Below are 56,429 nucleotides of genomic sequence, written 5' to 3'. Positions count from 1 at the left end.
ACTGGTTCCTTCATCGTCAACGGATACGGTAGCGGAAGTGGCGTGTTCTTTACTCCGCTACCGCAAGGTGGAATGTCGGAAACGGCCACGGTTTCCGATTTCTACTTATCCCTCCAGTCGACCTCGCTGAGCGGAACCGCTGAATACGACTCTACCCCCTTCGTTTTCCAAGGGGCAAATTTTAACTTCACGCTGGATTCCATGATGTTCGGCGATAGCATTTCTTTCTACGGCGATCTAACGAGCGATTCGGACACTAGCGTTTTATGGACCCAGCTCCTCACGGTCGATCTGTCAGGTACGTTTGAGGTCAGTTACTTATCTGGCAACCCGAATCCGGAAGCCATTAGCGGCTCTTATGCCAACGACGCTTTCGTGGTAAACGGAGCCGCCCCGGCCCCAGCAGTGCCCGAGCCCTCCACCTACGCCGCTCTGGCGGGCTTGGCCACGCTTGCGTTTGCGGCCTTCCGTCGTCGCAAGGCGTAAGCGTCACCCATTTTTCCTTTTGCTTGGCCCTGTCGTTTAACGCGGCAGGGCTTTCTTGTTGCTGCCCATCCAGCCAGACGGGCAGCGCGGCCCAGTCCGGTGACTGATTGCCCTCGACGGTTACGCCCTCACTCAACTCGAAGCGCAGGCCGACGGCGACGGGCGGCTGACCTTGGCCGGAGTAGCGGACCGTGTTGTCGCGGAAGCTGAAGCCGCCGACGCGCAGGGCTTTGACGAGATGCCCGCTGGGCGTGGCGATGCGGTTGCCCTCGACGCGGATACCTCGGTGGTAGGACTCACGTGTATCGCGGATGCCGCCGGCGAGCGGCATCACTTGCAGCACGGGCAAAGTCGGGTGCAACATCTCGATCTCGTTGCCCCGGATCAGCACGTCGCGCACGGGGCCGGACTCGTGCCAGTAATGGCTGTCGCCCTCGATTAAAATGCCCTGCAGGCTAGGGCGGAGAAAGCGGCAGTCTTCGATCCGCACCCGGCCCTGCGTCGTCACCAGCACGGAACGTGCGCGGTTGTCGCGGACTTCGCAGCGCAGCATCACGAGGTCGGGCTGCCAACTGGGGTTGTCCACCACCCAGCCCGGGCCCACGTCCTCCGGCAAGGGCTCGGCAAAGTGCAGAATGGCGTAGCTTTCGTTGACCCACTCCACGCGCCCCACCGCCAGCTCCGGGCCGGGGATGAGGGTTGCGGCGGTGGAAAAACGCAGGGTGTCGCCCGCCTCGGCAAAACGGTGGCCCGTCTGCTGAAAGTGGTTGATGCGCACCCCCAGTCGGTGGGCGTCGAGGCGCTCGCGCACCGGCAGGTAGACGCCGTGGACGTTGAGCCCGTCGTCGAACATCCGGGCAAAGACGCAGTCTTCGAGGCGGATCGTACCGCCGCAGCCCACAAAGTGCGTGGCGTCGGCCGTGGTCGAAAGCGTGCGACCGCTGCCAGGAGGCGGCACCACCTGCAGGGCACGCAAGGTCACGTCGCGGCAGCGTTCGGCAATCACGCCCATACCGCCCGCGTGGTGAATCGTCACCCGTTCGAGCGTCACGCGGTCGCTGGATTGCAGGTGGATGGCGGGCGAAAGGCGGTTGAGCCCGGTGATCGGCGTCTGCCCTGCCCGGCCCTTCGCCACGTAGATCCAGCCGACCTCCGGCAGGCGCTCGCTAACGCCGGTCAGGCGAATCCGCCCGGGGGCCACGGCCTCGACCTTGCTCGGCTGCTGCGCTTCGGCATCCCAACGGTGGTAGTTGAGCGGGCCGTAGGGGTTGGTCGACTCGGGCACCATGGGGCCGTCTTTGCTGACGAACCAGCCGCCCCATTCGAGGTTGCGCCGCCAGGAAGTGCGCTCGTCCCCCGTCTGCTCGCCGTGAAGCAGCACGCCTTCGCGGATCTCGTAGTCGATGCCGGGCAGAACCTCCAGTTCGTAGCTGCGGGCTTCGGGATCGACCGCCACCACCCGGCCTTGAAAATGGAACGGCACCGCCCAATCAATAGAAAAGCCCCGCAGGGTGATGTCGCGCGAGTCTTCAACCGTAAACGGCACTATCTGGCCGTGAAAGATCAACTGGGTATCTTCGCCTTCGATCGTGAGCCCGTTGAAGCCGAAGAGAGGGAACGCGATCGCCTTGAGCCCGTTGTCGTGGTTGCTGATCGCTCGATAGGCCTCGTTGGCCCGCTCGGGGTGGAAATCGTAGCGGCCCGGCGGCAAGCGGAGCACGTCGGCACCCTGTTCGCGGCACGCCTCCAGCGCCGCACGGATCGCCGGGGTTGCGTCCTGCCCCTCGCGCAGGCCAAAGTCGCGCGCGTCGAGCGTGAGAGCTGCGACGGCAGGCACGCTGAGCAGCCAGGCGAGGCAACCGAGCAGAAACGGCCCTCCCCACCCCGGGGAGAGCCGCCAGTTCCGATAGACTATCCGTGTCTCAGTCATCCTGATTGTCTACATTGGTCGCGTCGTGGATGGCGAAAACCGCATCCACGGTCCGGGTCTCGCCCGAGAAGTCGTTGCCCTGGATCAGCACGTCGTCGGCGTCGGACACTTCAAGAATTACGTTGTCCTGGTTTGGCACGCGGAAGCCCGTGAGCGTCGACGACGATACGTCGTTGTCGAGAATGTCGACCGCCGCGACATTGCTGGCGCGAATGGCGTAGCGGCTCCAGTCGACGATGTCGTTACCCGCGATGACGAAGTTCTGATGCAACTGGGCTGCGCTGTCGCTACGGTCGGCCTTCGAGATGCGGAGGGTGATGGAGCCCTGATCGATCGCATTTTCGGAATAGGTGCAGCCGAGGAAGGTGTTGTTCCGCACCTGGATGTTGCGCGAATAGAGACCGTTGTACCACAAGTCGGCCTCGTTTTCGAAGAGCACGCCGGCCACGCCGAGTTGCGAGAACAGGTTGCCCTCCACCACGCCATTGACACCACGGATGATCGCGCCATGGCGGCGCCCGGGCCCGAAGGTGTTGTTGCGGATGGCAAAATCGGCATTGGCCATCCCGTAATTGAAGAACTGGTCCACCTCGTCGCGCGCCCCGGTCAGGATCAGGCCAGACTCGTCCACCTCGTCGTCGAGCTGGAGCTGGTAGAGCCCACCACCGAGCGAGGTGCGGGTGACGACCGTGTATTCGCCCAGAACGGTGCCATGGGTGGGAGAAAACAGCACGAGGTCGTCACCCGCAAAGACGGACCAACTGCTCGGTTGGCGGATCGTGACGAGGTGGGCGTCGGTGTCGTCGACGTCCGTAATTTCGAGGCCCTTGAGGTAGAGCGCCACGATGTCGTCGCCAATGCCTTCCACCGTGCACCCCTCGACCCATGGGCCGATGGGGTTGGAGTTGCTATGCACAAAGTCGGCATTCGCCCCCCAGATGCGCCCGCTCTTGATCAGCGAGTTACAGTTGAGCACCTTCACGTCGCTCGACCACATCATGGAGTAGTGGCCAGCCGGCGCGGCGTAGTTGGTGATGTTGGAGAACGTCACCCCCTTGGCGCGGTCGGAGGTAAACATGGGCTCGGCCCCTTCGCGGGCGAAGTGGATGTAACGGTCGCCCACGTCGTAGAAGCGCAGGTAGTTGGTGTGTGACAGCGCAAAGGTAAAGACGTCGGGGTCGCTCGTGGATTGCGTCACGTTACTGGTGTAAAACGTCTGCAGCAGACGGCTGCCGTCCTTCAGCTTGCCGTCGACGACGTCGTCGAGCACGCAGCCCCAGGTCGTCCAGCTCGCCAGCATGTGGGCGTCATTGAAACGGGGCGAGTTGGGCAACACCTCCATGGTGACGGAGCCCGTGCCCGCATTGCTCGTCCCGGTGATCTCCGCCACCGCGTAGGGCAAGGGCGTGTAGTCGATCACGAAGTCTTCGACCAGGATGTTGGTCGTGTCGTCGAGGAAGATGAAGCCCGAGGCAGGCGAGGTGATGTTGATGTTCGCGCCATTGCCGTCGATCCACACGTGGTCAGCGTAGCGCAGGTTGAGCACGAAGTCGTAGGTGGCGCCGCTGGGCGGAGCGAGATCGTAGGTGCCAGGCGCAAACTCGACATACACCGCACCACTCGGCAGCGCCGCATTGATCGCGCTCTGGATAGCAGCCGCGTCGTCGCTGGGGTCGACCGAAACGACGTTGACGGGCGTGCTGACGGCAAAGCTGCTGCCGCTGGCCCAGGCGCTGGTGGCGGAAGCGTCGTCGACGGCTCGCACCCGCCAGTAGTAGGTGCCCACGCCAAGGGCCGCTGGTCGAGCGTAGCGTGAGATCTGCGAAGTGGTATCGACCACCACCGTGGTGAAGAACGAGTCGCTCGCAATCTGCACCTGGTAGTGCGCGGCGTCGGTGCTGTCGGCCCAATCGAAGGAGGGGAACGGGAAGACGGGGGTGAGGCCGCTATTGACCTCCAGGCTGGTGGGTAGGGATGGGGCCGCCGCCAGCGAAGCCGCCGGCAGGAGTAGGCAAAGCCAGAGTTTCATGGGAGAGATGGGGTTGGGAGTGAGTGGTCGCCAATGGGGTCGGCAACGCGGCCTGTTATGCCCCTCCCCCAGCCCCCCGGCTACGCCCGCACCATTTCACAGTTGACCACCCTCTCTTCTCGTGCCGCCTGTGCTTTTGTGAAATCGGCAGAGGGAGGGACAGGGCCTCACGCCAAGACGCCGAGCACGGTATCCCCTACCGTTCCCCGACGGCGACGCGTTCGGGCTCGGCTTCGGCTTCTTCGTTGCGGGCAATCCAGTAGTTGGCGTTGTCGTGCCCCATTTCGAGCGGGCGATAGACCGGATCGAGCCCTTGCTTTTGCTGGCGCTCGTAGTCGCGCAGGCATTCGAGAGCAGGCTTTTGCAGCAGCAGAATAGCAATGAAGTTGAGCCACGCCGTGAGCCCCACGCCCACATCGCCCAGCGCCCAGGCCAGATCGGCGGTATTGACGGAGCAATACAGCGTGATGCCAAGAAAGATGACGCGCACCGCCAGAATCGAACGCCAGCGCGTGACCGGGCTCTTGATCAGGTAGGCCACATTCGTCTCTGCGTAGTAGTAATAGGCCATCAGGGTGGTGAAGGCGAAGAAGAAGAGCGCGACCGCCACAAAAGCGCTGCCGAAGCCGGGAAGAACGCTGTCGACCGCCATCTGGGTATAGATCGGCCCGTCGGGTGTGCCCGGCAAGTTCTCGATAATAAAGCCATCGGCCCCGTTGGATACGTTGTAAAGCCCCGAGACAAGGATCATGAAGCCGGTCGCCGAGCAGACGAGCCAGGTGTCGAAATAGACCGAAAATGCCTGCACGAGGCCTTGCTTGGCCGGGTGGTCGACCACTGCAGTGGCGGCAGCCATCGGCGCCGTGCCTTGCCCCGCCTCATTGGAGTAGATGCCACGCTTGACGCCCATCGAAATGGCCGCGCCCAGAATGCCCCCGAAGGCCGCATCGGCCCCGAACGCGCTGCGCACGACCAGCATGAACACCTCGGGCACCTTTGTGATGTTGATCCCCACCACCACGAGCGCGACGAGGATGTAACCGATCGCCATGATCGGCACCACATATTGAGCGGTCCGCCCGATCCGCTTGACCCCGCCGAAAATGATCAGGCTGAGCAACACGACGATCACCGCCCCCATCGTCAGGCGCGGGATGCCAAAGGCTTCCTCGGTCGCCACGACGATGCTGTTGGCCTGGATGCCCGGCAGGCAGAGCCCGGTGGCAATGAGCATCGCGACAGCGAAGAGCGCCGCGAACCACTTGATGCCCAACCCCTTTTCGATGTAGTAAGAGGGGCCGCCCCGGAATTCGCCGTCGACCTCCCGCTTGTAGATCTGGGCCAGCGTCGCCTCGACAAAGCCCGAGCCCGCACCGACGAACGCAATCACCCACATCCAGAAGAGCGCGCCCGGGCCGCCCATCGCAATGGCGGTCGCCACCCCGGCGATATTCCCCGTGCCCACGCGACCGGAGACGGCCAGCGCGAAGGCCTGGAACGACGTCAGCCCCTGGTGCGACTTGTCGCCCCCAAAGAGGTAGCTGAACATGTCTTTGACGTGCCGCAACTGGAGGAAGCGGGTCGCAAACGAAAAATAGAGCCCGGTACCGAGGGCGAGAAAGATAAGCGCGGGACTCCAAATGATCCCGTTTAGCCAGTTGACGAGCTCAGCCATGCGTGGGCATCAGCATACGAAATACCGCAATCAGGTCCATCCGAATATCTGATCGTATTTTCGCTATCCTAACCTACTGTTGAGCCATTTTGCGCAAAGGTGCCACGTTGGCCGCCCATCGGCAGTAAAGCTGCTGCCAGCCGCGCATGGCACCTGCACCTTCTCTTGGCTCATTGCGTCGTTGGCTCTGCGGAGCCGTGTCCCTCACCCTGCCCCTGGGCGCCCAATCGGCCCTGTCGGCGGAAGAAATGCCAGTCTACAGTAGCGTGGCCACGGCCCACCCGAGCGTCGCACAGCACGGGATGGTGACGAGCCGGGAGACGCTGGCCACGCAGGCCGGGCTCGACATCCTCAAAAACGGCGGCAATGCCGTCGACGCAGCGGTGGCCGTAGGCTTTGCCCTGGCCGTAACCTGCCCGCAGGCGGGGAACCTGGGTGGCGGCGGCTTCATGCTCGTCCACGATGCCAAGAGCGGCGAGACGGTCGCGATCGACTACCGCGAAAAGGCCCCGCTGGCCGCCACGCGCGACATGTTCCTCGACGCCGAGGGCAACGTAGTTTCGGAACGCTCGCGCTACAGCCACCTCGCCGCCGGGGTCCCCGGCACCGTCGCGGGGCTCGCGATGGCGTTGGAAAAATACGGCACCATCAGCCTCGCCGATGCCCTCGCCCCCGCCATCAAACTGGCGGAAGACGGCTTCCCGGTGGGGATGGACTTGTATGCGTCCCTGGTTGACGGCAAGGAACGGCTCAGCCAGTCGCCCGAGGCCATGGCCATGTATTACCATGAGGATGGCACGCCCTACCAGGTGGGCGAGACCTTGAAAGTGCCCGCGCTGGCCAAGAGCCTGCGCCTGATCGCCAAAGAGGGCCCGAAGGCCTTCTACGAGGGAGCCATCGGCGAGGCGCTGGTGGCCGACATGGAGGCCAATGGCGGCATCATCACCGCCGAAGACCTCAAGATCTACCGCCCCTCGGTCCGCCAACCCGTCTCCGGCACCTACCGCGGCTACGACGTCATTTCGATGCCGCCCCCCAGCTCCGGCGGCGTCCACATCGTGCAGATCCTGAACATTCTGGAAGGCTTCGACCTGCCCGCGATGGGCCACAACAGCGCCCGCACCGTCAACACGATGGCCGAAGCGATGAAGTATGCCTACGCCGACCGCTCCAAGCACCTCGGCGACAGCGACTTTGAGCCGGTGCCGCTCGAATGGCTGCTCTCCAAGAGCTATGCCGACGAGATCCGCACCAAGATCGACCCCGCCAAATCCACCCCGAGCAAGGAGATCCTGCCCGGCGAAGCGCCGCATGAGGGCCTTGATACCACCAACTTTGGCGTGATGGACGAATACGGCAACGCGGTCGTCAACACCTACACGATCAACTTTTCCTTCGGCTCCAAGATCCTCGTGCCGGGCATGGGCTTCTTCCTCAACAACGAGATGGACGACTTTTCGGCCAAGCCGGGCGTGCCCAACGCCTTCGGCCTGATCGGCGGCGAGTTCAACGCCATCGAGTCCGAGAAGCGCATGCTCAGCAGCATGTCCCCCACCCTCGTGATGAAAGACGGTCGCCCCTTCCTCATCTCGGGCAGTCGCGGCGGCAGTCTGATCATCACCCAGACGCTCCAGGTGCTGCTCAACGTGATCGACTTCGACATGAACATCGCCGAAGCCGTCGCCGCCCCGCGCATGCACCACCAGTGGCTGCCCGACCGGCTGGCGGTCGAGCGCGGCTTCAGCCCCGACACCCTCGAGCTGCTCAAGGAAATGGGCCACGAAGTCAACGTCGGCTGGGCCATGGGCACGACCAACTCGATCCTCTACCGCGATGGCTTTTTCTACGGCGCCGGCGATCCGCGCCGCCCCGACACCGCCGCCCTCGGTTACTAATCGTCCCTTCCTTTAACTGCCTTCATGAAGCACCTCTCCACTCTTCTCCTCGCCGTGTCCACACTGCTGCCGCTCGCGCCCCTGCAGGCCCAATCGGGCGAGCCCCGCACCGACTGGAGCGAAGAACAGCTCCGCGCCGAAGCCAAGCGCCTGATGGACAGCTTTCTGACCATCGACACCCACATGGACGTGCCCATCGTGCTGCGCCGCCCCGGCTTCGACATCAGCCACCGGCACAGCTGGGAAGAGCACGCCAGCCAGGTCGACTTCCCGCGCATGAAAGACGGGAACCTCGACGGCGGCTTCTTCGTCGTCTACGTCGGCCAGGGGCCGCTGACCCCCGAAGGCCGCAAGCACGCCATCGAGGAGGGCTTCACCATCGCCAACGTCATCCACGAAGTTGCCGCGCAGCACCCGGAGCTGTGCGGCATTGCCACCACCCCGGAGGAGGCCGAAGCCCTGCGCGCCCAAGGCAAGCACGTCATCTTCCTCGGGATCGAGAACGGCTACACCATCGGCCGCAATATCGACCTGCTCCAAGATTATTACGACCTCGGTGTGCGCTACTTTGGCGTCACCCACAGCCGCAACAACGACCTCGGCGACTCGTCGACGGACAAGGATGCCCTGCACTTCGGGCTCAGCACGCTCGGCAAGGCGGCCATCGAAGAATGCAACCGCCTGGGCATCATGGTCGATATTTCCCACGCGGCGGACAAGACGGTGTGGGACATCCTCGAAATCTCCCAGGCCCCCGTCATCGCCTCCCACAGCGGCTGCTACGTATGCTTTGCGCACCCCCGCTCGCTCAACGACCCGCTCCTGCAGGCGGTGGCCAAAAAAGGCGGCGTGGTGCAGATGAACGTCTTCAGCGGCTACATGATGACGGAGCAGGTCGACCCGGAGCGCGCCAACGCCTACCGCGCCTACTTCCAGAAGTATGGAGACTGGGGCAACCTGAGCCCCGCCGAGCAACAGGCGGCGATCGAGGAGCGCGTCGCGATCGAAAAGAAGTACCCGCGCCCGCTCGTGCCGCTGAAGGACGTAGTCGACCATATCGACCACATGGTGGAAGTCATGGGCATCGACCACATTGGCATCAGTGGCGATTTTGACGGTGGCGGCGGCGCTGCCGACCTGATGAGCGTCGGCGACTTCACCAACGTGACGGTCGAGATGCTCCGCCGCGGCTATACGGAGGAAGACTTGCGGAAGTTCTGGGGCGGCAACGCCATGCGCGTCCTCGACGAAGCCGCCGCCGTCGCCGCCCGCCTTCAAGGCGAATGACTTCCTAAGCCTCGTAATCGACCGCCGCGATCGAAGAGGCCACCTTCTTGATAAAACCGATCACCTCCTGGTGGGCGGGATGGACCTGGTAGCGCTTCATCGCCTCCAGGTCGTCGAACGCGCTGTAGAGCGCCAGATCCCACGAGCGCTCGCTGCGGATCATGTCGACCCCCACTTCGAGCGCGCGGATTTCGGCGATCTTGGCCGGCAGGCTCTCGAGCTGGCGCTTTACCTCCAGGGCGTTGCCGGCGGCGTCGCGGCCCTCGGCCTCAGGCTGGAAACGGAAGAATACGATGTGCTTCAACATGCGGGCAGAGGTATGCGATGGGGCCGGGAGGTGCCAGCCAAAAGGGTGTGGACGCCAAAAACTGCCCCCTGCTCAAAATTTTTTGCAAAGATTTTTCCTCAGCTAAAAACACCGCTTATCCTGAGCAAAACCGCTCACACTTGCCTTCCATCATGCAAAAACACCTCTCGAACTCGTGAGATTCCCCCAGTAAAGGCGTTTGGCCTGCATTGTGCTGCATGCCGCCCCGCAACCCTATTGATTTGACAGAACCAGAGGCACCATCCATACGTGCAGTCTCTCAAGTTCTCAGATTAGCTAGACCAACCAAACCAACTACAAAGATGAACAAGTTCCAGGCTATCATGATCGCTGCTCTTGGCAGCGTCTCCGCTCTGAGCGCCCAAAGCGTCGACAACATCTCCGTCAGCACCACCTTCGCCTTCGAGAACTCCTACGTGTTCCGCGGCGCCCAACTCGCCGAAGAAACCTTCATGCCGGCGATCGACTTCAGCGCCGACAACGTGTATTTCGGCGTGTGGGGTGCCCTCCCGGTGACCGGCGCTGGCGACAGCGAAGTGGACATCTACGGTGGTTACGGTTTTGAGCTCTCCGAAATCGTCTCCCTCGACGTCGGCGGCACCTACTACGCCTACCCGGATAGCGAAGACTTCGAAAACGACAACACCTTCGAAATCTACGCAGGTGCTTCGTTCGACGTGCTCCTGAGCCCGGCCGTTTATGTGTTCTACGACTTCGACCTCGAGAACTTCACGATTGAAGCCTCCGCTGGCTACAGCTACGCCCTGACCGACAGCCTCTCCGCCGACGCCTCCGTGTTCGCCGGCTGGGTTGACCTTGGCGACGCTGGTTCGGATTTCTACGAAACTGAGTCCTTCGACGACTACTGGTACTACGGTGTGAGCGCCGCCCTGAGCTATGCCCTCGCCGAAAACGCCAGCCTCACCGGCTACGTGAACTACTCGGGCTCCAACGAGCGCCAGATGTACAGCAACGACAAGAGCGAAGTGTGGTACGGCGTGTCCGTCACCACCGGTTTCTAAGTCGTTACGGGACGCATCGCGTTTCTTTTTTCTTGCGCACTCGAAGCAATTCGGGTGCGCTTCTTTTTTACCCACCCGCGAGTCGTTTCTGGGTTGACACTGCTACCCTCTTCCGACTTGCTACACGTTTTTTCCAGCAATGAAGAGCTTTCTCGCCAAACAGACCGACGTAAACCCGCAATGGTATGTGGTCGACGCGACTGACCAGGTGCTCGGTCGCCTTGCGGTCAAGATCGCGAACGTCCTCCGCGGTCGCCACCGCCCGACTTACACCCCCCACACCGACACGGGCGACTTCGTGATCGTCATCAATGCCGACAAGGTCGCCGTGACGGGGAACAAGGAGCTGAACAAGAAGTATATGTTCTACTCTGGCTGGTGGGGTAATGAAAAGCATATCAGCCTTGCCGACTTCCGCGCCCGCCGCCCGGAATTCATCATCGAGAACGCCGTGAAGGGCATGCTGCCCCGCAACCGCCTTGCCCGCGCTCAGATGAAAAAGCTCCGCATCTACGCTGGCAGCGAGCACCCGCATGAAGCCCAACAGCCCAAAAAGCTGGAAATCTAGAACCTTTTTCTGCAGCTAACAGATGAGCAGCCTTACCGCTAACACCTTCCTTGGTACCGGTCGTCGCAAGACGGCTTCCGCTCGCGTGCGCCTCCAAACCGGCGGCACCGGCCAAATCACCGTCAACGGCCGCGCTTTCGAAGACTACTGCTACGACGAGAACCTGCAGCGTATCGCCAGCGCCCCCCTCACGACGGTGGACCAGCGCGAGAGCGTGGACCTCGTGGTGAAGGTAATCGGCGGCGGCCCCATCGGCCAGGCCGAAGCGATCGCCCACGGCCTCGCCCGTGCGCTCGAGCGCATGAACCCCGAGCTGCGCCCCGCCCTGAAGAAGGCCGGTCACCTCAAGCGCGACCCCCGTCGTCGCGAGCGTAAGAAGGCCGGTCAACCGGGCGCCCGCAAGCGCTTCCAGTTCTCCAAGCGCTAAGGCGAACTGCCTCCCTACAGCCGCAATCTTTGCAGGCCTGTGCTCGTGGGCAAACGCCCGGCGAGCACAGGCTTTTTGCTTTTCAGCACCTGTTATTCCTGATTAACGTTCCCTTTTCCCCACTTTCCCCGCCCCGCTTATGACGCAAGTTGGTATCGTTGGTGCATCCGGCTATTCCGGAGAAATCCTGATCGACCTGCTGGCCCGCCACCCGCAAGTCACTCTCAGCGTGGTCGGCTCGCGCAGCCTCGCCGGCAAGCGGGTGTACGAAGTGATGCCGCACTTGCGCGGCACGGTCGGCAATCTCGAGTTTACCGCTTCCGACGTGGAGCAACTCTCGGCGGCCCCGGTGGATGTGTATTTCCTCGCCCTGCCCCACGGGGTGGCGGCCGATTTTGCGCTGCCCCTCGTCGAAGCCGGCAAGCGGGTGATCGACTTGAGCGCCGACTTCCGGCTCGATACGCCAGAGCGCTACAAGGCCAACTACGGTCACGACCACCCGGCGCCCCAGTGGCTGGCGAAGGTGCCCTACGTGATTCCCGAACTGCTGTCGCAAGAGCAGTGGCAGGACGCCCGGCTGATTGCGAGCCCTGGCTGCTACCCGACCAGCGTGCAGCTGCCCCTCGTCCCCCTGCTCAAGGCGGGCGTGATCGAGGCCGAGAATATCATCATCAGCAGCGTCAGCGGCGTCAGCGGCGCGGGCAAGAAGGCGACCGAATTCTACAGCTTCTCCGAGCGGTGGGAGAGCGTGGTAGCCTACGGGCTGCCCCACCACCGCCACGCGGGCGAAATCGAGCAGCAACTGAGCCTCGCCGCCCAGCGCGACGTAACGGTGCAGTTCATCCCCCACCTCGTGCCGATGAAGCGGGGCATCGAGAGCACCATCGTGGCCAAGGCCAAGGGCAGCCTCGACGACGTCTACGCGGCGTGGAGCGAAGCCTACGGTGGCCGCCCCTTCGTCATTTCCCGCAAGCCCGGCGACTTCCCCGAGACCAAGGACGTGCACGGCACCAACCGGTGCGACATGTGCGCCACCTACGATCCGCGGACCGGCAACCTCATTTTCAACAGCGTGATCGACAACCTCGTCAAAGGGGCCAGCGGCCAGGCCGTGCAGATCATGAACCTCTGCCTGGGCCTGCCGGAAGCAACCGGCCTGCTCTGACCCTCGACGCCCGCCTTTTAACTGATCCAAACGATGCCCTTGTTTTACGAAGTCCTCTCGCCCTCCGGGCTGACTGACACGCCTGGATTCCAGGCCGCCGCCGTCGCGGCCGACATCCGCCGCAAGGGCACCGACCGCCTGGACCTTGCCGTCGCCTACTCCGAGCAGCCTTGCACAGCGGCGGGCGTCTTCACGCAGCACGCGTTGCCCGCCGCGCCCGTCCAGCTCTGCCGGGAAATCCTGAAGTCCGCCCAGCCCTGCCACGGCCTCGTCGCCAACAGCGGCAACGCCAACGCCTGCACGGGTGACGAGGGTCGGAAAGACGCGGAGGCGATGCAGCAGGCAACCGCACGCGCGCTCCGGCAAGAAGGCAAAGGCTTTTTCGTGGCCTCGACCGGCCGGATCGGCCAGCCGCTGCCGATGGACGTAATCCTGCCGGGCATCCAGCAGGCCGCCCAGCAGCTCGGCTCGACCCACATCGAAGGCCTGAAGGCCGCCGACGCCATCCTTACCTCCGACACGCGGCCCAAGGTCGTGACCGTGAAGGTGCCGGTGGGCGAGCAGGAGATCACCCTCTCCGCCATGGCCAAGGGTGCGGGCATGATCGAGCCCAACATGGCCACGATGCTCGCCTTTATCGCGACCGATGCGAAGGTCGAGCAGCCCCTGCTCCAGCAGATGCTTTCCCGCTTCGTGGTCGATACCTTCAACGCGATCAGCGTCGACGGCGACATGAGCACCAACGACACCGTCCTGGTGCTCGCCAACGGCGTCAGCGGCATCGAGATCACGGCAGAATCGGAAGCGCTCGCCGCCTTTGAAACTGCACTGCACCACGTCTGCCAACGCCTGGCCCGCATGATCGTGGGCGATGGCGAGCGCATCACCAAGGTCGTGGAGCTGAAGGTGACGGGCGCCGCCTCGCTGGAGGACGCCGAGAAGGTGGCCCGCGCGATCGGCAACAGCCTGCTCGTCAAGAGCTCCTGGTATGGCAACGACCCGAACTGGGGCCGGATCCTCGACGCGGCCGGCTATGCGGGCGTGCCCATGCGCGAGGAAGAGATCGAGCTGTATTACCGCGCGAGCGCCAACACGCCCGCCGTGCCCGCCTTCGTCAAGGCGCGGCTCTACCCCGACCTCAAGCCGACCTGGAAGCAGATCGTGAGCCTGCCCAACTTCACGATCGAGCTGCACCTGGGTCAGGGCGAGGCCAGCCAGCGCTTCTTCGCGGCCGACCTCACCGAGGGCTACGTGGACTACAACAAATCCGAATAAGCTTTTCCGACTGTGATCGACATCGACATCCAGACCAAGACCGAGGTCCTGCTCGAGGCCCTGCCCTACATCCAGCGCTTTCGCGACTCCATCTTCGTGGTGAAGTTTGGCGGCTCGTTCATGGACACCGAGCAGGCGCAGCATGGCGTCTCGCTCGACCTCGCGTTCCTCGCGGCGGTGGGCCTGCGCGTCGTCGTCGTGCACGGCGGCGGCCCGGCGATCAACCAGGCGATGGCCGAAGCCAAGCTCGAGCCCGTCTTCATCAACGGCTTGCGCGTGACCGACGCCGCGACGGTGAAAATCGTCGAGCAGGTGCTCAACGGCAAAATCAACGCTGGCATCTGCGATAACCTGCGCTCCAAGGGTGCCCAGCCTGCCGGGGTGCGCGGCCAGGACGTGCTCACCTGCCACCGCCTGACCGCCGACGCCGACGGCCAACCGGTCGACCTCGGCTATGTGGGCGTGGTCGACGCCGTCGATGCCGACGCGATCCAGACCCAGATCGACCAAGGCAAGCTGCCCGTAATTTCCCCCGTCGCCAAAGACGTGAATGGCGACCTCCACAACGTGAACGCCGATGTGGCTGCCGCTGCCGTGGCCGCTGCTCTCGGTGCGCGCCGCCTCGTCTACCTCTGCGACGTGCCCGGCCTGCTGCGCAACCCGAAGGACCCCAGCACCCTCATCTCAACCCTCCCGGTCGAGCAAGTGAAGCTGCTGAAGGCCGACGGCACCATCGGCAAGGGCATGCTCCCCAAGGTGGACAGCGCCGTGAACGCGGTCAACCAAGGCGTGCACCGCGTTCACTTCATCGACGGCCGGCTGCCGCACAGCCTGCTGCTCGAAATCTTTACCGACAAAGGTGTCGGCACAGAAATCGTCAAAACACAGGATTAATGGCCTCCGTAACCGCCAGCAAAGTCACCAGTCAGCGCGTGGCCGCCCAGTATGAGGCGCACGTGATGAAGAACTATGCACCCGCCCCGTTCACAGCCGTGCGCGGCCAGGGTAGCTATGTCTGGGATGCCGAGGGCCGACGTTATCTCGATTTTTGCTCCGGCATCGCCACCAATACGCTCGGGCACGCCCACCCTCACTGGGTGCAGGTGGTGCAGCAGCAGGCTTCCCAGCTCGCCCACCTCAGCAACCTCTACCACTTCGAGACGCAAGGCCGGCTGGCCCAGCGGTTGTGCGAGCGCGCAGGCGAAGGCCGGGCGTTCTTCTGCAACAGCGGCACCGAAGCCAATGAGGCCCTGATCAAGCTGGCCCGGCTCTGGGGCCGCCAGCGCGCAGGGGGCGAAGCGGGCAAGATCTACAAGGTCGTGACCGCCGAGAAAGCCTTCCACGGGCGGACGTTTGGCGGGATGGCCGCCACCCCGCAGGCGAAGATCCAGCACGGCTTCGAACCGATGCTGCCGGGCTTTGCTCACGCGGAGTTCAACAACGTGCAGGCCTTTGCCGATGCGATCGACGACGCCACCTGTGCGGTGATGATCGAAACGATCCAGGGCGAAAGCGGCGTGTTGCCGGCTACGGTCGAGTTTCTCCAAGGCCTGCGCGAGCTGTGCGACGAGCGGGGCGTGATGCTGCTGATCGACGAAGTCCAGTGCGGCATCGGCCGGACGGGCACCTTCTTTGCCTATGAAAAGGCCGGGATTGTGCCTGATGCCATCGGCATGGCCAAGGGCCTCGGCGGTGGCTTCCCCATCGGTGCCATCTGGGCGCGGCGCGGCTACGACGAGCTCTTTACCGCCGGCAGCCACGGCTCGACCTTCGGGGGCAACCCGCTGGCCTGCGCCGCCGCCAACGCAGTGATCGACGCCATCGAGCAGGAAGACTTGCTCGAAAAGGTGACGACCCAGTCCCAGGCCTTCGTGGCACAACTGGAGGATATGGTGCGCCGCCACCCGGAGAAGCTTTCGGGCGTCCGGGGGCAAGGCTACCACCTCGCGCTCGTCGTCAAGGGCGACCCGAGCTTCTGGATGGGCAAGCTGCGCGAGCAAGGGCTGCTCACCGTCCGCGGCGGCACGGATGCGATCCGTCTCCTGCCGGCGCTCAACGCCTCGATGCGCGACCTCGAAAACGGCATCGAGATCCTCGATTTTGTCTTTGGCACCACGCCCACAGCCTAACTACCTGAACCGATGGCGAGAAGTTTCCTGCAAGATACCGACTTTACCCGCGACGAGGCCGAGGAGATCTTCCAACTGGCCAAGTCCCTCAAAGAAGGCCGTGGCCGCTCCAGCCAGCCCCGCCCGCTGGAAGGGCAGACTTGGGCGCTGATCTTCCACAAGAGCAGCACCCGCACCCGCGTGTCCTTCGAAGTCGGCATCCACGAGCTGGGCGGCCACCCGATGTACCTCGACCAGAGCAAGACGCAGATGGGCCGGGGTGAAACGGTGGCCGATACCGCCCGCGTACTCAGCCGCTACATCCACGGCATCGTCATCCGCACCTTCAGCCACGACGTGGTGGAAGAGCTGGCGCGCGAAGGCACCGTGCCCGTCGTCAACGCGCTGACCGACCTGCTGCACCCCTGCCAGATCTATAGCGACCTCTTTACGCTGATCGAGCGTTGGGCCCAGCCCGGCAAGTCGCTTGTCGACTCGCTCGCAGGCCGCAAGATCACGTTTGTGGGCGACTGCGCGAGCAACATGGCCCATAGCTGGATCCTCGGCGCGGCGCACTTCGGCATGCAGATCAGCCTTACCGGGCCGGAGAAATACCGCCCCCGCCCCGTCGTCGACACGCTGTTACGCCAGGCCGGGCTCAAGCCCACCTACGAGTTTACCACCGATGCCAAGGCTGCCGCCAAGGACGCCGACGTGGTCTACACCGACGTGTGGGTGAGCATGGGCGACGAGGCCGAGAAGGAAGCCCGCCTGCGCGAGCTCGCCCCTTATCAGGTCGACGCCACCATGATGGCCGAGGCCCGCCCCGGTGCCTACTTCATGCACTGCCTCCCCGCCCACGAAGGCGAAGAGGTGTCCGCTGAAGTCTACCAGAGCCCCCAGTCCATCGTCTACGACGAGGCCGAAAACCGCCTCCACGTGCAGAAGGCGATCCTCTGCAAACTCGCCGAAGCCTAGGAGAAAATTGGAACAGGAGTTAAAAGGAGTGAAAAAGAGTTCCTGATCGCAGAGGATGAGAACGCGAAGGGGCTGGGTATAAGTTTTGCCCTTTCTGTCTTCGCGTTCTCGAAGTTCTGCGGTAAAATCCTCTTCGTTCACCTCGTTACCTTCTGTTCCAAACCGCCTCTTTTTAACTCCTTTTAACTCCTTTTAACTCCTGTTCATCACACCTTTTTTCCCATGAAGATTGTGCTCGCCTACTCCGGGGGTCTGGATACCTCCGTGCTCGTCCACTGGTTGAAGGACCACTACAACGCCGAGATCGTGACCTTCGCGGCCGATGTCGGCCAGGAAGAGGAGCTCGACGGTCTGGCCGCCAAGGCCAAGGCAACCGGGGCCAGCGCCCACTACACCGTGGACCTCGTGGAGGAATTCGCCCGCGACTTCATCTACCCGATGATGCGCGCCAACGCGATCTACGAGAGCCAGTATTACCTCGGCACCTCCATCGCCCGCCCGCTGATCGCCAAGGCCCACCTCGCCATCGTGGAAGCCGAAAAGGCCGACGCGGTCGCCCACGGCGCCACCGGCAAGGGCAACGACCAGGTCCGCTTCGAGCTGACCTACGCCGCCCTCGCCCCGGATGTGAAGATCATCTCGCCCTGGCGCATGGAAGTGTTCCGCCAGCAGTTCCCCGGCCGTAAGGAAATGATCGCCTACTGCAACGAGAACGGCGTGCAGATCGAGGCCAGCTCCAAGAAGCCCTACTCGATGGACCGCAACCTCCTGCACATCTCCTACGAAGCCGGCATCCTCGAAGACCCGAACTTCGACCCCACCACGCCGGATAACAAGGACATGTTCAAGCTGACGACCGCGCCGGAAGACGCGCCGGACACCCCGGAATACGTCGAGCTGACCTTCGAAAAGGGCGACTGCGTGGCCGTGAACGGCGAAACGCTGACGCCCGGCCAAGTGCTGAAGAAGCTGAACAAGCTGGCTGGCAAGCACGGCATCGGCCGCGTCGACCTCGTCGAAAACCGCTTTGTGGGCATGAAGAGCCGCGGCGTGTATGAGACCCCGGGCGGCACCATCCTGCTGCAAGGCCGTCGTCAGGTCGAGACTCTCACGATGGACCGCGACCTGATGCACCTGCGCGACAGCCTCGTGCCCAAGTATGCCGAGCTGGTCTACTACGGCTTCTGGTATGCGCCGGAGCGCGAGGCCCTGCAGTCGTTCTTCGACAGCGCCGCCCGCACCGTGACCGGCACCGTGCGCCTCAAGCTCTACAAGGGCAACGTCATCACCGTCGGCCGCCAAAGCCCGCTCTCGATGTACGACGAAAGCGTGGCCTCGATGGAAGGCGTGAAGAGCGAATACAACCCCGACGACGCCACGGGCTTCATCCGCCTGCAAGCGCTGCGCCTGCGCGCCCGCGCCCGCCGCCAAGGCATTCCCGCCAGCCTCGCGACCGACAACCTCGTCCGCGAGTAAGGCCCTGCCTCAACGAGTTTCCCCAGGCGCTTCCGTTTCGGCGGGAGCGCCTTTTTTGTGGGCAAAAATGGAAGATCTAATTCCAGCGCTAAGCGTGTAACCGCCCCATCCAATCAAGCCCACCGCCACAACCACACCGGTCAACAGCGCGGCACTCCAGAAAGCGTTTCCTGCCCAGCCCCAAGCCTCTGGTTGATTCGGAAGTCCAGACACGGTAAATGCCCGGCTTGCCAGCAAAAGAATACAGGTCGTCAATAAACTCACGCCAATCAGCGAGAGGCTTAAGCCCAAGAGCCACTTCATCCGTGTAAATCCGTGTTTATCCGTGGCCCCATAGCCCCTAGGCGAAGATGATGTGGTATTCCTTGCGCAAGTCGCGGGCCTTGCTGGCTTCCTTCCAGTGGCGGATGGCAAAGACGAGCGTCGCGACGAGGCCGAGCCCGGCGATGATCACCATGCCGAGCGCAAGCGATTCGCTCTGCAGGCGCGGCGCGACAAAGGTAGCGGGCACACAGGTGAAGAAATAGATCTTGCAGGCCCGCATGAGCAGGTCGAGGGCCTTGCGCTGCTGCGTGCGCCACTCGCGGAACTGCTCGGGAGTCGCCTTGCTCAACGGCGATTCCTCCATTTGCCGCAGACGGGCCCGCTTGCGCATCGTGTCGAGGGCGACGATCGCCATGAAAAGCGTGAGGATGAGAACCATAGGATACCGCCCTCAGGTTCGCGCCCCGGCCCGCCCGGCACAAGCGGATTTATCGGCAAATGCGCCCGGCTCAGGATACGAGGGCGTTGAGCGCTTCCTCTTCGCACGTGGCCCGGGCTGAGCGGCGCCGAATGACGCGCGCTGGGTTGCCGCCGATTATCAAATCGGGCTCGTCGAAGGACTGCGTGACGATGGCCCCTGCCCCCACGATGCAGCGCGCGCCCAGGCGCACCCCCGGCAGGATCACCGCGTTGGCGCCGATCCAGCAATCGTCGCCAATCTCGACCGGCGCCCCTTGCTGCCAGGCATCGACTTGTCGGTCGCGGTGGTTGGCGCTGATGATCTTGACCCCTGGGCCGATCAGCACGCGCCGCCCGAGGTAAATGCCGTTGTTGGGCTGGAAGTAGCACCCGGCCGAGCGGGCGAAGCTGCGCAGCGTTTCATCGTCTGGGTGGTAGCGCAGCTTTTGCGGGTTCACCACGCGAGACGTAAAGTGCACCGCGTGCGGGAAGTCGGCATTAAGGCCGACAAGGCGTTGGACGAAGAAGTTGATCAGGCGTAGCGCCACATCTGATCGTCTGGGGGATTTCAGGAGGGCAGGAAGCATGGGCCGGAAGCGATGAGAGATGGTGGTTTCGCTTTCAGCGGAGGCCATGCCAGCACAAATAGCGGGCCAATACACCCGTACGCCCGGGTGTTCAGACAAGTAAAAAGACTGTAATGACATCGAACCGGGCAAGGAGCGGGATCAGCACCAGCCGATTACCCCAACGCCCATCTCCTGGGCAGCATCAGCGGCCCGGATCAATCGGCAGCCGCCGGTGCGCATCCTTCAACCTGCAAGGCCAAAACTGACGTTAGGCAGGCGATGTGCAACTAAAGTAAATCTGCAAACTCCTCGCGCTTAACTAACGCAAGCGACGCCCGCAGCCCCGGCAATGGCTCGGATTGATCGAGTGGCCCAAGTGGCTCTGACAGGCGGGGCAACGCCAGGTGCTGGCCGAAAAGAGGATACCGCTCGTGATCAGGACCACGCTCAGGCTCAGCGCACCGTTGAGCGGCAGGCGCAGGTAGGGTTGGTCGAAATGCTGACCCAGGGCCATGACAAAAAGAGCGCAGACGATGCCCATGGTCAGCAATAGCTGATAGCGTCGACGCCGTTGGACTTCGGAACGGATACTCATGACATTGCAGAATGAGAGCTAGATCGGGTCTCAGCCTAGCAGAGACATAGGCACAATGGCCCATTGTCCGGCTTTTTGCAAATATCGCACCTGATTTTCTCAACCTATCGTGCACGCCCTTCCGGCGTTGACCTCCGCCGCCCCGCGCCGCAAGCTGGCCGCTTTACCTAGAGAGCGATCATGGCCACGCAGTGCAAAGATTACGACTTTTCGGCGATTGAAGCCTATTGGCAAAAGCAATGGGCGGTGGAAAAAACCTTCCGCGCAATCGACGGAGACACGACGCGCCCCAAATACTACGTCATGGAGATGTATCCCTACCCCTCCGGGGCGGGCCTCCATGCGGGCCACGCGGAGAACTTTACCGGGGGCGACGTGCTCGCGCGCTACAAGTGGGCCACCGGCCACAATGTGCTGCACCCGATGGGTTGGGACGCCTTTGGCCTGCCGGCGGAGCAGTATGCGATCAAGACGGGTCAGCACCCGCGCGTGACGACCCAGCAAAACGTCAAGAATTTCACCAGTCAGCTGAACAAGCTGGGCCTCGCCATCGACTGGGACCGCGAGATCAACACGACCGACCCGATCTACTTCAAGTGGACGCAGTGGATCTTCCTGCAGCTCTACAAGCACGGTCTGGCCTACGTCAGCGAGCAGCCCGTCAACTGGTGCCCCGCGCTCGGCACCGTGCTGGCCAATGAGGAAGTGATCGACGGCAAGAGCGAAGTCGGCGGCCACCCCGTGGTGCGCAAGAACCTGCGCCAATGGGTGCTGCGCATCACCAACTACGCCGAGAAGCTGTTGCAGGGCCTCGAAAACGTCAACTGGCCCGAATCGTCGAAAAAGCAGCAGGCCCACTGGATCGGCCGCAGCACCGGCGCGCAAGTCACGTTTGACGTGGCCGAGAGCGATGCGCAGATCGAGATTTACACCACCCGGCCCGACACGCTCTTTGGCGTCACCTACATGGTGCTCTCGCCCGAGCACAAGCTGGTGCCGCAACTGACCAACGAGGCGCAGCGCCCCCTCGTCGACGCCTACATCGAGGCGGCGGCGAAAAAGAGCGACCTGGAGCGCACCGAGCTGGCCAAGGTCAAGACGGGCGTCTTCACCGGCAGCTACGCGCTCAACCCCGTCAACGGCAAGCGCGTGCCCATCTGGATCGCCGATTACGTGCTGGCCAGCTACGGCACCGGCGCGATCATGGCCGTGCCCGGTCAGGACGAGCGCGACTGGGAATTTGCCGAGACGTACGACCTGCCGATCCTGCGTACGGTGCAGCCGCCGGAGGACTTCAATGGACGAGCTTACACCGGCGACGGCCCCGCGATCAACAGCGACTTCCTCAACGGCATGCAGATCGAGGAGGCCAAGGCCGCCATGATCAAGTGGCTGGAGCAGAAGCAGCGCGGTCAGGCCCAGGTCAATTACCGCCTGCGCGACTGGCTCTTCAGCCGTCAGCGTTATTGGGGCGAGCCCTTCCCCATCGTCTTTGTCGATCAGGCCGCCTACGAGCAAGCCAAGGCCCTTGGCGGCGAAGTGGCAGACAACATGCCGACCGAAGCCGTGGCCTACGCAGACCAGGGCGAGACCTTCTACGGCCTGCCTGTGCCCCCCTCGCAACTGCCGCTGACGTTGCCGGAGACGGAAAACTATCAGCCGAGCGGCACCGGCGAAAGCCCGCTGGCCAAGATCACCAAGTGGGTCGACATCTGGTTCAACCTGCGCACGGGTGAAGGCGTCAGCCGCACCGAAGAGCGCCCGCAAGGCGACGAATGGGTGCCCGCCCGCCGCGAAACCAACACCATGCCGCAGTGGGCCGGTAGCTGCTGGTATTACCTGCGCTACCTCGATCCCAAGAACGTGGACGAATTGATCGCGCCGGAAATCCGCGACTACTGGGGCAGTGTCGACTTTTACATGGGCGGCACCGAGCACGTAACGCTTCACCTGCTCTACGCCCGCTTCTGGCACCAGGTGCTCGTCGACATCGGCGTGCTGAAGGAGCCCGAGCCCTTCCTGCGCCTCTTCCACCAGGGCATCATCCTCGGCGAAGACGGCGAAAAGATGTCCAAGAGCCGCGGCAACGTGGTCAACCCCGACGACTACATCAGCGAGTTCGGGGCCGACGCCCTGCGCGCCTACCTCATGTTTATGGGGCCGCTCGAAGACATGAAGCCGTGGAAGAGCGACGGCATCAAGGGCGTCTACCGCTTCCTCCAGAAGACGTGGAACGAGTTCTGCGGGCGCGACGGCAGCCTCAACGCCAAGGTGCAGACCGAAGGCGACGAGCAGCCCGATACGCTCAAGCTGCTGCACGAGACGATCAAGAAGGTGTCGGAAGACATGGAGCACATCCGCTTCAACACGGCCGTCAGCCAGATGATGATCTTCATGAACCACGTGACAAAGGCCGAGACCGTCCAGGCCTCGACCGGCCGCACTCTCGCCCAGTTGCTCGCCCCCATCTGCCCGCACATCGCGGAAGAGCTGTGGGCGCGCCTCGGCGGCGAAGGCACCGTGGCCAAGGCACCGTGGCCGAAGTACGACGCCTCGCTGCTTGAATCCTCGGAGGTGAAGATCGGCCTGCTGATCAACGGCAAGCCGCGCGGCGAAGCCCTCGTCGCCAAAGACGCCACGCAAGCCCAGGTGCTCGAACAGGCCAAGGCCGACCCGAAGGTGGCCCCCCACCTCGAAGGCAAGACGATCCGCAAGGTCATCTACGTCCCCGGCAAGATCCTCAACGTGGTAGCGAATTAGGGGAGATTGGTGGTTTGATTTGTGACGGGCGTGTCTTCACCAAGGCACGCCCGTTTTGTTGGAGCGGTGTAGGCGCGCTGGCACCCAAAGGGTGCTTTTCCGTTTTTGTGGCATTACCGGAAGTCGTCGCTAACGCTCCGAAATCCGGCTAATCGCTGGCATCCTGCGGATGCTCTGGCTCTTTGCGGGAGAAAGCTTTCCTGCATCCCTTCAGGGATGTCAGCGATTAGCCGCGATGTCGCCGCAGGCGACTTCCGGTTACCGTCTGCCTAAACCTGCACCCTTCGGGTGCCAGCCTTAGTCCGCCAACTTCGCCCGTTTTGTGTTGAATTCGTCCCGGAGTGGGCCTCTTTGTTTAGGGCATGGTGATCAAGTTGCACGATACCCTGAGTCGGGAAGTCAAGGCGCTCGAAAAGCGGGCGGGTGAACGCTACCAGCTCTACGTGTGTGGACCGACCGTCTACGGCCCGGCGCACATCGGTAACTTCATCACCTTCACGCGCTTCGACGTGCTTTATCGCACACTGCAAGTGGCCGGCTACGAGCCCTACTACGTGCGCAACATCACCGATGTGGATGACAAGACGATCCGCCGCTCGCTCGAAGAAGGCCTGTCGCTGCTTCAGTTTACCCAGCGCTGGACCGACAAATTCCACGAGGACTGCGGCGCGCTCAACCTCTTGACCCCCGATGTCGAGCCGCGCGCGACCGACCACATCAAGGAGCAGATCGAGCTGGTCGAGGAGCTGTTGAAGAAGGGCCACGCCTATGTCGGCGGCGACGGCAGCGTCTACTACCGCGTGACGAGCTTTGCCGACTACGGAAAGCTGGCCCACTTCGACCCGGAGCAACTGCGTTCGCAGGACACCAACAGCGCCGGCACCGCCAACCTGGCCGACGAATACGAGCGCGAAGCCGTGGCCGACTTTGCCCTCTGGAAGGCACACAAGACCGAAGACGGCCCCAACCTCTGGCAAGGCCCCAAGCACCCGGAGACGGGCAAGGAGATCGCGGGCCGCCCGGGCTGGCACCTCGAGTGCAGCGCCATGAGCATGCGCTACCTCGGCCCGTCGTTCGACCTGCACGGCGGCGGCGAAGACCTGTGCTTCCCCCACCACGAAAACGAGATCGCGCAGAGCGAAGCCGCCACCGGCCAGCCGTTTTGCCGCCACTGGATGCACAGCACGCACCTGCTCGTCGAGGGCAAGAAGATGTCCAAGAGCCTCGGCAACTTCTTCACCATCGACGACTTGCTGGAAAAGGGCTACTCACCCGCCGCCATCCGGTTAGCCTTCCTGCAAGGCCATTACCGCCAGCAGTTCAACTTTACCCTCTCCGGCATCGCCGCCGCTCAGAGCGGCCTCGAAAAGCTCGAAAAGGGCCTCCTGCCCCTGCTCGAAAAGTCCGGCATGAGCCGCGAAGAGTTCGGCCAGCTCGTGCCGCCGTTCGCGGGTGACCTGGGCGAATTCGAAAACGCGTGGAAGGCCCTTTGCCACGACTTGAACACGCCGGCGGCGCTCGGCAGCCTCTTCAGCGCCGTCAAGCGTGCCAGCAAGCGCATCGAGTCCGCCGACGAAGCCCGTGCGGCCCTGCAAGGTGCGGCCACCCTGCTCTACGCCCTCGGCATCCCGCTCTTTACGGCGAAGGAAGAGGAGCCCGAAGCGGTCGAAGTCCCCGCCGAGATCGCCGAACTGGCCGAAAAGCGCTGGCAAGCCAAGCAGTCCCGCGACTTCGCCGCCGCCGACGCCCTCCGCGCCGAGCTGACCGCCAAAGGCTGGCAAATCCTGGATCGCAAAGATGGCTACGACGTGGTGAAGGGGTAAGGCAGGGAGATTTGGTCAGGGTCTATTTTAACCACAGAAAGCATAAAAGGCACAGAAGCTCCGCGTAATCGGTTCCTCCTGTATTTAAGGTGAGGAACCAGAATAGTGCGGTGCTCTACTCGCCTTCCTGACCTTCATTTTTGTGACTTCTGTGCCTTTTGTGGTTAATCCCATTTCCTAACCAGAGAACTCAGAAAAATCAGGAAATCCGTCTCCGTTTCTCTGCCTTTTCGGGTAAAACATTCCCTCCCTTACCACGGAAATGTGCTTCACCCGCGCGGCGTGCTTTGCCACAGTGGCGTGCATGACGCATCCTGACGCTTCCGCCCCGCAAGTGGGTATCATCATGGGCAGCATCTCCGATTGGGAGACCATGCGCCACGCCGCCGAGTTGCTGACTCAGTTTGGTGCACGTTACGAGAAGCGCATCGTCAGCGCCCACCGCACGCCCGACCTGTTGGTCGAATACGCCAAGAGCGCCGCCGGGCGCGGCCTGCAGGTCATCATTGCAGGCGCGGGCGGCGCGGCCCACCTGCCCGGCATGGTCGCCGCGATGACGGAGCTGCCGGTGTTGGGCGTGCCGGTGAAAAGCAAGGCGCTCGCCGGGATGGACTCCCTCCTGTCGATCGTGCAGATGCCCGCCGGAGTGCCGGTGCTGACCCTCGCCATCGGTGACGCCGGGGCCAAGAACGCGGCCATTGCCGCCGCCTCCATCCTCGGCCTGCAAGACGAATCCATCCGCGCCAAGCTCCAGCAATTCCGCCAAAAACAGACCGACAAGGTCTTGGCCATGGAGTTGGAGTAAAACGGGGCGCTTACTCTGTGTCTGAGGATCAATGCGTTAAACTCGCCAAGCGCGTGCGGCGTCGCCCACCACTGCCCGATGTCCGAGCCTGACAATCTCGATTCCGAGCGATTCGAGGAAAATGAAGCCCTTAGCGTCCGTCCTCCCTGGCCGGATGAGTTGCCGCGCGTCCGAAAGTTTTTCCCGAAAATCGACCAGAACACCTACCCTCTAGCCCCTCGTCTGCTGTTGGCGGAGGCTCCGGAGCGTATTGTGGGGGTAGGCCTCGTCGAGTTTCGCAGTGAAGTGGAGGCGCACCTGCATTTTCGACTCCGTCCGCGCTATATGGGCAGTTCGGCGGCTCAAATGCTCCTGAGCTCCTTGAAGGCCGAGGCACAAACAAGGGGAGCCAAATCCTTGGATTTGCAACTCCCCCCAGGTGACGCGCGTGCGGAGATGGCTCGCTTAGCCGGCTTCACTCTCCGCCCGGTTGAAGAAGAGGAGCAGATTCAAGTCTGGCATTTCAGCCTGGACGCCTGAACCGGCCTGCATCCTCAAAACCAGAGCATTCCGTATTAGCTGAAACAGTGGACGGGATCTATTTTTGAGCCGCGGCGAAGCGAACGGCCAGAAGAGCCCACTGTGTTTCACGGATTCGGATTAAACGGAACTGCTCTAGCGGTATCCTAAGCTGCAGCCTTATCGCGACGGCGCTTGTAGAGCGCGGCACTGCCAGCAAGCAAAGCAGCGATGGCCGCAGTCGTGGAAGGCTCGGGGACAACTGGGGCAGGAGCCACGCCAGCCGTCAGCTGTTCGCCATTGGTGCTGTAGGCAAAGCGGGTCAGACCCAACGTATTGGCGGCGGGATCGTAGTTCAGCTCCAGCCACGCTTCATTCGAGCCGTCCGTCAGCGCGGCGTAGCCGAGGGTAAGGGAAGTTTCCGTCTCCCAATAGCCCAGATTGTCGTATGAAATCTGAGAGTTGTTATTCGAGGTGGGATTCGCGAAGGTCAGGTCGCTACCCTGCGAGAATTTCAGAACATACGGGAAAGAGCTAGAATCGGCGCTGACCAGCCAGGACTGTTCTGGATTCAAATAGACGTCAAAAGCTGCGATGAAAAGGCGCACATCGAAGCCATCGATCACATCCAAAGATGCGGTCTGCGTATCAAAGTCGATATACATATCCTGCCCCTGGGAGATCACGAGATCAGGCACGACATCGACCAAAACGATTGCCCCAAAGGATGCGCTGGTAACGGCAAGAGAGGCAGCGGAAAGGGAGGTGAGTTTATTCATAATATATACAGGACGGAGACAACTAAGCGTAACACCTTATATATCGTTCCCTAAAGTGGCAAGATAGAAATAGCTCGCCATGCCGAAAGGAGGCAACTTGATTTGGCGGGGTGCACACCCCACGACTGATTATGGTGGGCTGGGACGGCGCTGACTGGCAGATGGCCAAGCCTTTGCTGAGCGCCGGCAAAATGCCCCAACTGGCCGAGCTTTGCTCCGGGGGTGCCCGAGCCGCGATCGAGAGCCTTCCGCCCTATCTCTCGCCCATGCTATGGAATACCATCGCCACCGGCAAGCATCCGGCAGAGCATGGCGTGCTCGGATTTACCGAGATCGATCCTTCCACCGGTGAGCTACGGCCCTGCAGCAGCCACAGCCGCAAGGTGAAGGCGCTTTGGAATATCCTGTCGCAAAAGGGCTTGCGAACGCACGTTTTCGGGTGGTTTGCCAGCCACCCTGCGGAGAGGCTCAACGGCGTCTGCGTGGCGGAAACTTTTGCCAAGTTCAGCCCAGGCACCGCCGCCACCCCGCCGCCCGCAGGCTCCGTCCACCCGCCAGAAATGATGGAGCTACTGGCGGATTTACGCGCGACTCCGGGGAAGCTCGACCCCAATATCCTGCGTTTCTTTCTCCCGCTTCTGGACGAGATCGACCTGAAGAAAGACCCACGCCCCAAGCGCCTGCTGGAGCGGCTGGCCGAGCTCTACACACTCCATAATGCCTCTGTCGCCACTCTTCGCGACGACCCGGCCTTCAACTTCCTGGCAGTCTACTACCACTTTCTCGATTGGATCTGCCACGACTTTATCGAGTTTGCCCCCCCTCGCCGCCCAGAGATCAGCGAAGAGGATTACGCGCGTTACTCAGGCGTGGTCGCACGCGCCTACGAATTGCAAGATTTGCTCCTGCGCGACTTGCTCGCCGCCGCACCTGCGGGTACGGCCTGTATGGTCGTCAGCGATCACGGCTTCCTTTCAGGTGCCGAGCGCCCGGCCTTCACGCCCCAAGTGCCGGCGGGCATTGCCGCCTGGCACCGTCGGCACGGGCTCTTTGCCTTCGCGGGCCCCGGGATTCGGGCCGGCAGCCAAGTGCCTGCGACTAACCTGCTGGACGTTGCGCCGACGGTATTGCGCTACTTCGGGCTTCCCCAAGGCCAAGACATGTCCGGTCGCGCGCTCGACGAGATTTTTGCGGAACACGTCGAGGCCCCGGCCCCCATTGCCAGTTGGGAGCAGGAGGGGCCTCCCTTGAGCAACTTCCAGAGCGAAGCCTTTTCCGATACCGCCGCAGCCGCACTGCTCCGCCAATTCGAAGATCTGGGTTATGTGGACCGGACCGGCGAGGCCTTCGAATCTGCCGAGGTGCTCACCCAGCGCGAAAATGCCTGGAATCTCGGGCAGTCTCTCTTTCATGCTGGGCGGGCAGCAGAAGCCCTGCCCCACCTCGAACGGGCCTACTTCGAGTGCCCGGAAGTGCCGCACTATGCCTTGCCCCTGGCCCAGTGCCAAGCTCGGCTGGGATTGCACCAGGAATCTCAAACCACCGCCCAGACTCTGCTCGACTATGCGGGCGAGCCACGCCTCAACCGTGTTCTGGCCGAGCTGAATCTCCAATGGGGCCGGGCCGCAGAAGCGCTCCTCTGGCTGGAAGCCGACTCTTCGACAGAGCGTGCAGCCGACGAACAGATGCGAGAATTGCGCGCCCGTGTGCTTCTGCGGCTGGAGCGTTGGGAGGAGGCTGAAGCACTCTTGCGCACACTCGACGCGGGCGATAATCGGCAGTTGCTGCTCTGCCGGGCTCGAGCCCTCATGGGCATGCAAGAGCTCAAGACGGCTCATAACCTTCTCCAAGCCCTGGTAGAGCGCTGGCCGAGCGAGGCCATGGGCTGGTTCCTGCTCGGCCAGGTGCGGCACCAACGCACCCAACATGAAGACGCGAAGGCGGCCTTTACCCGGGCCTTGGAGCTAAAGCCCGACTTTACCAATGCTCGGTTGGGCTGGATCCGCCAGTCCCTCAAGACTGGCGCGACACTCAAGCTCGACGACGAGGCATATCACGCGCCCGTAGAAAGTTTGAGCGACCAGATGGACCGTGAGATCGAAGAGCGCTGCGAAAGTCTGCGAACGCAGAGTGCCGCCCGCTTTGAAGGCTGGCGCAAGGCCCGCGAGCAGCAGCGCGATCAGGCAAGCCTCGTCACGATGCTCGAGCCCAGGCGAAGCCAGCAGGAGCGTAGCAACGCCGCCCCCATCGCGGTGGTTTCCGGGCTGCCGCGCTCCGGCACCTCGCTGATGATGCAGATGCTTACCGCAGGCGGTATCCCCGGGCAAGTGGATGCTCAGCGCGAGGCCGATATGCACAACCCGCAGGGCTACTACGAGTGGGAGCCGATCAAAACATTGCAAAAGCAACCCCGAGTGATCGGCGAGGCCTGTGGCAAAGTCGTCAAAGTTGTCTCCCTCCAACTGCCTCACCTCCTGCGCGGGTATCCCTACCGCGTCGTCTGGATGGACCGCCCGGTAAAAGAGATTGCCCACTCTCAATCTCGCATGCTCGCGGCCGAGCGTGAAGGCGCCAAGCCCTCCACAGCCTCCGAAGCCCAGTTGCAGCAACACCGTAACCAGATCCTCGGAAACCTTCGGGCCTGGGCCCAAAGCCGCAACAGCAACCTCCAGCTACTCGAAGTGGCCTATGCGGACTGCATTCAAGACCCCGCTGGTACCGCACAGCGCATCGCCGCATTTCTCCACGAATGGAAAATCGATCCCAAAGCGATGGCGGCTACCGTGAAGCCAGACCTCTATCGAGTCCGGAGCCAAGCCCTCTGACCATACCCGACACATCCTTCATCGTGCTCGGACCGTCTCGAAGGATCTTCCAACGCTTTTACTCCATAAGGAGTTACTAAAGAAAGCTTTGTAACCCGCAGAAACTTGGTACCCGGGGCGGGGCTCGAACCCGCACGCCCTTGCGGGCAGGGGATTTTAAGTCCCCAGTGTCTACCATTCCACCACCCGGGCAAAAGAAAGGGTTTACAGCGTTAAGGTGGAGATGCGTGCGGCCTTGTCCAGTTGATTCGTTGCCTGAATGGATGCACCGCACCTGTATGGCGTCAGCTTTTTAGGCATCGACTTTGCCTGCCGGTCGGCATTTGCTGGGCTTGCCCCGACAAAACCAACCTGTACCCCATAAGCTACCTCCTCCCATGATCTTACGGATGACTTTCCTGGCCCTTACGTCGTTCCTCGTTTACTTGCAGGCTCGCCCCGAGCAGGAAACGACGCTTTGGCCTGCGGGCGAAGTGCCTGGCGCCCAAGGCACCGAAGCGACCGATGTGCCTACGCTGACGCCGTATTGGCCGGCAGAGGAAGTGGCGACCGGAGCGGCTATCATCGTGTGCCCAGGCGGAGGGTATGGGCATCTGGCTACCCACGAGGGGCGTGATTATGCCCTCTGGCTGAATGAACACGGGGTGACGGCATTTGTGCTCAAATATCGCCTGGGGACTAACGGCTATCGGCATCCTTCGATGCTTCACGATGTGCAGCGTGCCGTCCGGATCGTGCGCGCCAATGCCAAGGAGTGGGAGCTGGACCCGGGCCGGGTAGGCGTGATGGGCTCTTCCGCCGGCGGGCACCTCGCCGCCTCGGCGTTGACCCATTTCGATGCCGGCACACCGACCGCCGAAGACCCGATCGACCGCGTCAGCTCGCGGCCCGACCTGGGCATCCTGTGCTATCCGGTAATCACGATGGGAGACTTAGCTCACAAGGGCTCGAAGCGTAACCTGCTGGGCGAGCAGCCGCCGGCGGAGCTGATCGAGCTGATGTCGAACGAAAAGCAGGTGACTGCCGAGACGCCGCCGACCTTCCTTTGGCACACCTATGACGATTCTACCGTGCAGGTGGGTAACTCGATCCTCTTTGCCGAAGCGTTGAGCGAGCATGGAGTGCCGCACGACCTGCATCTCTACCAGACGGGGCGCCATGGGCTCGGGCTCGGCGTGAGGAGCTATACGCCGGGCCAGAGCGACCCGCGCGAGCTGCTGCCGTGGACTTACGACCTCGCGTATTGGCTGAAGCTGCAAGGGTTTGTGGAGTAGGCCTGCCGTTTATCCGGCAAGGTGCCCGCCGTGGAGGGCGCTGCTTCCGGCTGTCCGGCAAATGCGCTTTTTCATTTGGCGTTTAGCCGTTGACGGGTAAGGTTAGCGGCAAAACTTTCTCGTTCATGAGTCGCCGTGCTTCACCTGCCGTCATCGGAGCCTTCGTCATCGGGGCGGCCGTTTTGCTGACCGGCCTCGTCATCTACGTGGGTGCCAAGAATATCTTTTCCAAGGAAGAGACGTTCCTGCTCTACTTCGACGAGACCGTGAATGGCCTTGCCGTGGGCGCTCCGGTCAAGTTCAAAGGCGTGCCCATCGGGCGGGTCAGCGATGTGCGCATCCGCTACAACCAGTCGCCCGAGACGACTGCAATTCCCGTCTTTATCGAGATCGACACCCGTCGGCTGGAAGAAGACCTGGGCGTGCAGGCCGATTTGCGCGACGAGGAGGTGCTCGCGGCCGAAATCCAGGACGGTCTGCGGGGCAAGCTGGTGGTGACGAGCTACATCTCCGGTCAGCTCTACATCGAGCTGGATTACGTCCAGACTCCCGTGCCGCTGGAGTTCCCGCACCAGCAGCGCATCGAATACAAGGAGATCCCCACCGAGCCCTCCGTGCTGGCTCAGGTCGGCTCCTCGGCTTCGGACATCGTGGCCCGTTTCAGCGCGATCGACATGAAGACGATCAACGACGAGACGATTCGCCTGCTGCGTAACTCTAATGCGGTGGTCGAGGCCCTCGATGTCGGCGCGATCAATCAGGAGCTCGTGCGCACCACGCAAAACGTGAACCAGACGCTCGTCGACGCCGACATCCCCGCGCTCGTCGCCCAGTCGCGCGATACGCTGGCACAAGTCCAGGCGCTGGCGACCAAGCTGGAGGGGCATGTGGACCCGGCGATGGCCGATTACCACGCGCTGGCCCAGCGGCTCGATACGACCCTCGGCTCGGTCGAAAATGCGGCCAATGGGCTCTCCAGCACCGTGCAGCCCCAGTCGGCCTTGTATTACGAGCTGAACCAGACGATGCGCGAAGTCCGCGTCGCCGCCCGCGAACTCCGAGAGCTGGCCGACTTCCTCGAACGCAACCCCCGCGCCCTGCTCACCGGGCGCGACAAGCCCGAATGACCCTTTCCATGCGCTCCTTTCCTGCCCTTTTCGGCTGTGCCCTGCTCGGGCTGACGCTCAGCGGTTGCGTGAACCTCGAGCCTTCGGCCGACCCAACGCGATTTTATGTGCTGCACTCCGGCCTTTCCGACGCTCCGGCGACCGACGAGACCAGCCGCGTGCTGACGCTCCAGGAGGTGCGACTACCCTCCTATCTGCAAGGCAGCAAGATCGCGGTTCACGGTCAGGGATTCGGCATCAGCTATAGCGACTGGCACCGCTGGGGCGAGGAGCTGGACGTGGGGCTGACGCGTGTGCTGGCGGAGTATCTGAACGCGTCGCTGCCCAGCTATCAGGTCGATACGGGCCGCCGCCGCTACCTGCCGGCAGGCGCACCGGTGCTGGAGGTCGAGATCGAACGTTTCGAGGGCACGCAATCCGGCGAAGTCTGGGTCGCGGCCCGCTACATCGTGACGGAGGAAGACAGCCAGGGCTTCGTCGCCCAAGGCCATTTCCGCCACCGCGCCGAATGGGATGGCAGTGACTACCAGCAGCTCGTCGCCGCGCTCAGCGACGGCTTGCGCCAGCTCGCCAGCGAGATCGCCTCCAAGCTGGGGACCGAGTAAGCTCCGTCGCTACTTTCGGCGCTCGATCGTATTGAGCAGCTTTTCGGCATCCTTGGCGGCATCGGCCGCCGTGTCGGCCATCACGCAGAAGTGGCCCATCTTGCGGCCCGCCTTGGGCACGGCCTTGCCGTAGAGGTGCAGCTTGGCGCGCGGGTGCTCCAACAGGCCGGGCCAGTCGGGGCCAGCGTCGCCGGCAGCCTTCCAGGAGTCGCCCAGCAGGTTGATCATCGCCACGGGCGAGAGCAGACGCGGGTCGCCCAAGGGGAGGTTGCAGATGGCGCGGATGTGCTGCTCAAACTGGCTGGTGAGACACGCATCAAAGGTATAGTGGCCGCTGTTGTGCGGGCGCGGGGCCAGCTCGTTCACGATCCAGCCGTCTTCGGTCAGGAACAGCTCGACCGCCAGCAAACCCTCCACGTCCAGGGCACGCGCGATGGACATGGCCAGCTCTTCGGCCTCCATCTGGCGTGCGGCATCGACCCCGCGCACGGGCACGAGGGACTGGTGGAGGATGTGGTTGCGGTGCTCGTTGTGGGTCAGCGGGAAGGCCATCTCATCGCCGCGCGCATTGCGGGCACAGATGACGGAATACTCGCCCTTGAAGCGGATCCACTTTTCCAGCACGGCTGCTTCGACGTTCAGCTCGCGCCAGATCTTGGCGACATCGTCGCCGTCCTTCAGCTTGCGCTGGCCCTTGCCGTCGTAGCCAAAGTCGGCGCTCTTCACCACCACATCGCCGCCCAACTGACGCCAGGCGCTCTGCAGCTCGTCCGCATTGTTGACGATGGCAAAGGGGGCGCAGGGGAAGCCGTTGTCCTGCAGGAAAGTCTTTTCGCGGCGGCGGTTCTGGCAGGTGTGCAGGGCCTTGGCGCCCGGGCGCACCGGGGCGTAGCTGGCGATCATCTGCAACGGGCCGCTGGGCACGTTTTCAAACTCGTAGGTCACGACGTCGCACTTCTGGGCGAAGGCACGCAGCGCGTCCATGTCGTCATACGGGGCGTTGATCTCCTCGTCGGCAATCACGCCGGCGGGGGAATTGGGGCCTTGGGGCTCGTAAACGACGAAGCGGTAGCCCAGCTTGCGCCCGGCCAGGATGCTCATGCGGCCGAGCTGGCCCCCACCGAGGATGCCAATCGTGGCCGGCGGCAGGATGACGTCTTTGCGGTTCGATGCGGCACTCATGGAAGGCGCCTAATACACCGCCCCCAGCCCTCGAACGCAAGCGCAAGCACAGGATTGAAGATTTGGGGCCTGTAATTCTCAGAACAACTCCCGCTGCACCGGCAAAATGCGCTCGTGCTCCAATAGCTGGCGCTTGAGCGGGAGGCCGCCGCCGAAGCCCACCAGCTCGCCGCTGGATCCAATCACCCGATGGCAAGGAATGATGAGCGGCAGGGGGTTACGGTTGCAGGCCATGCCGACCGCCCGGATCGCGCCGAGGTTGTCGAGGGCGAGCGCAATGTCTTTGTAGCTGCGCGTTTCGCCCCAGGGGATGGCGCAGAGGGCCTCCCACACCTGCAGCTGGAAGGCGCTGCCGCTGGGCGCAAGCGGGATGGTGAAGCGCTTCAGCTGCCCCGCAAAGTAGGCCTGCAGCTCGTCGACCGTCTGGCGCAGCACGGGCTCGGGCGGGAGGGGCAAGTCTTGGCCCTCGCGCGCCCCCAGGAACCAGACTCGCGAAAGCCTGCCGCCCGTGCAGCCGAGGCCGAGCGCGCCGATGGGCGTCGTGTGGAGGATGTAGTCAAGGCCTTCCATGTGGCGGGCACGAGTAGCTTGGGCGGCGCACGCAGGGGCGTCAATTGCCAGCCGGCGCATCTTTTGAACTGTCCGATTTGCAAGCCATCGACAGAGGCGCCCCACGCGGGCAGGGTAGTCTCGCGGTCCCCCACGCCGCGCGATACCCGATCCCTTCACCCCCTACCCCACGACTTGCCCATGGCCTCCCCTCGTCTTCGTTCCCAAGCGTCCGGCGCCTGGCTCGCGTGCCTGCTCTTCATGACCCAAGGACTTTTTGCTACGGCCTACAATGTGCGCGACTATGGCGCCAAGGGCGACGGCCAGGCGATCGACTCGCCGGCCATCAACGCGGCCATCGAGGCGGCCTCCGACGCGGGCGGCGGCACGGTGGTGCTCCCTGCGGGCACCTATCGCAGCTTCTCCATCCGCCTGCAAAGCCACATCACGCTGGAGCTGCAATCCGGCGCGACCCTGTTGGCGGCCTCACCGGATGACGGCGACGGACGCTACGACGAGCCGGAGCCGAACAAATGGGGCGACGAGCTGCGTTACCAGGACTTTGGGCACAGCCACTGGCGTAACAGCCTGATCTGGGGCGAAAATCTCGAAAATATCGCCATCGTGGGCCACGGCCTGATCGACGGCGAGGGCCTGCAGAGCCACGTGGACTACAGCGACGAAAAGGCCCGCAACGGCCACGCTAACAAGGCCATCGCACTGCGGGAGTGCCGCAACGTGACCCTGCGCGACTTCTCCGTGCTCAAGGGCGGCCACTTCATGCTGCTCGCCACCGGGGTCGATACCATGACGATCGACAACTTGAAGATCGACACCAATCGCGACGCCCTCGACATCGACGCGTGCCGCAATGTGCGCATCTCCAACTGCAGCATCAACTCGCTCAACGACGACGCGATCGTGCTCAAGGCGAGCTACGCGCTGGGTGAGGTGCGCCACTGCGAAGACATCACGATCACCAACTGCCTCGTGAGCGGCTACGACATTGGCTCGATGCTCGACGCCACCTACCGCACCGAGACCAAGAAGGCCGTCGACCAGGACGGGCCGACCGCGCGGATCAAGCTGGGCACGGAATCGAACGGCGACTTCCGCAACATCACGATCAGCAACTGCGTTTTCCGGCGCTCACGCGGGCTGGCCATCGAGTCGGTCGACGGCTCGAACATCGAAAACATCGTGGTGAGCAACCTCGTGATGCACGACGTGTCCAACGCTCCCATTTTCCTCCGCCTTGGCAACCGGGCGCGCGGCCCCGAAGGCACGTCGGTCGGCAGCATCCGGGGCGTGCAGATCAGCGGCATCTCGGTCCACGATGCCGACGGGCGCTTCCCGATCATCCTCGCAGGCCTGCCGGGGCACCCGATCGAAGACGTGCTGCTGCAAGACATCCGCGTGGTCTCGCGCGGCGGGATCACGATGGCCGACGTGGCCGAACAGCCGGAGCACCTCGCCAACCACTTCTTCCTGCGCGGCAAGGAAGAGGGCGTGCGTGGCCCGCGCGAGCCGTTTGCCGTGCCGCTGCGCGAGAAGGCTTATCCGGAGCCGAGCATGTTTGGCCTGCTGCCCGCCTCTGTCCTCTACGCCCGCCATGTCGAGGGCCTGGAGGTGCGCGGCTTGCATTACACGCTGACCGAAGATGACGAGCGTCCGCTGGTGGTGCTGCACGAAGCGACCGATGTGCTTTTCGAGGGCTTTGCGGCCCAGCCGTCGAGCGGCGGCAGCTTCCGCCTGCAGGAGGTGACCGACTTCGAGACCTATCGCTGCAAGTTCGTGCCCGACCAAAAGCTGCGCGAGGCCGAGCTGCAGACGTTCTAAACCGCCCCGGCCTTCCCCAGCCGGTTCGCCTTTCACTCCCCTCCCCTTTCATGATGTTACGCTACTCCCTTCCCCGTCTTGCCTCCCTTGCCCTGCTGCCTGCCACCCTGCTGGCGCAGGCCCCGCAGGAAACCGCTACCCCCAGCGTGGAACAGCTGCGGCTGATCAACCGCGGCGCCTCGCAGCCGGCCTACCCGGTGGTTTATGGGCCCGTGACCACCCAAGAGGTCAAGGAGGTGCTCGACCGCGTGCTGGCCTATATCGACGCCGAAACGCCCAAGAGCCTGGTGGACCGTGAGACGGGTAAGGTGCTGAAGAAGAGCGAGTTTTCGAGCCCCAACGCACGTTTCCCTCAGACGCACTTCGGCATCGTCAGCTACGAGTGGGGCGTCACCTATGCCGGGGCGCTGCACGCAGCAGAGGCGACCGGAGACGCGCGCTATGGCCGTTTTGTCGGCGAGCGAATGCAGTTGATCGCCGACAGTCTGCCCGTCTTTGCCGAACGCCTGAAAAAGGCCGAAGCCGCCGGTGATCCCCGCCCCTGGCGGGTGCCGCTACGCAACCTCAACGCCCCCCACACGCTCGACGACTCGGGCGCGATGGGCGCGGCGATGATCAAGGCCCGGCGCGCCGACGCGGTAGGCGACGAGATTCGCCCCGTGATCGACCGCCTCGTGGGGTGGATCGCCGAAGGCCAGTTCCGCTTTGAAGACGGCACGCTGGCCCGCAACCGCCCGATGCCCAACGCGCTCTGGCTCGACGACCTCTACATGAGCGTGCCCGCGCTGGCGCAGATGGGCGTATTGACCGGAGACGCAGCCTATTTCGATGACGCCGCCAAGCAGCTGATCCAGTTTCACGAGCGCATGTTTGTGCCCGAGAAGGGGCTCTTCATGCACGGCTGGATCCGCGACATGGAGCCCCACCCCGCGTTCCACTGGGGCCGCGCCAACGGGTGGGCGGCCATGGCGGCAGCCGAGCTGCTGAGCGTGCTGCCGGAGAGCCACCCGCAGCGAGAGGCCGTGCTGGCCATTTACCGCGCCCATATGAAGGGGCTGGCGGCCCACCAGGGCGGCGAAGGACTCTGGCACCAGTTGCTCGACCGCTACGACTCGTATCAGGAGACCTCGGCCTCGGCCATGTTCGTCTACGCCATGGCGCGCGGGATCAACCGCGGCTGGCTCGACCCGCTGGCCTACGGCCCGGCGACGCTGCTGGGCTGGAACGCCGTCGCTGCCCAGGTCAACGAACAGGGGCAGGTCGAAAACACCTGTGTAGGCACCGGGATGGGCTTCGATCCGGCCTTCTACTACCACCGCCCGGTCAGCGTCTACGCCGCCCACGGCTACGGTCCGGTGCTGATGGCGGGGGCCGAAATGATCACCCTGCTGCAGGACAAAGGCCGGGACGCCAACGTCAACGACGGCTCTGCCCAGTTTGCCCCGGAGCCCGACTGGCGGAATTTTGGCAGGTAGGTGGACCGCAAAAAATAGCTCCGGACGGTCATCCGGAGCTTTTGAAAACGTGCCTGTCAAGATGACTAGGCGCGGCTCGCCAACTGGCGGCGGCGCAACACCAAACCCAGACCCGCCACGAGCGGCAGGGCCAAAGCGGTAACGGCGGGCTCCGGAATGGCTGCCGTCGTCACCGTAAGCGTCAATACGGTCGATGTCCCGTTAGTAAAGATATCGGACGTCGTCCCGTCGAAGTGAATCGCAAAGTAGTCGAGGCCTTCATCCACGGCGGTCTGGAACAGATCCGTCAAATCGAGGGAGTTGAACGCGCCGCCCTGCACGGTCATAATCTCGGAAGCTACCGTATTGGGTGCGGAGACATGAAAGCCAAGCGTGCCTTCGGAGTCGAACAGCGTGACCAGCAGGTTTTCGTCCAGAGCCGAGCCACTGATCGTGAATTCAAGCTTAACCGATTCGATTTGCGTCCCAGGAGCGTAAGACGAGATGTCTTGCTGGAAGTAGGACTTGGCGTTGTCCAGCGACAAACCCGGGTGGTAGGACGACCCAAAGGCGGTCACATAGCCGTTGCCTGTAAAAGTCTGCGAGCTGCTGAAGTCGGAGGTGGGCCCGATGTAGCCCAGCGTGTAGACGCTGACGGCTTGAGCCTGAGCGACGTTCGCGAGGATGGAGCTAACCAAGGCGAGAAACAGGACAAGAGTCTTCTGCATGGAAAAGTTGGAACGAGTTGAACAAAGGTGTGAGATCAACGCGTTGAAAAATGTCCTCTCTGAACGAAAAGACAACCAAATTTCCTAGGCCTAATAGCCCATTGAAAACTTAGTATTCACCCCCAAGTAACCTACAACTCCATATTGTCGAGCAGGCGAACTTCGTCGCACCAGACGCTGGTGATGATCAAGGTCTGGCCGGGAACGATCTGGCGCTCGAACTCCATCGTGTGCTTGTTGACGGCGTGCACGTAGATCACACGCAGGCGGCGGATCTGCGAGATGTGGTAGGTCACCTCGGCCAGCACGCGGTCGACGTTGCGGATGCCGTTGTCGACGAGTTCACGGCCTTTCATCAGCGCCTGATAGACGATGCGGGCATCGCGGCGCTGGAATTCGTTGAGGTAGGTGTTGCGGGCGCTGCAGGCGAGGCCGTCGGGCTCACGCACGGTAGGGCCGACGACGATTTCGACCGTAAAGTTGAGGTCTTCGACCATCTTGGCGATCGCGGCGGCCATCTGCGGGTCCTTGCGGCCGTAGATGGCCTGGTCGGGGCGCACGATGTTGAAGAGCTTGGCGTGGCAGGTGCAAACGCCCTTGAAGTAGTGCGGGCGCGAGATGGCGCAGAGGCCGCTGGCACGCTTGTCTTCCGTCACCGAGCTGGAGAAGCCCGCCGGGTAGATTTCTTCTTCCTTGGGCAGGAAGACCACGTCGACCTTGGCCTCGCGGCAGAACTGGAGGTCGCGCTCCCGATCCCGCGGGTAGCGGGCGAAGTCTTCGTTGGCGCCAAACTCCTTGGGGTTCACGAAGCACGACACCACCACCACGTCGGCCTGGTCCTGAGCGAGTTGAATCAGGCTCAGGTGGCCCGCGTGCAGGTAGCCGCTGGTCGGGACAAAGCCGATCAGCTTGCCTTGGTGGCGCAGTCTCACGGCAAGGGACTGCATTTCGTGCACGGATTCGATGACTTGCATGGGTGTCCTCTGAAGGATTTTGGCCAACTACCCCGGTGACGGTAAACCTTTGGCTAGCCGATGCTCAAGCTTTCAAAGCGATTATTGAGAATAAAAGTCAAAAAGAGAGAGCAGAGAGAAATGGAACAGGAGTTAAAAGGAGTGAAAAAGAGTCTTCCCGAGTCAGTTGCGCACTTACGCGCCGCCTCCCCGCCAAAGGCTCATTCACTCAGCTTGTTCTGGACTCCTTTTTACTCCTTTTAACTCCTGTTCATCTTAATTGCCTTCCTTCCCGGTCTTGCCTTTCGGGCCGGGGTGCCTACGGTGGCAGGTTCGCCATGATCCGGATCAATCCGAACTACCAGAAGCTGCAGGCTTCCTACCTTTTCAGCAATATTGCCCAACGCGTTGCCGCCTATCAAAAGGCCAACCCCGACAAGCCCCTGATCAAGATGGGCATTGGCGACGTGACGGAGCCTTTGCCCGAGGTGTGCCGCACCGCCCTCAAGCAGGCGGTCGACGAAATGGGCACGCGCGACGGCTTCCACGGCTACGGCCCCGAGCAGGGCTACGCGTTCCTCCGCGAAGCCATCGCCGAGCATGAATTCCAGGCCCGCGGCTGCGACATCAGCGCCGACGAGATCTTCGTCTCCGACGGCTCGAAGTGCGACAGCGGCAACATTCAGGAGATCTTCGGCACCGACATCGCCGTGGCCGTGCCCGATCCGGTCTACCCTGTGTACGTGGATACGAACGTGATGGCGGGCCGCACCGGTCGCTTCATCGACGGTCGCTACGAAGGCCTGACCTACCTCGACTCGACGGCGGACAATGGCTACACGCCCGACCTGCCCGAGACCCCGGTCGACCTGATCTACCTCTGCTTCCCCAACAACCCGACCGGCGCCATCGCCACCAAGGAGCAGCTGAAGCGTTGGGTGGACTACGCCCGCCAGAACCGCGCGCTGATCCTCTTCGACGCCGCCTATCAGGCCTTTATCCAGGACGAAAACCTGCCGCGCTCGATCTACGAGATCGAAGGCGCCAAGGAGTGCGCAATCGAGTTCCGCAGCTTCTCCAAGAACGCGGGCTTCACCGGCACGCGCTGCGCCTTCACCGTGGTGCCGCAAGACCTCGTGGCCTACGACCCGGACAACAACCCCGTGCCGCTGCGCCAGCTCTGGAACCGCCGTCACAGCACGAAGTTCAACGGCGTGTCCTACCCCGTGCAGCGCGCGGCAGCCGCCATCTACAGCCCCGAGGGCAAGCAACAGGTGCAGGCCCTGATCGACGGCTACATGGCCAATGCCCGCAAGATCCGCGAGACCATGATCGAGCTGGGCTACGACTGCGTCGGCGGCGATCACGCCCCTTACGTCTGGATCCAGACCGGCGGCAAGTCGTGGGACTTCTTCGACAAGCTGCTCAACGAAGCGGGCGTCGTCTGCACCCCTGGTGCCGGCTTTGGCAAGTGCGGCGAAGGCCACATCCGCCTCAGCGCCTTCAACACTGCCGAAAAGACCGAGCAGGCACTGAAGCGCATCCGCGAAGTCCTCGCCCGCTAAGGCAGACCCATGCGCGGACTGCGGTCCAGTTTAACGCCCCAGCTGGCAGCCTTCGGGTTGCTCTGGGGCTTTTTTGCAGGCTGCGCCCAATCTGGCGGCAACCAGACGGTGCCCATGGGCTCGGCCAAGATTCGTCGCGTCGAGCCGCAGCGAGAGGAGGTAATGGTGCCTCCGCCAGCCCCGCCACCCCCGGTCAGCATCGTGCGCGAACCGGAAGTGGCGACGCCTGAGCCCGAACCCGAGCCGCTCGTGGAAGCCGCACCGGCGCCGGTGCCGGAACCTGAACCCAAGCCGGTGGTGCCGCTGGCGGTCGTCATCCGCATCGCAGCGGAAGAAGCCCCCGAGCCGGTGGCGGACCCGATCCCGGTCTTCCCGGCGCATGCCGATCTCGAAGCCCTCGCCGGTGGGCGCGCGAGCTTTCTGCTCACCGTTGCGCCCAGCGGCGAAGTGACAGGGGCCGAGCTGATCGAAACGACCCATTACGGCCTGATCGAACCCAGCCGCACAGCCCTGCTCCAGCGCCGCTACGACCCGGAAGATCTGCCACCCGCCGAAGGCCAGTTGGTGAGCTACCAACTGGTGGCGACGGTGGTGTTTTAGGCCTGTAGCGCCTGCGATATGGTGGCGCTGAGGGGAGTGGTCGGGCGGCCGATCAGTTGGCTGAGCACCTGGCGGTCGTCGAACAAGGCCCCTTGAGCGGCTCCGGCGTCCCAACCCGCAATCGCCTGCGCCAGATCGGTCGGTAAGCCTGCCTGAGACAACACGGCGGCGTATTCAGCCTCCGGCAAGTTTACGTATGGCACGTCTTTGCCCGACTGGCGTGAGATTTCGGCGGCCAGCTCGGTTAGCGTATAAGCCTCGTCGCCCGCCAGCTCGAAGGTCTGGTTGGCGGTCAAGTCCTGCGTCAACGCCACGACCGCCGCCGCCGCATAATCGGCGCGCGCCGCCGAGGCGATCCGGCCTTCCCCGGCGCTGCCCACAAAGGCCCCGTGCGCCAACGCCGTCGGGACCGAGCCCGCGTAATTTTCGCTATACCAGCCGTTGCGCAGGATGACGTAAGGCACCCCAGAGGCCTTCAGCGCCTGCTCGGTCGCCAAGTGCTCAGGGGCAAGGCTGAGCGGGGACGTATCGGCCTTCAGCAGACTGGTGTAGACCAGCAGCGACACACCGGCTTCCTTGGCCGCATCAATCGCGTTCTGGTGTTGGCGGGCGCGCTGGCCGATCTCGTTGGACGAGATGAGCAGCACCTTTTGCACGCCTTGGAAGGCCGCGACCAGCGAGGCCTTGTCGTTGTAATCACCGGCGCGCACCGTCACGCCCTGGGCGGAGAGGTCGGTGGCCTTGGCCGGGTTGCGGACCACGGCCACGACTTGCGCGGCGGGGACTTGAGCGAGCAGTTGCTCGGTTACATGGCGGCCGAGTTGGCCAGTTGCAGCAGTAATGGCAATCATCTTGATCTCCTTTAGTTCTTTTTGGTAACTTATGCACCAGATGATACCAAAGACCTCTTACCCGCACAAGAAGGGTCTTTTTCGTAACCCGGTTACCGCTGGGTAACCAAAGCCATTTTGCCCATGAGCCTGCAGTTTCCTCCCATTACCGACGACGCCAGCCCCTGCCCCATCCGCAATGTCCTCGACTGCGTGGGCGACAAATGGAGCGTGCTTGCGCTGGCCGGCATGTCTTCCGGCACCATTCGTTTCAGCGATCTACGGCGCGCGATTGGCGACATCTCGCCGCGCATGCTGGCCAAGACGCTGCGCACACTGGAGCGCGACGGCTATGTGAGCCGCGAAGCCTTCCCCACCGTGCCCCCGCGCGTGGACTACAAGCTGACAGGCCTCGGGGAATCGCTGGTCGGCGTGCTGACGCCGCTGGTGGAGTGGGCCGATACGCACTACCCCGAAGTGAGGAAGGCCCGGGCGGCCTATGTGCCCCCGCCCTCCCCCGAGGCGCTTTAGTGCATTATAGGCGTCTGCGTGGCAGCCCTCCGGGGTGCTTCGTTCTTCGAACGGCTACCTGCAGTGTCGGTTCGGCTTGCGAACCTCAACTGCAGGCTATCGAGCTGGCATCCCTCCGGGATGATGCATCATCCAGCAAGCCAGAGGCTTGCCAGCTCTTTGCGCGGGGTTGAGGTCCGCATCAGCGGACCGACACCCCGGGTCCCTTTAGGAATAGAAAGGCACCCCCTCCCCGAGGCGCTTTAGTCTCGCCGCCCTATCAGAAAGCCGGCGTGGCGGGCGGTCGCGAGCAGGACGACGTAAAAGGCGAGGTAAACCATCTGCGTGCCGGCGGCGCTCCAGTTCTGGATCAGGCAGGCACCGGTGATGAGCAGGATCATGTGGGCGGCACCGACGATCAGCGTGGGCCGCAGCCAGAGGCCGAGCACCAGGAGAGTGCCGATCAGGACCTCCCCCAGCACGATGAGGTAGCTGGTGGCGTAGACGAGGCCGCCGGGCAGGATCGTTTGCGCAAAGTTTTCCTGCATGGTGGCGGCAAAGCTGCCGAGCGTGGGCAGGCGGGTGTAGCCGTGGAGGGCGATGTTGATTCCGAGCCCCCAGCGGGCCAGCGAGTGAGCGAGGCGGTAGTCCTGATTCGCGAGCGAAGCCATGTTTAGCCGAGGCGCCAGCAATGCGGATTATTCCCGGTGAGAGTGGCTGTGCTTCTTCACCTTCTCGGTCGCGAGATCGAGCCAACGAGTCGCGGCGGGCGAGAGCGTGGACCCGCGCCGCCACATCAGCCCGAGGCGCCAGCGCAGGTCGGCCTCGTCGATCAGCGCGGTGCGGACGGGCAGGTTGCTGCGGGATTCGACTTCGAGGCGCGGCAGCATGGAGACGCCCAAGCCGGTCGAGACGAGCGCTATGATGAAGTCGGCATGGCCGCCGCGGGTGGCGACGTTGAGGCTGAGCCCGCGTTGGCGGCAGGCCCTCATCAGGATCGCGTTGAGCACGAAGCCATATTCGAAGAGGATAAAGGGGCTTGCCGCCAGCTCCCGCAGCTTCACGGTGTCGCGGCCCGCCAGCGGGTGCCCGAGCGGCAACAGCGCCACGAGCGGCTCGTCGACCAGCAGGCGCCAGTCGAGGTCTTCGGGCACCGGGTCGAGGGTCGCGCCCATTTCGATTTCGCCGCCCCGCACCAGCTCCTCCAGGTGACGGCTGCCCTGCTCCCGCAGCTCGATCTCGATGGCCGGGTAACGCTGCCGGTAAGCCGCCACCATGGGCGCGAAGAGCACGCTGCTGCCCAAGGTCGGCAGGCCCAGCCGCAAGCGCCCCGTCTGCAGGCCCTTGAGCGCAGCCAGCTCGGCCAGCAAGTGATCGCGCTCGGCCAACATGGCCACGGCTCGCTTCATCACCGTCTCGCCCGCATCGGTCAGGCGCACGCCTTCCCCCAGCCGGTCGAGCAACCGGGCGCCGCACTCGTGCTCCAGTTGGCCCAGCGCCTTGCTCACGGTCGGCTGGGTCGTTCCCAGCACGCGGGCCGCCGCCGAGAAGCCTCCCTGGCGCACCACCTCGACCAGACATTCCAAATGTCGCAGCTCCATTCGATTCCCATATGGAATAGACAACATTCCTTCAATTCATTTCTGGAATCCAAAGGACGCTGGTATAATGCGCGGCATGGAATCCTCCATCTGTTCTGCAACCACGCGCAAGCGTCTACACTCATGCCTGCCGTGGGTCCAGGCCGCCGCGTTGATCGCGCTCTGGTGGCTGGCCCAGACCCTTGCCACGGCGCTGCATTGGCCCATCCCGGGCAGCCTGCTGGCGCTCGTGATCCTGTGGCTCGCGCTCGACCGCGGGCTCGTGCGGCTCGACTGGTTCGAGCACGGCGCGGACAACCTGCTGCGGCACCTGATGCTGTTCTTCGTGCCCGCCATGCTCGCCGCCGTCGACCACCCGGAGTTCCTGAGCCTGCTGGGGGTCAAGCTGTTGGTAACGGTGCTCCTGAGCACGCTGATCGTGATGTGCGGCACTGCCTGCGTCGTCGAGGTCGGCCTTCGCCTGCATCGCGCCCATGCTCGCTAAAGCCCTTTTCTGGTGCGTCTGCACCCTCGCGATCTATCTCGCGGCCCGGCGCCTGCATCGGTGGCAAGGCAAGTGGTGGAGCTCCCCCCTGCTCGTAACCTGGGCGGGCTGCGGGCTGCTCATCCTCGCCTCGCGCACCTCGTATCACGACTACCTGAGCGGCACCCACTGGCTGGTGTGGCTGCTCGGCCCGGCGACGGTCGCCTTTGCCATCCCCATGCACCGCCACCGCGCGCTGATTCGCCGCCACTGGCAGCTGATGTGCGTGGGCGTGGCCGTGGGCAGCATTCTGGCGGTCTCCAGCGCGTGGGGCCTCGCCTATGTCTTCGATCTTTCGCCTGAGCTGCGGGCGAGCCTGTTGCCGCGCTCGGTGACAACCCCGCTAGCGATGGACGCTTCCCTGCGCCTCGGCGGCATCCCGGAGCTGACGGCGGTCTTCACTGCGCTGACAGGCCTTTTCGGCGCTGCCGTAGGCGAGACGCTGCTGCGCTACCTGCCCGTGCGCTCGCCTCTGGCCCGCGGTGCCCTCTTTGGCATGGGCGCACACGGTGCGGGCGTGGCCAAGGCCCTCGAAATCGGCCAGGAAGAGGGCGCGATCGCCAGCCTGATCATGATCTTCGCCGGTCAGGTGACGGTCATCGCCGCAGCCGTGGTGGCAGGGATGTAGGATTAAGCCCCTTTTTCCTGTTCAGCGACAAAGTTCTTCATGCATACAGGAATTCGCTCAACAAAGCGTATTGCCTTGCAATATAAATCATAGACCTCTTCAACATTTTTTTCCATAACAAACTCTCCGAAGTTTTGATGTACGAGACGATTACGGTCGTTCCCCAACTCCAGGAAAGCTCGAATTGAAGTTCGAAGATCTTCGTCATTATTACAACAGTCTTTCATGTAATCCTTAAATCCGTCGCCAAATAGCGCAAAAAAGGCGTTGGCGTTCTTTGATTCCCAGGCAAAGAAGGTGTGATAATTTCGGCTTAACGCTTTATTCTTAAAGAATTCAATAATCAGGACGTCCGATGGCGAGCGCCTCTCCACTTCATCTACAAGAATACTGGTGATCTTTTTCTCAAAGTAAGACGCAGCAGCTAAGAGAAGCGTCTTCCCAAAAACATCAACGGCTGTAACTTTCAACGAAGGCGATTTGACGTCGATTTCCTTCTGCAGAAGAGAGAAATCCTCCATCAACCTGTCAACGATTGTTGGCTGATGGTTCATACCCTAAAGCGAGGTGATAAAATGCCGACCGCGCTCCAGCCGAATGGTTAAGTTTGAAGTATGAGTGGAAGCCTTAGTTGCAGCCTCGACAAAGGTCTCATCTTTGGCCAGCTCCTCGATTTCATCAATTTCAAGCATCCCATTCAACAATCTCCGTTCTGCGAATGCTTGCTGTGAAGCTGCTGTAAAGACAGCCTCAACAAGCGCGATACTGAAGCGACCGGTTTTACGGCTCAAAAATGCGCGATCCGGAAGATTACCACATGCCGCAATGAACGAGTTAAAAAGCCCAATTAAGTAAGCATTCATTTCTTCATCATTCTGCTGACACTTCCGTGAAAACTGATTTAGAAACTTCACCATTGAAGACGAATAGTTTTGATGATCAATAAGCACCGCGAAAAGCCGTAACATCACCTCAACATCCTTCAAGTGGAGATCAGGTGTATCATTGGACAAGATCCTCCGCCACCCCTCACTCATATTCATCCTCATTAGGATATCATAAAAAGCTGAATGATAGAGACTCAACCGAATTTCTTGAGGCGTTAAGTTTACACCTCCAGAGTTTAACCTGCTAAATATCTCAAAGACCGATGAATCATCGCCCTCGGGCGAGTTTTGTCTAACAACGACATTACGTATAGGCCTTAAATCAAACTGAACCTTGAATTCTCCGAGCGTTGAATATGACTTACCAGAATATGGGTTCTTTTTCTCAGGAAGCCGTCCAGGAAGAGAAAGACGAAAATTTGAAAAATATTCATCATCGTGAAGGATGTCGTCTGGAATTCCTCCATTTTCTTCAAATATAGCCCGCAATTCCCCGCGTTTTTCTTTTCTCGGATATCTCTGCTTCTTAAAATAATAGATTGACATCAATCGCTGTTGTCCGTCGATAACGAGAAACTTATTTCTAGCCTGCTCGTAGAGAAACAACTGGGGCACTGGGAGCCCTAATATTAGAGATTCAATCAACTTCGATGACCGCTTAATGTCCCAAACAAAGTTACGCTGAAAGCCTGGAATAGAGACCGCACCGGACTCTACAAAACTAAACAAAGTCGCAACATTAAAATCATTGGGAGTCGACGTAATATCATACTCCCTTACAAGAAGGTCTTCATCTTCAGAGTAATCCTCAAACCATTCGCTTTCCATAGTTACTAATTGGGTTTAACCCTTCCTACACAAACAAAAACAAAAGATAAAGACCTAAACCTCATTCACCCCTAAAAAACCCGGTCGGGTGGACCGACCGGGTTTGGATGGATTTGCGCGAGATCTATGTGTTTCTGCTATGAAAGCTACTCGTCGGCGATGACGGCCTGGACTTCCAGCTCCACGCGGTAGCCACCGGGGAGGGAGACCACCGGGAGGGTGGTGACGGCCGGGTTCACCTCGCCGAGGTTCTCCTGGAAGAACTTTTCCCACGCCGTGATCTCCTGCTGCATCTGGATCGCGTTGGAGTCGTAGACGAGGTAGGCGCGCACGGCGGTAATGTCTTCCTTGGTGGCACCCGCGAGGGCGAGGCGGCGCTCCACCCCTTCCAGCGCGCTGGCGAGCTGGGCTTCGAGCGGCTCTTCGGCTGAAGTCGAGGCAATGGTGCCACTGAGCCAGAGCATGCGACCGTCTTTGCTCACGCGGGTCCCGCGTCCACCGACGGCGCCTTGCGTGCCGAGACCGCCGGCTTCACCCACGGTTTCGCGGATGTCACCTTCCTTGGCCTCCGGGTAAGCGGCGTAGAACTCGATGGAGAGGTACTGCTTCTTGCCGGTGAGGCCGGGGGCCGACATGAGGGTCCGCGTCGGGCGGTTCGGGTTCTTGTCGTTGTTGAAGAACTCGCCGTAGGTCTTGTTGAAGCTGGAGAAGCTATGACCGATCGAGGTCCGCGGGTCGGGATAAACGATGGTGCGGACGAAGAACACGTCTTCGTAGCCAAGGCCGGCTTCCTGCAGCGTCTGGCTCATCTCCTTGAAGATCGAAGCGGTCTGCTGATCGACGGTGCCGAACATCTGGAGCGCGGGCGGCGCGTTGGGCATGAGGGGGGCCGGGCGCACCTGGGCGGAGAAAAACAGATCGGTGCCGGGCGCGGTGGCCTTGCCGGTGCTCATGACCCACGAGGGGCGGCCATAAGAGAGCCAGTTTTCACTCGTCTCGGTGCGACTGAGGCGCTGGTGGCGCTTATCGAACCAGCTACCTTCGTCGAACGGGCCGCGACCGTCGGGGAAGGCTACCACGAACTCGACTTCGACCCGGTAATCGGGGTTGAAGAGGCGCGTGATGCCCAGCGTGGTGCGGGCGGGCACGTGCGGGTTGTGCCAGGTGCCGAAGAACTCCATGAAGGCCTTGTTCCAGGCCGCGAAGTCGGGCTCCTCGCCGTCGTCACCCACGATGTAGGCGCGGACGTTGACGACGTCGCGCAGGCTGAGGCCCACTTCGCTGAGGTCGCTCTGCAAGGTCGAGAGGACTTGGCGGGACTGCGAGTAGGTATCGCCGTAGCGGTCGTCGGTGCTCGTGCGGGCAATCTCCTTCGTGCGTGGGCTGGCCGTGACGCCCCAGGTGAAGAAGTAGCTGGAGCCGGGCGCGACTTCCACCAGCTCGGCGTAAGGCAGCTCTGGGTTGGTGTGGCTGGTGACGTTGCTGTTCTGCCCTTGGGAGAGCAGCGCGAGCACAAGCCGGATCACGACGGCGGTAGCAAAGACGCCGAGCACGAGCCACGGGGAGAAGCCGGGAAAGAGCTGCCATTTGCTCTTCTTGGCACCCGCCGGCTTTTTCGACTCCGGCGGGGTGGACTGCGCGGGGGCAGTGGTTTCGGAAGTTGTCGTTTCTGGCATGGTTTAACCCTCCAGGGAGTAGGCTTCCTGGCCGTGTTCGGCGAGGTCGAGGCCCTCTTCTTCTTCCTCCGGCGCGACGCGCACGCCCCAGGTGATGCGGATGAGGAAGAAGACGATAAAGGCAAAGGCGAAGGCGAAGATCGAGTAGCTGAGGGTGCCGAGCAGCTGCGTGAGCAGGTTGGCCCCTCCGAAGAAGCCGACCGCAATCGTACCCCAGCTACCGCACACCCCGTGCACGGCCACCGCGCCCACCGGGTCGTCGACCTTGAACTTGTCGAGCAGGACGACCGCCACGACCACGAGCACACCACCCACCGCGCCGACGGCCATCGCGCCGTAGGGCATCATGTAGTCGGCACCGGCGGTGACGCTCACGAGGCCCGCGAGCATGCCGTTGAGGATCATCGAAAGGTCGGGCTTCTTTACGATCACTTGCGTCGCGATCATGCAGGTGAGGCCGCCCGCCGCGCCGCCGAGGCAGGTGTTGACCAGAACGAGGCTGATCATCTCGGGGTGGGCGCTGAGCACGGAGCCGCCGTTGAACCCGAACCAGCCAAACCAGAGCAGGAATGCACCCATCGTTGCCATCGGCATGCTGTGGCCGATGATCGGCTTGATGCCATCCTTGCTATACTTGCCGAGGCGCGGCCCGAGCTGGAGCACGCAGGCGAGTGCGGCAAAGCCGCCGAAGGCGTGGACGACGCTGGAGCCTGCAAAGTCGTGAAACTCCTGACGGTTGAGCCAGCCGCCGTCCTGCCAGGTCCACGAGCCCGCGATGGGATAGGCGAGGCCGACCATGAAGATGGTGAGGATCATGAACGCACCCAGCTTGATCCGCTCGGCCACGGCACCGGAGATGATGGTGGCGGCGGTGGCGGCAAACATGCCCTGGAAGAGGAAATCGGTCCAGTAGGTGTATTCGGCGTAGAGCGGCGTCATCAGGTCGAAGTAGTCGTCCGGATTGGCGCCGAGGCCGAAGCCGAGCCGCATGAAGCCGTTGAAATCCGTGCCCGGGTACATCGTGCGGTAGCCGATGAGGGCGTAGAGGATGAGGCCCGAGGTGATTACGAACACGTTCTTGTAGAGAATGTTGATCGTGTTCTTCCTGCGCGTGAGGCCGGCCTCGAGCGAGGCAAAGCCCAAGTGCATGATAAAGACCAGGGCGGTGCAGATGAGAATCCACGCGTTGCTGATCGTGAAGAACGAATCGTTGTGCAGCGTGACTTCCAGAAACTCGTCGTAGGTCTTCTGGTCGATATAGCGCGCGGCAATGAGCGAGGGCGAGGCGAGCAGGAGGCTCAGCCCCACCCCGACACGGGCGGCACGGGTGTTGAGTGAAGAGGCGAGGGACATCTTGTAAATCGGGTGAGAGGGAGGTCGTGCCGCGCTTCTCAGGAAGCGGGCTTCTCCTGGTGGCTGAAGAGGTATGCCACGATCGCGTCGATCACGTCGGGCTCGATCATGGCTTCCCAGGCCGGCATGCCGCCGTCGGGATAGCCCTTGCGGATGATGTGGGCGACCCCGTCGGGGCCGTCGCCATAGTGCCACACCGGGTCGAAGAGGTTGCTGGGCGCGTCACCCGTGGTGGCCGGGCCGCCGTGGCAGGAGAGGCAGAACATGTTGTACTGCGCCTCGCCGTTTTCGACGACTTCGGGCAGGGCGGCGAGTTGGTAATACATCGAGCCGCCCCCACCCTGCGAATCCCCGCCAGACGAAGCGGCCAGCGCCTTCAAGTCGAGCCGACCGCCCCCGTGGCCCTGTCGGGCCCAGGTGAGGTAGGTGCCGGTCTTCGGGTCGTGACGACCGAGCGGCGACGTCTCGGGCGGCACGGCGATCCAGAGCATGATCTGGAGGCAGAGGGCGACGCCGACTACGGCGACCCATACCTTCCAGCACTGCCAAGGTTCACGTCGGGTGGAAATCGGGTGGGACATCTTCGGAAAACGGGTGGAAATCAGGCCGCTTGGATGCGGTCGTAGATGCTCTTGACGGTGAGGCGGGCGGCTTCAAACGCGCCTGCCTGCCAGCCGCCGAGGTGGGTGGCCCAGCTGGCGGCGATGTAGGTCTCCTGCTCCGGCTTGATCAGCAGCGGGTAGAAGGTCTTCATCATCGCCTTCGGGAAGTGGGCGAGGCAGCCTTCGATGTGAGGCGTGGTCGACCAGTTGAAGCTGACGGCGTTGTCGAACTCCTTGCGGTACTGCGGGTGGATCTTCTCACCTTGGGAGAGCGCGAACTCGAGGCGCTCTTCCGGGGTCTTGCGGCCAAGCTCGTCGGAGACGGGGCCGAAGATGTAGTAGCCCACGAGCACGCCCTTCTTTTCGTAGAAGCCTTCGCTCGGGTAATAGATTTCGCCGATCGGCTGGTTGGTCCAGGTAATGCCGCCAAAGATGCGGTCGTCTTCTTCCCAGAAGCGGCGCTTGAACTGGAGGCCGATGCGGTTGCTGTTCTGGAAGGGCACCACGTTGAGCGTGTTCTTCAACATGGGCGAAAAATCATTCGGCAGCTTGCGGAGGATCGTCGGCGGGATGGTGACGATGCCGAAGTCGCCCGTGATTTCCTTGTCGACGCCGTTTTCTTCGTAGACGACGCGGATACCAGGGTTGGTGTGGCGGAATTCTTTCACCTTGGCGCCCAGAATGATCTTATTGCTCACCTGTTTGGCCAAGGCGTGCGCAATATTGTCCATCCCGCCCACGGGTGTAAACATTTGCGCCTGGTACTCGTATTCATTGGCGCGGTGGAAAAACTTCCAGACTTCGGACTGCAGGAGCGCGTCCATCTTGTTGGGCTCGCCCATCTCGCCCTCCTGGAGACCGGCGCCGGGCCAGACGTCGAAACCGCGTCGCGTGCCGCCGCTAAAGCGGTTGCCGCGGCCCAACTGGCCCTCGTAGGTGAGGAAGTCGAGCAGACGCTCCTTGTCTTCGGCGGAGAGCGGCTGGTCGAGCTTGTCCTGGTCGACGCACTTGGCGAGCAGCTCGGCGGCATAGCCCCGCAGGTCGGCCTTGGCCTCGCGCTGGCGGATGCGTTGACCACTCAACGGGCCGAGGCCTTCGCCTTCGTTGTAGAACCAGGCGTTTTCGTTGACGGCGAGGAAAGGCTGGATCGGCACCCCCAGCTCGCGGCAGTAGTCCATCGTCACGTGCCACTGCGGGAAGCGGGCCGGGCCGGGGTTGAAGTACTGGCCTTCGTCGAACTGGCAGGTCTGTTTGTAACCGTTGGTCTCCTCGATCACATCGCCTTTGCGGATGGTGATGCAGCGGCCGCCAACCTTGGCGCGCGGCTCGATGATCACGCTCTCGATCCCCAGCTTCTGGAGCTCGTAGGCGGCAGTGAGGCCGGCAATACCGGCCCCGAGGATGACGACTTTCTTGGCTTTGCGGGAATCGACCGGGGTGAGCCCGTCGAGCGCAACTCCCTGGCCGCTGGCTCGCGACATGAGGCCCAGCGCCGTGAGACCGGCGAGGGCACCGCCACCAAGGCGCATTACGAACTCACGCCGCGTCAGGGGGGTAGGAAGAGACATATTCAATGACTGAAAACGAGGTTGAAAATGGATGCGGCCCAAAATGGACCGCGTTCGGGACGGCTGGCTCTACAGCGGGAAGGATGCCAACCCCGCCGTAGAGTAAACTTGAACAATTACGCGCACTTTCACTCAACATCACTAAACAAAATAATGCGTCGGCACACCCAATGCTCTAGGGATAGGCGCATTTAATGTGCATTTTTAACCAATCCAGCGAGATGCTCACCCACTTCCATTCCGTAAATCGTCTTCCGCTCTTCCGCACCGGCTCGCTGCTGGCGCTCCTGGCCCTCGGCGCCAGCCCGCTACGCGCACAGCACGAGATCAGCGACGACGCCGAACAGGCGCCGGTGATGATCAACTACAACGAAAACGCCTTCGGCTACTCCCAGATGGCCCAGATGGCGATCATGCAGAAGCTGCAGGGCGCCAACCGCTACGCCGCGGCCGAATCCCAGGAGCTGCAGCAGACCTTGGCCGCCGACGAAAAGGTAAAGACCGACCACCTGCTCGTCACCGCCGGCAGCGGAGCCGTGCTGACCATGACCGGCCTCGCTTACGGGGAGCCGGGCAAGAACGTGATCACCACCCAGCCGGGCTACACCGACTTGACGGACGCCTTCGTCTCGGCCGGCGGGGAGGCCAAGTATGTGCCGCTCAACGACAAGCTGCAGTACGACCTCGCCGCGATCAAGCAGGCCATCGACGCCGACACCAAGGTCGTCTACATCTGCAACCCGAACAACCCGACCGGCACCATCGTCAACCCGCTGGAGCTGACCCAGTTCATCCTCTCCGCGCCCAAGGACGTGCTGATCTTTATCGACGAAGCCTACCTCGACCTCGCACCGGGGGGCCTCGAAAAGAACTCAATGGTCAAACTCGTCTCGCAGCGCCCCAACCTGATCGTGGCCCGCACCTTCTCCAAGGTCTACGGCATGGCGGGCCTGCGCATCGGCTATGGCGTGGCCCAGCCCCAGACGCTGGAAAAGCTGCGACCCTACTTCCAGGGTGGGCCCTCGATCCTCAGCGCAGTGGCTGCCACGGCCGCAGTCCAGGATACCGACTTCTACAACTACAGCGTCGAGAGCTATACGCAGGTGCGCGAGATGGTGAAAAAGCGCCTCGATGAGATGGGCATCGAATACGCCGACCCGAACGGCAGCTTCATTTTTATCCACACCGGCGTGCCGATCCAGGAGCTCAACGCCAAGCTGGAAGAGCAGAACGTGATCATCGGTCGCCCCTTCCCGCCCCTGCTCGACTGGGCCCGCGTCACCCTGGGCACCCCGGAGGAGATGGAAATCTTCCTCGAAGCCTTCGAGCGCGCGATGAAGGATCTGGGCAAGCTCGCCGCCTGATCAATTTTACTCAACAAGCTTTTTGATCACGCGACCACCCCTGCCTTGCCGCTCTGCGGCGGGCGGGGGTTTTTTTTGTCCACCCACCGTTGAGCGAAAGCGAGCATCCGCCCTCAGCCCTCTAATCAAGGCGATTCAGCCCTATAATACCGGTGTGGCACCGGGTAGAGCACTCAACGCAAGCCATTCCCTCAACAAATACTCAACATTAGGGATTCAACCGGCACGACCTGTGCTCAAAGGACTGTCGATCAACCGATCCCTTTTAACAAAACCGAAAAAGATGTCCACCGATACACTCAACTTCCGTCTCCCCCGCTGGCTCCGGATGAGCGGCCTGCTGGCCTCTCTGGCGCTGATCGCGGCCCCGGTCTTTGCCCAACACGAAATCAGCGACGACGCCGAGCGCGCGCCCGTCAAGATCAACGGCAATGAAAACGCTTTCGGCTACTCGCAGATGGCTCAAATGGCCATCATGCAGAAGCTCCAGGGCGCCAACCGCTATGCGGCTGCTGAAGCGGTGGAACTCCAGAATGCCATCGCCGCCCGTGAAGGCGTGCCCAGCAACCATGTGATCCAGACCGCCGGCAGCGGCCCCGTGCTCGTCATGACGGCCCTGGCCTACGCCAAGCCCGGCAAGAATATCGTGACGGTCACCCCTGGCTACACCCAGCTGTCGCGCGCCTTCGAGGCCCACGGCGGCACCGTCAAGGAAGTGCCGCTCAACGACAAGCTGCAGTACGATCTCGCCGCCGTGAAGGCCGCGATGGACGAAAACACCGCCATCGTCTACATCTGCAACCCAAACAACCCGACCGGTACCATCATCAACCCGCTGGAGCTGACCCAATTCGTCCTCTCCGCGCCCAAGGATGTGCTCGTGTTTGTCGACGAAGCCTACCTCGAGCTGGCCCCCGGCGGCCTGGAAAAGAACTCGATGGTCAAGCTCGTCAAGCAGCGTGAAAACATGATCGTGGCCCGCACCTTCTCCAAGGTCTACGGCATGGCCGGCCTGCGCGTCGGCTACGGTGTGGCACAACCCGCCACCCTCGACAAGCTGCGCCCCTACCACATGGGCGGGCCCTCCATCCTCAGCACCGTGGCCGCCACCGCCGCCCTGCAAGACACGGACTTCTTTAGCTACAGCGTCGAGAGCTACACCTCCGTGCGCGACATGGTGAAGAAGCGCTTCGACGAAATGGGCCTCAAGTATGCCGACCCGAATGGCAGCTTCATCTTCGTCCAGACCGGCGTGCCGATTGAAGAGCTGCAAGCCGCGATGGAAGCTGAAGACGTGCTCATCGGTCGCCCCTTCCCGCCCATGCTCGACTGGGCCCGGATCAGCATCGGGACCGAAGAGGAAATGCAAGTCTTCCTCGAAGTCTTCGAGCGCGTGATGAAGGAAAAAGGCAAACTAGCTGCCTAAAACTTTCCATCCAGGCGGAGCGGGTTTTCCTCGCTCCGCTTTTTTTTTCGTCTCTCCATCCAACCACTCAACACAAGATGTCCCCGCACTTGAAGAGTCTCCACCTCCTCCGCCGGCTGCAGCAAAGCAGCCTGCTCGCGGCCTTCTCTCTGGTCGCCGCACCGCTGTTTGCGCAGCACGAAATCAATGACGAGGCCGAGCGCGGCCCCGTCAACATCTCGATCAACGAGAACGCCTTTGGCTATTCGCAGATGTCGCAGATGGCCATTATGCAGAAGCTCCAAGGCGCCAATCGCTACCCGCGCGAAGAAGCGATGGCCTTGCAACAGGCGCTGGCCGCCCGCGAAGGCTTGCCCGCCAACCACATCATCCAGACCGACGGCAGCGGCCCGGTACTCTTGATGACGGCCATGGCCTACGCCGAACCCGGCAAGAACGTCGTCTCCTCCACGCCTGGCTATACGCAGCTGACGGACTCGTTTGTGCAGCAGGGCGGCGAGTTCAAGTCGGTGCCGCTCAACAGCAAGCTCGAAGTCGACTTGAAGGCGATCAAGGCGGCGATGGACGAAAACACTGCCATCGTCTACATCTGCAACCCGAACAACCCGACCGGCACGGTGCCCAACCCGATCGAGTTGAGCCAGTTCATCCTCTCCGCCCCCAAGGACGTGCTGATCTTTATCGACGAGGCTTACCTGGAGCTGGCTCCGGGCGGGCTGGAAAAGCACTCG

51 protein-coding genes and 1 tRNA gene (2 of these 52 running past the window's edge) are annotated in these 56,429 nt (G+C 62.5%); 30 read left to right on the top strand and 22 right to left on the bottom strand.

Annotated elements, in window-relative coordinates; translation table 11 throughout:
- Positions 1-486, top strand: partial view of a PEP-CTERM sorting domain-containing protein gene (locus tag Q7P63_14215; GenBank protein ID MDP0501245.1) — the 3' portion only. The gene continues 129 nt to the left of window position 1, outside the view; only the last 486 of its 615 coding nucleotides appear in the window; the start codon falls outside the window, past its left edge; the stop codon is at positions 484-486.
- Between the two features lie 1,922 nt (positions 487-2,408).
- Here the strand turns inward: Q7P63_14215 and Q7P63_14210 are convergent.
- Both Q7P63_14210 and Q7P63_14205 read right to left on the bottom strand, forming a co-directional pair.
- Complete coding sequence (locus tag Q7P63_14210) at positions 2,409-4,445, bottom strand: hypothetical protein (GenBank protein ID MDP0501244.1); 2,037 nt, start codon at positions 4,443-4,445, stop codon at positions 2,409-2,411.
- Positions 4,446-4,641: 196 nt separating this feature from the next.
- Positions 4,642-6,120, bottom strand: coding sequence for an alanine/glycine:cation symporter family protein (locus Q7P63_14205; protein MDP0501243.1), 1,479 nt, complete (start codon positions 6,118-6,120; stop codon positions 4,642-4,644).
- A 146-nt stretch (positions 6,121-6,266) separates the two neighbouring features.
- On the opposite strand from Q7P63_14205, the gene ggt reads away from it, so the two are divergent.
- Both ggt and Q7P63_14195 read left to right on the top strand, forming a co-directional pair.
- Positions 6,267-8,015: a gamma-glutamyltransferase gene (ggt, locus tag Q7P63_14200; protein ID MDP0501242.1), complete on the top strand. Its 1,749-nt coding sequence runs from the start codon at positions 6,267-6,269 to the stop codon at positions 8,013-8,015.
- A 24-nt stretch (positions 8,016-8,039) separates the two neighbouring features.
- Positions 8,040-9,302 (top strand): dipeptidase, encoded by a 1,263-nt coding sequence (locus Q7P63_14195; protein MDP0501241.1) that lies wholly within the window; start codon positions 8,040-8,042, stop codon positions 9,300-9,302.
- A 4-nt stretch (positions 9,303-9,306) separates the two neighbouring features.
- Here the strand turns inward: Q7P63_14195 and Q7P63_14190 are convergent, their stop codons facing one another.
- A complete protein-coding gene (locus Q7P63_14190; protein MDP0501240.1) occupies positions 9,307-9,609 on the bottom strand; it encodes a Dabb family protein in 303 nt (100 codons plus the stop codon).
- A 323-nt stretch (positions 9,610-9,932) separates the two neighbouring features.
- On the opposite strand from Q7P63_14190, the gene Q7P63_14185 reads away from it, so the two are divergent.
- From Q7P63_14185 to Q7P63_14145, 9 genes are all read left to right on the top strand, one after another.
- Positions 9,933-10,652 carry a hypothetical protein gene (locus tag Q7P63_14185; GenBank protein ID MDP0501239.1) on the top strand — a complete coding sequence of 240 codons (720 nt, stop codon included), beginning with the start codon at positions 9,933-9,935 and terminating at the stop codon, positions 10,650-10,652.
- A 139-nt stretch (positions 10,653-10,791) separates the two neighbouring features.
- The gene (gene rplM / locus Q7P63_14180; protein ID MDP0501238.1) at positions 10,792-11,220 is read left to right on the top strand and encodes a 50S ribosomal protein L13; all 429 of its coding nucleotides are present in this window, start codon (positions 10,792-10,794) and stop codon (positions 11,218-11,220) included.
- 22 nt (positions 11,221-11,242) lie between these two features.
- The gene (gene rpsI / locus Q7P63_14175; GenBank protein ID MDP0501237.1) at positions 11,243-11,647 is read left to right on the top strand and encodes a 30S ribosomal protein S9; all 405 of its coding nucleotides are present in this window, start codon (positions 11,243-11,245) and stop codon (positions 11,645-11,647) included.
- A 139-nt stretch (positions 11,648-11,786) separates the two neighbouring features.
- Positions 11,787-12,812: an N-acetyl-gamma-glutamyl-phosphate reductase gene (argC, locus tag Q7P63_14170; GenBank protein ID MDP0501236.1), complete on the top strand. Its 1,026-nt coding sequence runs from the start codon at positions 11,787-11,789 to the stop codon at positions 12,810-12,812.
- A 33-nt stretch (positions 12,813-12,845) separates the two neighbouring features.
- Positions 12,846-14,087 (top strand): bifunctional glutamate N-acetyltransferase/amino-acid acetyltransferase ArgJ, encoded by a 1,242-nt coding sequence (gene argJ / locus Q7P63_14165; protein MDP0501235.1) that lies wholly within the window; start codon positions 12,846-12,848, stop codon positions 14,085-14,087.
- Positions 14,088-14,099: 12 nt separating this feature from the next.
- Entirely contained in the window at positions 14,100-14,981 is an 882-nt protein-coding gene (argB, locus tag Q7P63_14160; GenBank protein ID MDP0501234.1) for an acetylglutamate kinase, read from the top strand.
- Complete coding sequence (locus tag Q7P63_14155) at positions 14,981-16,216, top strand: acetylornithine/succinylornithine family transaminase (protein ID MDP0501233.1); 1,236 nt, start codon at positions 14,981-14,983, stop codon at positions 16,214-16,216. The genes argB and Q7P63_14155 overlap by 1 nt, the downstream gene beginning before the upstream one ends.
- A 12-nt stretch (positions 16,217-16,228) precedes the next feature.
- Positions 16,229-17,173 carry an ornithine carbamoyltransferase gene (gene argF / locus Q7P63_14150; GenBank protein MDP0501232.1) on the top strand — a complete coding sequence of 315 codons (945 nt, stop codon included), beginning with the start codon at positions 16,229-16,231 and terminating at the stop codon, positions 17,171-17,173.
- Between the two features lie 222 nt (positions 17,174-17,395).
- On the top strand, positions 17,396-18,649 hold the full coding sequence (locus tag Q7P63_14145) for an argininosuccinate synthase (protein ID MDP0501231.1): 1,254 nt from the start codon (positions 17,396-17,398) through the stop codon (positions 18,647-18,649).
- A 9-nt stretch (positions 18,650-18,658) separates the two neighbouring features.
- Here Q7P63_14145 and Q7P63_14140 read toward each other — a convergent pair whose 3' ends face one another.
- From Q7P63_14140 to Q7P63_14125, 4 genes are all read right to left on the bottom strand, one after another.
- The gene (locus Q7P63_14140; GenBank protein MDP0501230.1) at positions 18,659-18,952 is read right to left on the bottom strand and encodes a hypothetical protein; all 294 of its coding nucleotides are present in this window, start codon (positions 18,950-18,952) and stop codon (positions 18,659-18,661) included.
- Between the two features lie 37 nt (positions 18,953-18,989).
- On the bottom strand, positions 18,990-19,328 hold the full coding sequence (locus tag Q7P63_14135; protein MDP0501229.1) for a hypothetical protein: 339 nt from the start codon (positions 19,326-19,328) through the stop codon (positions 18,990-18,992).
- A 94-nt stretch (positions 19,329-19,422) separates the two neighbouring features.
- Positions 19,423-20,007: a DapH/DapD/GlmU-related protein gene (locus Q7P63_14130; GenBank protein MDP0501228.1), complete on the bottom strand. Its 585-nt coding sequence runs from the start codon at positions 20,005-20,007 to the stop codon at positions 19,423-19,425.
- A gap of 253 nt (positions 20,008-20,260) precedes the next feature.
- Positions 20,261-20,536, bottom strand: coding sequence for a hypothetical protein (locus Q7P63_14125; GenBank protein MDP0501227.1), 276 nt, complete (start codon positions 20,534-20,536; stop codon positions 20,261-20,263).
- Between the two features lie 180 nt (positions 20,537-20,716).
- Between Q7P63_14125 and leuS the strand changes: the two genes are divergently transcribed.
- From leuS to Q7P63_14105, 4 genes are all read left to right on the top strand, one after another.
- The gene (gene leuS, locus Q7P63_14120; GenBank protein MDP0501226.1) at positions 20,717-23,296 is read left to right on the top strand and encodes a leucine--tRNA ligase; all 2,580 of its coding nucleotides are present in this window, start codon (positions 20,717-20,719) and stop codon (positions 23,294-23,296) included.
- Between the two features lie 362 nt (positions 23,297-23,658).
- Positions 23,659-25,119 (top strand): cysteine--tRNA ligase, encoded by a 1,461-nt coding sequence (cysS, locus tag Q7P63_14115; GenBank protein MDP0501225.1) that lies wholly within the window; start codon positions 23,659-23,661, stop codon positions 25,117-25,119.
- A gap of 304 nt (positions 25,120-25,423) precedes the next feature.
- On the top strand, positions 25,424-25,924 hold the full coding sequence (purE, locus tag Q7P63_14110; GenBank protein MDP0501224.1) for a 5-(carboxyamino)imidazole ribonucleotide mutase: 501 nt from the start codon (positions 25,424-25,426) through the stop codon (positions 25,922-25,924).
- A 78-nt stretch (positions 25,925-26,002) separates the two neighbouring features.
- Entirely contained in the window at positions 26,003-26,443 is a 441-nt protein-coding gene (locus tag Q7P63_14105) for a GNAT family N-acetyltransferase (GenBank protein ID MDP0501223.1), read from the top strand.
- A 146-nt stretch (positions 26,444-26,589) separates the two neighbouring features.
- Here the strand turns inward: Q7P63_14105 and Q7P63_14100 are convergent, their stop codons facing one another.
- Positions 26,590-27,201: a PEP-CTERM sorting domain-containing protein gene (locus Q7P63_14100; protein MDP0501222.1), complete on the bottom strand. Its 612-nt coding sequence runs from the start codon at positions 27,199-27,201 to the stop codon at positions 26,590-26,592.
- Between the two features lie 110 nt (positions 27,202-27,311).
- On the opposite strand from Q7P63_14100, the gene Q7P63_14095 reads away from it, so the two are divergent.
- On the top strand, positions 27,312-30,026 hold the full coding sequence (locus Q7P63_14095; protein ID MDP0501221.1) for an alkaline phosphatase family protein: 2,715 nt from the start codon (positions 27,312-27,314) through the stop codon (positions 30,024-30,026).
- A 106-nt stretch (positions 30,027-30,132) separates the two neighbouring features.
- Here the strand turns inward: Q7P63_14095 and Q7P63_14090 are convergent.
- Positions 30,133-30,218 (bottom strand) — tRNA-Leu (locus Q7P63_14090).
- Positions 30,219-30,403: 185 nt separating this feature from the next.
- On the opposite strand from Q7P63_14090, the gene Q7P63_14085 reads away from it, so the two are divergent.
- The 3 genes from Q7P63_14085 (at position 30,404) to Q7P63_14075 (ending at position 33,032) form a co-directional block, all read left to right on the top strand.
- Positions 30,404-31,300 carry an alpha/beta hydrolase gene (locus Q7P63_14085; GenBank protein MDP0501220.1) on the top strand — a complete coding sequence of 299 codons (897 nt, stop codon included), beginning with the start codon at positions 30,404-30,406 and terminating at the stop codon, positions 31,298-31,300.
- 125 nt (positions 31,301-31,425) lie between these two features.
- On the top strand, positions 31,426-32,427 hold the full coding sequence (locus tag Q7P63_14080) for an MlaD family protein (GenBank protein ID MDP0501219.1): 1,002 nt from the start codon (positions 31,426-31,428) through the stop codon (positions 32,425-32,427).
- A gap of 8 nt (positions 32,428-32,435) precedes the next feature.
- Positions 32,436-33,032 (top strand): PqiC family protein, encoded by a 597-nt coding sequence (locus tag Q7P63_14075; GenBank protein MDP0501218.1) that lies wholly within the window; start codon positions 32,436-32,438, stop codon positions 33,030-33,032.
- A 9-nt stretch (positions 33,033-33,041) separates the two neighbouring features.
- Here the strand turns inward: Q7P63_14075 and Q7P63_14070 are convergent, their stop codons facing one another.
- A complete protein-coding gene (locus Q7P63_14070) occupies positions 33,042-34,214 on the bottom strand; it encodes a 5-(carboxyamino)imidazole ribonucleotide synthase (protein MDP0501217.1) in 1,173 nt (390 codons plus the stop codon).
- A gap of 78 nt (positions 34,215-34,292) precedes the next feature.
- On the bottom strand, positions 34,293-34,784 hold the full coding sequence (locus Q7P63_14065; protein ID MDP0501216.1) for a methylated-DNA--[protein]-cysteine S-methyltransferase: 492 nt from the start codon (positions 34,782-34,784) through the stop codon (positions 34,293-34,295).
- Between the two features lie 180 nt (positions 34,785-34,964).
- On the opposite strand from Q7P63_14065, the gene Q7P63_14060 reads away from it, so the two are divergent.
- Together Q7P63_14060 and Q7P63_14055 are read left to right on the top strand one after the other, a co-directional pair.
- Positions 34,965-36,602, top strand: coding sequence for a glycoside hydrolase family 28 protein (locus tag Q7P63_14060; protein ID MDP0501215.1), 1,638 nt, complete (start codon positions 34,965-34,967; stop codon positions 36,600-36,602).
- 53 nt (positions 36,603-36,655) lie between these two features.
- A complete protein-coding gene (locus Q7P63_14055) occupies positions 36,656-38,077 on the top strand; it encodes a glycoside hydrolase family 88 protein (protein ID MDP0501214.1) in 1,422 nt (473 codons plus the stop codon).
- A 65-nt stretch (positions 38,078-38,142) separates the two neighbouring features.
- Here Q7P63_14055 and Q7P63_14050 read toward each other — a convergent pair whose 3' ends face one another.
- Together Q7P63_14050 and panC are read right to left on the bottom strand one after the other, a co-directional pair.
- Positions 38,143-38,784 carry a hypothetical protein gene (locus Q7P63_14050; GenBank protein MDP0501213.1) on the bottom strand — a complete coding sequence of 214 codons (642 nt, stop codon included), beginning with the start codon at positions 38,782-38,784 and terminating at the stop codon, positions 38,143-38,145.
- A 131-nt stretch (positions 38,785-38,915) separates the two neighbouring features.
- Complete coding sequence (gene panC, locus Q7P63_14045) at positions 38,916-39,758, bottom strand: pantoate--beta-alanine ligase (protein MDP0501212.1); 843 nt, start codon at positions 39,756-39,758, stop codon at positions 38,916-38,918.
- Positions 39,759-40,075: 317 nt separating this feature from the next.
- Between panC and Q7P63_14040 the strand changes: the two genes are divergently transcribed.
- Complete coding sequence (locus Q7P63_14040) at positions 40,076-41,302, top strand: LL-diaminopimelate aminotransferase (GenBank protein ID MDP0501211.1); 1,227 nt, start codon at positions 40,076-40,078, stop codon at positions 41,300-41,302.
- 9 nt (positions 41,303-41,311) lie between these two features.
- On the top strand, positions 41,312-41,902 hold the full coding sequence (locus Q7P63_14035; GenBank protein ID MDP0501210.1) for a hypothetical protein: 591 nt from the start codon (positions 41,312-41,314) through the stop codon (positions 41,900-41,902).
- On the opposite strand, the gene Q7P63_14030 is transcribed toward Q7P63_14035, so the two are convergent.
- On the bottom strand, positions 41,899-42,753 hold the full coding sequence (locus Q7P63_14030; protein MDP0501209.1) for an SDR family oxidoreductase: 855 nt from the start codon (positions 42,751-42,753) through the stop codon (positions 41,899-41,901). The two genes, Q7P63_14035 and Q7P63_14030, sit on opposite strands and share 4 nt — an antisense overlap.
- A 123-nt stretch (positions 42,754-42,876) precedes the next feature.
- Between Q7P63_14030 and Q7P63_14025 the strand changes: the two genes are divergently transcribed.
- The gene (locus tag Q7P63_14025) at positions 42,877-43,263 is read left to right on the top strand and encodes a helix-turn-helix domain-containing protein (protein ID MDP0501208.1); all 387 of its coding nucleotides are present in this window, start codon (positions 42,877-42,879) and stop codon (positions 43,261-43,263) included.
- A gap of 242 nt (positions 43,264-43,505) precedes the next feature.
- Here Q7P63_14025 and Q7P63_14020 read toward each other — a convergent pair whose 3' ends face one another.
- Both Q7P63_14020 and Q7P63_14015 read right to left on the bottom strand, forming a co-directional pair.
- Positions 43,506-43,913, bottom strand: a complete 408-nt coding sequence (locus tag Q7P63_14020; GenBank protein MDP0501207.1) for a DoxX family membrane protein — start codon at positions 43,911-43,913, stop codon at positions 43,506-43,508.
- Between the two features lie 27 nt (positions 43,914-43,940).
- On the bottom strand, positions 43,941-44,843 hold the full coding sequence (locus Q7P63_14015; GenBank protein MDP0501206.1) for a LysR family transcriptional regulator: 903 nt from the start codon (positions 44,841-44,843) through the stop codon (positions 43,941-43,943).
- Positions 44,844-44,919: 76 nt separating this feature from the next.
- Here Q7P63_14015 and Q7P63_14010 point away from each other — a divergent pair, with 76 nt between their 5' ends.
- Positions 44,920-45,327, top strand: coding sequence for a CidA/LrgA family protein (locus tag Q7P63_14010; GenBank protein MDP0501205.1), 408 nt, complete (start codon positions 44,920-44,922; stop codon positions 45,325-45,327).
- Complete coding sequence (locus tag Q7P63_14005) at positions 45,317-45,994, top strand: LrgB family protein (GenBank protein MDP0501204.1); 678 nt, start codon at positions 45,317-45,319, stop codon at positions 45,992-45,994. The genes Q7P63_14010 and Q7P63_14005 overlap by 11 nt, the downstream gene beginning before the upstream one ends.
- A 2-nt stretch (positions 45,995-45,996) precedes the next feature.
- On the opposite strand, the gene Q7P63_14000 is transcribed toward Q7P63_14005, so the two are convergent.
- The 6 genes from Q7P63_14000 to Q7P63_13975 form a co-directional block, all read right to left on the bottom strand.
- Positions 45,997-46,548 (bottom strand): HEPN domain-containing protein, encoded by a 552-nt coding sequence (locus Q7P63_14000; GenBank protein ID MDP0501203.1) that lies wholly within the window; start codon positions 46,546-46,548, stop codon positions 45,997-45,999.
- Between the two features lie 3 nt (positions 46,549-46,551).
- On the bottom strand, positions 46,552-47,709 hold the full coding sequence (locus tag Q7P63_13995) for a DUF262 domain-containing protein (protein ID MDP0501202.1): 1,158 nt from the start codon (positions 47,707-47,709) through the stop codon (positions 46,552-46,554).
- A gap of 146 nt (positions 47,710-47,855) precedes the next feature.
- Positions 47,856-49,385 carry a RidA family protein gene (locus Q7P63_13990; protein ID MDP0501201.1) on the bottom strand — a complete coding sequence of 510 codons (1,530 nt, stop codon included), beginning with the start codon at positions 49,383-49,385 and terminating at the stop codon, positions 47,856-47,858.
- Positions 49,386-49,388: 3 nt separating this feature from the next.
- Positions 49,389-50,738: an ammonium transporter gene (gene amt / locus Q7P63_13985; protein MDP0501200.1), complete on the bottom strand. Its 1,350-nt coding sequence runs from the start codon at positions 50,736-50,738 to the stop codon at positions 49,389-49,391.
- A gap of 38 nt (positions 50,739-50,776) precedes the next feature.
- Positions 50,777-51,319 carry a cytochrome c gene (locus Q7P63_13980; protein ID MDP0501199.1) on the bottom strand — a complete coding sequence of 181 codons (543 nt, stop codon included), beginning with the start codon at positions 51,317-51,319 and terminating at the stop codon, positions 50,777-50,779.
- Positions 51,320-51,339: 20 nt separating this feature from the next.
- Positions 51,340-52,908: a flavin monoamine oxidase family protein gene (locus Q7P63_13975; protein MDP0501198.1), complete on the bottom strand. Its 1,569-nt coding sequence runs from the start codon at positions 52,906-52,908 to the stop codon at positions 51,340-51,342.
- A gap of 221 nt (positions 52,909-53,129) precedes the next feature.
- Between Q7P63_13975 and Q7P63_13970 the strand changes: the two genes are divergently transcribed.
- The 3 genes from Q7P63_13970 to Q7P63_13960 all read left to right on the top strand — a co-directional run.
- Positions 53,130-54,272 carry a histidinol-phosphate transaminase gene (locus Q7P63_13970; GenBank protein MDP0501197.1) on the top strand — a complete coding sequence of 381 codons (1,143 nt, stop codon included), beginning with the start codon at positions 53,130-53,132 and terminating at the stop codon, positions 54,270-54,272.
- Between the two features lie 283 nt (positions 54,273-54,555).
- Positions 54,556-55,698 (top strand): histidinol-phosphate transaminase, encoded by a 1,143-nt coding sequence (locus Q7P63_13965; GenBank protein MDP0501196.1) that lies wholly within the window; start codon positions 54,556-54,558, stop codon positions 55,696-55,698.
- A 77-nt stretch (positions 55,699-55,775) separates the two neighbouring features.
- Positions 55,776-56,429, top strand: the 5' portion of a protein-coding gene (locus Q7P63_13960) for an aminotransferase class I/II-fold pyridoxal phosphate-dependent enzyme (GenBank protein MDP0501195.1). 489 nt of this gene lie beyond the right edge of the window; 654 of the gene's 1,143 nt are visible here — the first part of the coding sequence; it begins with the start codon at positions 55,776-55,778; its stop codon lies off the right edge, out of view.

This window comes from Verrucomicrobiota bacterium JB022 (assembly GCA_030673845.1).
In the GTDB taxonomy this organism is placed as follows: domain Bacteria; phylum Verrucomicrobiota; class Verrucomicrobiia; order Opitutales; family Oceanipulchritudinaceae; genus WOUP01.
The sequence above is the reverse complement of the archived record's forward strand: the minus strand, read 5'-3'. Positions and strand labels throughout refer to the sequence as shown.

Bases quoted from the DNA above. Each gene is read 5' to 3' on its own strand.
- argJ (MDP0501235.1), top strand. From the start codon at position 12,846: ATGCCCTTGTTTTACGAAGTCCTCTCGCCCTCCGGGCTGACTGACACG.
- Q7P63_14055 (MDP0501214.1), top strand. From the start codon at position 36,656: ATGTTACGCTACTCCCTTCCCCGTCTTGCCTCCCTTGCCCTGCTGCCT.
- Q7P63_14125 (MDP0501227.1), bottom strand. From the start codon at position 20,536: ATGAGTATCCGTTCCGAAGTCCAACGGCGTCGACGCTATCAGCTATTG.
- Q7P63_14155 (MDP0501233.1), top strand. From the start codon at position 14,981: ATGGCCTCCGTAACCGCCAGCAAAGTCACCAGTCAGCGCGTGGCCGCC.
- Q7P63_14025 (MDP0501208.1), top strand. From the start codon at position 42,877: ATGAGCCTGCAGTTTCCTCCCATTACCGACGACGCCAGCCCCTGCCCC.
- Q7P63_14015 (MDP0501206.1), bottom strand. From the start codon at position 44,843: ATGGAGCTGCGACATTTGGAATGTCTGGTCGAGGTGGTGCGCCAGGGA.
- Q7P63_14185 (MDP0501239.1), top strand. From the start codon at position 9,933: ATGAACAAGTTCCAGGCTATCATGATCGCTGCTCTTGGCAGCGTCTCC.
- Q7P63_13965 (MDP0501196.1), top strand. From the start codon at position 54,556: ATGTCCACCGATACACTCAACTTCCGTCTCCCCCGCTGGCTCCGGATG.
- purE (MDP0501224.1), top strand. From the start codon at position 25,424: ATGACGCATCCTGACGCTTCCGCCCCGCAAGTGGGTATCATCATGGGC.
- Q7P63_14135 (MDP0501229.1), bottom strand. From the start codon at position 19,328: ATGGCGATCGTCGCCCTCGACACGATGCGCAAGCGGGCCCGTCTGCGG.
- argC (MDP0501236.1), top strand. From the start codon at position 11,787: ATGACGCAAGTTGGTATCGTTGGTGCATCCGGCTATTCCGGAGAAATC.
- Q7P63_14210 (MDP0501244.1), bottom strand. From the start codon at position 4,445: ATGAAACTCTGGCTTTGCCTACTCCTGCCGGCGGCTTCGCTGGCGGCG.
- Q7P63_13975 (MDP0501198.1), bottom strand. From the start codon at position 52,908: ATGTCTCTTCCTACCCCCCTGACGCGGCGTGAGTTCGTAATGCGCCTT.
- Q7P63_14205 (MDP0501243.1), bottom strand. From the start codon at position 6,120: ATGGCTGAGCTCGTCAACTGGCTAAACGGGATCATTTGGAGTCCCGCG.
- Q7P63_14140 (MDP0501230.1), bottom strand. From the start codon at position 18,952: ATGAAGTGGCTCTTGGGCTTAAGCCTCTCGCTGATTGGCGTGAGTTTA.
- panC (MDP0501212.1), bottom strand. From the start codon at position 39,758: ATGCAAGTCATCGAATCCGTGCACGAAATGCAGTCCCTTGCCGTGAGA.
- Q7P63_14030 (MDP0501209.1), bottom strand. From the start codon at position 42,753: ATGATTGCCATTACTGCTGCAACTGGCCAACTCGGCCGCCATGTAACC.
- Q7P63_14085 (MDP0501220.1), top strand. From the start codon at position 30,404: ATGATCTTACGGATGACTTTCCTGGCCCTTACGTCGTTCCTCGTTTAC.
- ggt (MDP0501242.1), top strand. From the start codon at position 6,267: ATGGCACCTGCACCTTCTCTTGGCTCATTGCGTCGTTGGCTCTGCGGA.
- Q7P63_14040 (MDP0501211.1), top strand. From the start codon at position 40,076: ATGATCCGGATCAATCCGAACTACCAGAAGCTGCAGGCTTCCTACCTT.
- Q7P63_14195 (MDP0501241.1), top strand. From the start codon at position 8,040: ATGAAGCACCTCTCCACTCTTCTCCTCGCCGTGTCCACACTGCTGCCG.
- Q7P63_14000 (MDP0501203.1), bottom strand. From the start codon at position 46,548: ATGAACCATCAGCCAACAATCGTTGACAGGTTGATGGAGGATTTCTCT.
- Q7P63_14075 (MDP0501218.1), top strand. From the start codon at position 32,436: ATGCGCTCCTTTCCTGCCCTTTTCGGCTGTGCCCTGCTCGGGCTGACG.
- amt (MDP0501200.1), bottom strand. From the start codon at position 50,738: ATGTCCCTCGCCTCTTCACTCAACACCCGTGCCGCCCGTGTCGGGGTG.
- Q7P63_14105 (MDP0501223.1), top strand. From the start codon at position 26,003: ATGTCCGAGCCTGACAATCTCGATTCCGAGCGATTCGAGGAAAATGAA.
- Q7P63_14020 (MDP0501207.1), bottom strand. From the start codon at position 43,913: ATGGCTTCGCTCGCGAATCAGGACTACCGCCTCGCTCACTCGCTGGCC.
- Q7P63_14065 (MDP0501216.1), bottom strand. From the start codon at position 34,784: ATGGAAGGCCTTGACTACATCCTCCACACGACGCCCATCGGCGCGCTC.
- Q7P63_14010 (MDP0501205.1), top strand. From the start codon at position 44,920: ATGGAATCCTCCATCTGTTCTGCAACCACGCGCAAGCGTCTACACTCA.
- Q7P63_14100 (MDP0501222.1), bottom strand. From the start codon at position 27,201: ATGAATAAACTCACCTCCCTTTCCGCTGCCTCTCTTGCCGTTACCAGC.
- Q7P63_14130 (MDP0501228.1), bottom strand. From the start codon at position 20,007: ATGGCCTCCGCTGAAAGCGAAACCACCATCTCTCATCGCTTCCGGCCC.
- Q7P63_14190 (MDP0501240.1), bottom strand. From the start codon at position 9,609: ATGTTGAAGCACATCGTATTCTTCCGTTTCCAGCCTGAGGCCGAGGGC.
- leuS (MDP0501226.1), top strand. From the start codon at position 20,717: ATGGCCACGCAGTGCAAAGATTACGACTTTTCGGCGATTGAAGCCTAT.
- rpsI (MDP0501237.1), top strand. From the start codon at position 11,243: ATGAGCAGCCTTACCGCTAACACCTTCCTTGGTACCGGTCGTCGCAAG.
- Q7P63_13990 (MDP0501201.1), bottom strand. From the start codon at position 49,385: ATGCCAGAAACGACAACTTCCGAAACCACTGCCCCCGCGCAGTCCACC.
- Q7P63_14145 (MDP0501231.1), top strand. From the start codon at position 17,396: ATGAAGATTGTGCTCGCCTACTCCGGGGGTCTGGATACCTCCGTGCTC.
- Q7P63_13970 (MDP0501197.1), top strand. From the start codon at position 53,130: ATGCTCACCCACTTCCATTCCGTAAATCGTCTTCCGCTCTTCCGCACC.
- rplM (MDP0501238.1), top strand. From the start codon at position 10,792: ATGAAGAGCTTTCTCGCCAAACAGACCGACGTAAACCCGCAATGGTAT.
- Q7P63_14070 (MDP0501217.1), bottom strand. From the start codon at position 34,214: ATGAGTGCCGCATCGAACCGCAAAGACGTCATCCTGCCGCCGGCCACG.
- Q7P63_13980 (MDP0501199.1), bottom strand. From the start codon at position 51,319: ATGTCCCACCCGATTTCCACCCGACGTGAACCTTGGCAGTGCTGGAAG.
- argF (MDP0501232.1), top strand. From the start codon at position 16,229: ATGGCGAGAAGTTTCCTGCAAGATACCGACTTTACCCGCGACGAGGCC.
- cysS (MDP0501225.1), top strand. From the start codon at position 23,659: ATGGTGATCAAGTTGCACGATACCCTGAGTCGGGAAGTCAAGGCGCTC.
- Q7P63_13995 (MDP0501202.1), bottom strand. From the start codon at position 47,709: ATGGAAAGCGAATGGTTTGAGGATTACTCTGAAGATGAAGACCTTCTT.
- Q7P63_14050 (MDP0501213.1), bottom strand. From the start codon at position 38,784: ATGCAGAAGACTCTTGTCCTGTTTCTCGCCTTGGTTAGCTCCATCCTC.
- Q7P63_14035 (MDP0501210.1), top strand. From the start codon at position 41,312: ATGCGCGGACTGCGGTCCAGTTTAACGCCCCAGCTGGCAGCCTTCGGG.
- Q7P63_14060 (MDP0501215.1), top strand. From the start codon at position 34,965: ATGGCCTCCCCTCGTCTTCGTTCCCAAGCGTCCGGCGCCTGGCTCGCG.
- Q7P63_14080 (MDP0501219.1), top strand. From the start codon at position 31,426: ATGAGTCGCCGTGCTTCACCTGCCGTCATCGGAGCCTTCGTCATCGGG.
- Q7P63_14005 (MDP0501204.1), top strand. From the start codon at position 45,317: ATGCTCGCTAAAGCCCTTTTCTGGTGCGTCTGCACCCTCGCGATCTAT.